This is a genomic window from Flavobacterium sp. FG139 (assembly GCF_057809695.1).
The window spans coordinates 115,343-165,850 of sequence record NZ_JBMDKL010000009.1 but is presented as its reverse complement, the minus strand read 5'-3'; the positions used below and the strand labels follow the sequence as shown (position 1 = coordinate 165,850).

Here is a 50,508-nt window from a genome sequence, read left to right as displayed (position 1 = left end):
CGTCACGAGATTTGAGATTAAGAGGAGGAAGCCCAGTGGGCTTCAGGTACTGTCTGTTCTAGTATAAACAAAAAAACGCCTCTCTTTCGAAAGGCGTTTCATTATTTAATTTCTTTTCCTTGATTATCAAAAAAATGATATTCTAGGTACGTGTAAGCGTCACGAGGTATGATTTTCACCCATTTTTTATGTTCAAAGAACCACTTTGAACGTATTGATGGAAAACCTTTTTTAAGGTATGCTGCCACAAAAGGATGTACATTAAGTTTCACTTTTTTGTGGTCTTTGATAATTTTTTCAAGGGAAAAAGCAATCTTATCGATGATTTGAATTGGCGCATCTACATCGCCACTCAAATTATTCGGATTCTCTTCTCTTGTTTCAATATTTACTTCTGGTCTTACGCGTTGTCTGGTAATTTGAACTAATCCAAATTTACTTGGCGGTAAGATTTTGTGTTTGGCTTTATCATCGCTCATTTCCTCTTTCAAGAAATTATATAAAACCTGACGATTTTCAGGGTTTTGCATGTCGATAAAATCGACTACAATAATGCCGCCCATGTCGCGAAGTCGTAACTGACGTGCAATTTCTGCAGCGGCAATTAGGTTCACTTCCAGTGCGGTATCCTCCTGATTGGTGGCCTTGTTAGAACGGTTTCCGCTGTTGACGTCAATAACGTGCAACGCTTCGGTATGTTCTATAATCAAATAAGCTCCTTTACTCATCGAAACGGTGCGCCCGAAAGAGGTTTTTATTTGACGTTCTATATGGTATTTCTCAAATAGTGGCGTGTCGTTCGACTGATAAAACTTCACTATTTTTTGTTTTTCAGGAGCTATTTCGGCTAAATAGTCCTTGGTTTCTTGAAACAACTCTTCATCATCAATTTGAATACTGGTAAAAGTATCGTTAAACACGTCTCGAAGAATAGAAGAAGCTTTGTTAAGCTCTCCCAACACCTTTGACGGATGATGAGCGGTTGGTAATTTTTTACACATTGCAGTCCATCTTGAAATTAAGTTCTGCAAATCTTTTTCTAATTCGGCTGTTTTTTTGCCTTCTGCTACTGTTCGCACAATAACACCAAAACCTTTAGGTTTGACGGCGAGTACCAATTTTTTTAATCGGTCTTTTTCGGCTTTGTCTTCTATTTTTTGTGAAATAGAGACGCGATCTGAAAAAGGGACAAGAACTAAAAATCTACCGGCAAAAGAAAGCTCAGAGCTTATCCTTGGTCCTTTGGTAGAAATCGGTTCTTTAACCACTTGCACTAAAACTGATTGGTTGGCACTGAGCACATCGGCTATAGCACCATCTTTATCAATTTCTTTCTCAAACTGAAAGTTTTTTAGGGAGAAATCTTTTATTTTACCTGCGCTTACAAGTTTTATGAATTTCAAATAAGAAAGTAAGGCTGGACCTAAATCGTGGTAATGTAAAAAGGCATCTTTTTCGAAGCCTACATTTACAAAAGCCGCATTGAGTCCGGGAACAGGTTTTCTGATCTTAGCAATAAAAATATCGCCTACAGAAAAATCGTTTCCTTTTCCTTCTTCTTTGTGTAATTCAATTAGTTTTCCATCTTTTAATAAGGCAAAATCTACAGCATTGTCATCCTTGCGGATGATAAGTTCTTTATTCATGTTGTAAATTTTTATCCATGTTAGGCTGTGGGTTGTGGGTTGTGGGTTGTAGGTTTTCACTTCCAACTTCTAACTTCCAACTTCTAACTTCCAACACAGATGGATTAAACATTTTTTACAGGTTTTTTACCCGAAGAAATTTATTTGTCAGTTTCAGTTTGTAGCTAGCAGACTGCTAACTGATACTGAATACTGTTGACTAAATCTCATTTTCAATGAACGTTTAAAAAGAAAAAAGTAGTTTAAAACTACTTTTTCTTTTTGTGACGGTTAGCTCTCGCTCTTTTTTTACGTTTGTGCGTGGCTACCTTATGTCTCTTTCTTTTTTTACCGCTTGGCATAGGTTACTATTTTGTGATTAATAAATAAGTTTTTAAAACTAAACTGCAACTTCAGTTTTAGTTTTTACTCCTTCTACGAATACTTTTGCAGGTTTAAATGCAGGAATATTGTGTGCAGGAATTTTAATTGTAGTATTTTTTGAAATGTTTCTACCTGTTTTTTCTGCTCTTGTTTTGATAATGAAGCTACCAAAACCTCTTAAGTAAACATTGTCTCCATTCTCTAATGAAGTTTTTACTTCTTCCATCAATGCTTCAACTGTAGATTGAACATCTCCTTTTTCAAGACCTAATTTTTCTGAAATTTTAGCTACGATATCTGCTTTCGTCATTTTCTTTCGTATTTAATATTTATGTGTAATTTTTTGAGTGTGCAAATATATGAATTAAAAAAACAATATTTCAAGTATAATTGATTAAAATTTAATCACATAAAGATTTACTTTTGTTCACCTAAAATTATTTATGGATTTTTCTAACTCATTACTGCTTTGGTATTTACAAAACAAACGTGATTTGCCTTGGCGAAATACAACAAACCCTTATCCTATATGGCTTTCTGAAATAATGCTTCAGCAAACCCGAGTAGCACAAGGATTGCCTTATTTCTTGGCTTTTACAGAGGCTTTCCCAACCGTTTTAGATTTGGCGAAAGCCGATGAAGAGCATGTTTTAAAACTTTGGCAAGGTTTGGGCTATTATTCTAGAGCTCGTAACATGCACAAAACAGCTCAAATTATTGCTTTTGAACTCGACGGAAACTTTCCAAACAACTATAATGACCTGTTGAAATTAAAAGGAATTGGCGAATATACCGCCGCTGCAATAGCCTCTTTTGCTTTTAACGAAGTGGTTCCAGTGGTTGACGGCAATGTTTTTAGAGTACTTTCGCGCTACTTTGATGTTACCACTGATATTGCATCAAGTGGTGCTAAAAAAGAATTTACGGCTTTGGCTGCTGAGTTAATTCCAAATGATAATCCAGCGCTGTTCAATCAAGCGATCATGGAATTTGGAGCTTTGCAATGCGTACCCAAAAACCCGAAATGTGAACATTGTATTTTCAACTCAAGTTGCGCCGCTTTGCAAAAGAAAAAAGTGGCCGAACTGCCTGTAAAGACTAAAAAAACTAAAGTTACGAATCGCTATTTTAATTATATCGTTTTTTTGGATGATGACCATAATACTATAGTACGAAAACGAACTGAAAAAGGCATTTGGCATAATTTATATGAATTTCCAGTCATTGAAGCGGATGAGGAGCTGAATTTTGACAAGGTAACAAGCATCATTTACAATTGTTATTCTGAACTTGAAATTTCTGCTATTAGTTTGTTTAATAACGAACAAATAATCCACAAACTTTCCCATCAAAAATTACACATTAACTTTTATAAAGTGAGAGTGTCAAAAAAAATATCTGATGGAATATCCTTGAATTTATTGAGAAATTTTCCTTTTCCGATAGTAATTTTCAATTTTATTGAAAAGTATTCTATTTAATTTGTATTTTTGGTTATCTCAAATTGATTTATTATGAACGGGACATTAAATAAAGTTATGTTAATTGGTCACTTAGGTGACGATCTAAAAATGCACTATTTTGAAGGTGGCAATTGCATTGGACGTTTTCCATTGGCTACCAATGAAATATATATTAACAAAACAACTAACGAGAAAATCACTTCTACCGAGTGGCACAATCTTGTAGTGCGCAACAAAGCGGCTGAAATCTGTGAAAAATACTTAACCAAAGGCGATAAAATATACGTAGAAGGTCGAATCAAATCACGTCAATGGCAAGCAGAAGACGGAACTACCAAATATACGACTGAAATTCAAGTAACCGAATTCACCTTTTTGAATGTTAAAAAAGACATGGATTCTAATAGACACATTCCATCTTCAGAAGCAAAAAATAGTAATTTTGATGCTTCTTCGCCAATCGAAAACGACATGCCGTTTTAATTTGTTTAACTAATTGAATTAGATTTGGACCCAGAGCCCAGTTTTAATACCGTTTCAACCTTAGACACCCATTTACTTTTCGGAATAATTGGTATTCTCGTTTTGCTTTTTTGCACAGCAATGGTAGCGGCATCAGAAGTTGCTTTGTTTTCTTTGACACCTCAAAACCGAAACGATTTAGCTCAAAAAAATGCTTCGAAAGCAAATTCAATCAATGAATTATTGTCTAAACCCAAAAAAACATTGGCTACCATATTGGTTGCTAATAACTTTTTACACATTTCCATTGTAATCCTCTTCTCCTTTTCACTCGACACTGTTTTTTCTACTATAGCTTCACCAATTTTAAAATTTATAGTTGAAGTCGTTTTGGTAACCTTCTTAATTTTGTTGTTCGGCGAAGTATTACCTAAAATTTATGCCAGCAGGAACAACATGAAGTTTGCTTTATTCATCATTTATCCGTTGTTGTTTTTAGACAAATTGCTTTCGCCAATTAGCATCCCAATGCGTGCTTTTACCCTTTTTATTCAAGAAAAGTTAGGCAAACAAAAAACCAATTTTTCAGTCGATCAATTGTCGCAAGCTTTAGAACTAACTTCCACAGAAGACACCACTCAAGAAGAACAAAAACTTTTAGAAGGAATTGTTTCTTTTGGAAATACCGACACCAAACAAGTCATGAGTCCAAGGATTGATATCTTTGCGCTCGAGATTGACGAGACTTTCGCGGATATTTTTCCGAAGATTATTGACAAAGGCTATTCACGAATTCCGGTGTACCGGGACAATATAGACCATATAGAAGGCGTTCTCTTTGTGAAAGATTTGATTCCACACATCAATAAAAAAGAATTTGATTGGAAAGCCTTGCTTCGCGAACCATTTTTTGTTCCAGAAAACAAAAAACTAGATGATTTGCTAAAAGATTTTCAAAGCATGAAAAGTCACTTGGCCATTGTGGTGGATGAATACGGCGGCACTTCGGGATTGGTTTCCTTAGAAGATGTTATCGAAGAAATTGTAGGTGATATCAGCGATGAATTTGACGATGAAAACATCAATTATTCTCAAATTGACGATAAAAATTATTTATTTGAAGGAAAAATAAACCTAAAAGATTTCTACAGAATTATTGATGTTGACCAAGATTCTTTTGAAATTAGAAAAGGCGAAGCCGAAACCTTAGCGGGTTTCATCTTAGAAATACTGGGTAATTTCCCAAAGAAAGGTCAAAAAATACACTATGAAAACTGTTTATTTACCATAGAAGTAGTCGATAAAAAAAGAATAAAACAAATAAAAATAACCATTGATGGGTAAAAATTTTAACTATTTAATTGGAATAACATTAGCGTTTAGCGGATTGCTTTTTACAAGTTGTAAAGACGATGTATTGCCTAAACCACCAAGTCAGTTGCGACTTGACTATCCAATAGCCAAATACGATGCTTTTGAAAATCATTGTCCTTTTACCTTCAACATGAATTCGGAGGCTATCATTAAAGAAGAAAAAGATTGTGGATTTACAATTTCGTATCCGAAAATGAAAGCAACCATTTATTTAACGTATAAACCCGTCAATGGAAACATCGACAAATTGCTAAGAGACGCTCAAAAATTGACATACGAACATGTAATTAAGGCCGATGATATTTTGGAACAACCTTATATCAATCCGAATTCGAAAGTATACGGTATGTTTTATAAAGTTTCTGGAAACGCAGCTACCAATGCCCAATTTTATGCCACTGACAGTCTAAAACATTTTATAACAGGTTCGGTGTATTTTTATGCCAAACCCAATTTCGACTCGATAATGCCGGCAGCCGATTACATCAGAAACGACATGCAAACGCTGATGGAAACCTTAAAATGGACCCGAGACCGTTAGGGCGAACGGAGCGAAGCTAAATAAAAAAAGGAACTCGAAATTGAGTTCCTTTTTTTTATTGTTGAATTATATAATTACGCTTTTGTTCCTGTTTTTACATTAGAAACTTTATAAGTTTGCCCGTCACCAGTGGTTTCAACTGCTTTGACCAAATCTTCTGATTTTAGTTTATCCAAATCAAAGTTAACCGTAGCTTGTTTTTTATCGAAATCTACTTTCGCATTTTGAACGCCGTCTATTTCAGATAATTTTTTTTCAATAGTTTTAGCACAACCTTCAGGACAAGTCATACCGTCTATAGTAAACGATGCCGTTTCTGGTTTTGTAGCCGCAGCAACTTCTTTTTTAGCTGAGGCTTCTGGTGCTTCAGCATCCATAGTTTCATTCTTTTTACAACTAACAAAAAGTGTAGTTGCTATAGCAAGTCCAATAATAGATTTTGAAAATTTCATGTTCTATTTTTTTAGTCGTTTGTATTTCAATAAATTCTGAGGGACAAAATTACACTATTTTTTATATGACAATTCATAAAATTATGTCAAATTTGTTCATTCAAAACTTAAATTATGCCAACCAAACAACTCAAATGGTCTTTATTACTAGCATTAGCCTTAATTTGGGGTAGCTCTTTTATATTGATTAAGAAAGGATTAGTAGGCTTATCGCCATATCAATTAGGTGCGCTTCGCATTATATTCACATCCCTATTCTTGTTGTTGATTGGGTTTAAAAGTTTGACAGAAATCAAGCAACACCAATGGAAATACATTGCCATTACGGCTTTGTTCGGAACTTTTTTACCTGCCTTTCTTTTTGCGATAGCCGAAACCCAAGTGAGTAGTTCGATTTGCTCGATATTAAATTCACTTACACCTTTAAATACTTTATTGATTGGAATAATAGCCTTTGGAATGGCCTTTAAAAGAAGTCAGTTTATTGGTGTTGTAATCGGTTTGATTGGGACTGCTCTTTTAATTTTTAGTGGTAAAAATCAAGGTTCGAGTGAAAATTACACTTATGCTATTTTGGTGATTATTGCTTCAGTATGTTATGCTTTGAACGTAAATTTGATTAAAAAATACTTATCTGACGTAAAACCTTTGAGCATCACTACTGGAAATTTTACAGTAATGCTGATACCTGCTTTAATCGTGTTGTTTTCGACTAATTTTTTAGATATTGTTGCTTTCCCTGCTACCCAGCATTCGATGCTTTTTATTTTAATTTTGGGAATTGTAGGCACTGGTATTGCTAACATTTTGTTCTTCAAATTAATTCAAATGTCCTCACCAGTTTTTGCTTCATCGGTTACCTATTTAATTCCGATTGTAGCATTCTTTTGGGGGCTGTTGGATCATGAAATGTTAACCCCGTTTCAATTTCTTGGTGCGTTTATTATTTTGGTTGGTGTGTATTTGGCCAATAAGAAATAAACTGAAACTTCAACATTGAATATTCAATATTTTTTGAACTTGGAATTCTCAACAACGAATTTTGAATTTTGAAATAAAAAAGACCGCCAGTACTGACGGTCTTTTTATTTATGTTACTTCTGATTATTGAAAATCGGCATCGGTAACACCTTCGTTAATTTTAACTTCGGTTACTTTAATCTCAATATCTCTACCTTGCGACATTACAATCATGAACGGCACTTTAATTCCTTTAACATCTTTGTAATCACTATAGGTAACGGTTGAAGTCATTTTTTGACCATTTCGTTCAGAAGTTGTAGAAGTCATCAATTTCAAACCGGTTTTTACATCATAATATAAATTTGATTTTCCGTTTTTAACCACATAGGCATCGGCACCGTTTATAGGCTCAATTCCGTCTAATACCACATCTGCTTTATTGGCCAACACCAATTCTTCAAAAGTCGTAGCCGTCGCTTTTTTCTCAGCAAATTCTTCTGGAGTCAAATCTTTTTTCTGACCTTGAGAAGCGATATAACCCGATTTGTCTCCAATAACTTGTTTAGACAATTCCATCATACCAACCAATTCTAGTTTAAAGAATGTTCTTCCTTTGACATCTTTTTTAGAAACATACGAAAGTGGTGCTGGAGCCCCTTCAATTTCTGAAGTTCCAGTAACAAAAACGGTTTTTACACCAGCAACAGCTTTGGCACCACCAATAGCATTGATGTAGTTGTCCATTACCGTTTTAACCGTTACACCAGCAGGCGTTGGTTTTTTCATTTTTGGTTTATCGGTTGGATTTCCAAATTTATCAAAATAGAAAATCGGAATATTCAATTTCTCTAAACCAGGAATCACATCGGCACCTTTTCCAGTAACTAGAATTCTCATGTTATCGGCAAGAACGTATTTGTTCATCACTCGCATCACGTCATCAGCAGTTACAGCCTGGATTTTTTTGATGTAATTTTCGTAGAAATCAGCTGATAATCCTTCGGTTTCAATGTTTAAGGCATAACGAGCCACCGTTTGAGGTTTTTCAACATTCATAACGAAACGGCCTACATAACCTGCTTTCACATTATTTAAGGCTTCATCGGTAACTTTTTCGGAACGAATTCTCTTAATTTCTTTGATGAATTCAACCACTGCGCTATCGGTAACCATGTTTCTCACTTGCGAATTGGCTTTAAATTTACTTACTGTATATTTATTTACTCCAATACTAGAACGCGCACCGTAAGTCCAACCATGAGCTTCACGAAGATTCATGTTTAAATAACTGTTGAAGTCACCACCTAAAACTTGATTCGCAACAATTACAGGAAAATAATCAGGGTCCGATAATTTTAAATCAACGGAGTTTACCAAAGAAATTTCAGACTGAACGGCATTTGGCATGTCCACAAAATTAATTTGTGTGTATTGTACATTACTTGGTGCCGTATACGAAACTTGAGGCGCTTTTCCTTTTACCCAAGCACCAAACAATTTCTCCACCATTTTCTTAGTATCCTTGAATTTTACATCTCCAATAACTACTAAATAAGCGTGTTCAGGTACGAAATACGTATTGTAATGTGTTTTTACATCGGCTAAAGAAACATTTTTAATAGTAGCTTCAGATAAATATTCTCCAGCTGGATGATTTTTACCATATACCAAAACATTTTCAACACGACCTGCAACAACGGTTACATTCTTTTCTTGTGTTTTTAATCCTTCAATTAATTTGTCTTTTTCTTTATCAAATTCTTCTTGAGTGAAGTTCGGATTCAAGGCTCCGTCTGCCATTAACTCTAATAATCTTTTAGAATATTTAGACAAACCGCTCGCAAAAGCACCGTCGGTACTAAAGTTGATATCGGCACCTAAAAAGTCGATTTCTTCATTAAAAGCATCTTTAGAAATTTTTACAGAACCGTTTCCAATTAAACTTCCTGTCAATTCATCTACTCCTTTTTTATCGCCTTCGGTATAAGGAGCATTATCCAATTGTAAACTAAATGATACTCTTGGCAATTTATGATCTTCTACAACTAATACTTTTAGTCCGTTTGGCAAGGTAAACGAAACTGGTTTTTTGATATTAATCGATGGAGCTGGTCCTGGTTTTGGTTGTGATCTGTCTTGTGCTTGCATAGTGATAGTTAAAAACAAGCTTGATAATATGATTAGTGATTTTTTCATCGTAAGTAATTTTATTTATTGTCAGCTTTGTCTTTGGCAGGAACGTAATCTAAGAGTAATCTTTGATTTGGGTTTAGGTATTTTTTAGCCACTTCTCTAATCTCTTCACGAGTGATGGAGTTGTACATATCAATTTCGGTGTTGATTAAATTCACATCACCATACAATAGATAATAAGTAGCCAAATTATCTGCAATACCTTCAACACTTGCGTTGCCACTTACATATTGATTTTCGTATTTGTTTTTCAATTTTTGAAGGTCGTTTTCAGAAATCAACTCCGATTGAAGTTTTACAATTTCTTCGTCTACTTCTTTGATTAAATCTTTAGAAGTAAATTCGCCTTGAGGCATTCCGTAAAGAATGTAAGTTCCGTAATCTTCTTGATTGTAACTAAAAGCGCCAATTTGCAACGCCATTTTTTTATCGTCCACAATCTTTTTGTACAATTTAGAACTTTTACCATCGCTTAAGTATGTAGAAATAAAGTCTAACACACGTGCATCACGTGTTTTCATCGAAGGCGTTCTGTAAGCCGCAACCACCATTGGTTTTTGAATGTTTGCATCTTCAAAAGTGGCATTGATAGGTTGCGTAATTGGATCTTCTACAAATGTTTGACGCACAATAGCAGGTCCTTTTGGAATAGAACCAAAGTATTTTTCAATCCATTCTTTGGTTTGAGTTGGATTACTAATATCTCCAGCAACAATTAAAACTGAGTTGTTTGGAATATAGAATTTTTTATTAAATGCTTGAAATTCTTCTAGTTTAGCAGCATCCAAATGATCCATCGAACCAATTGTAGTCCAACGGTATGGATGTTTAGTAAACATATATTTTTTTACTTGCGGAATCAATTGCCCATACGGACTGTTGTCGTAACGCAATCTTTTTTCTTCTTTAACCACTTCGTTTTGAGTATCCACACCAATTTGGTTGATAACTGGGTGTAACATACGTTCTGATTCCATCCACAATCCTAATTCTAAATTGTTAGAAGGGAATACTTCATAATAATACGTTCTGTCTTCAGTAGTATTGGCATTGTTTACGCCACCATTAGAAGTAACAATTTTAAACCATTCACCACGTTTGATGTTTTCTGTTCCTTCAAACAAAAGGTGTTCAAAAAAGTGAGCAAAACCGGTTCTATCGGGTTGTTCATCTTTAGCACCCACATGGTACATAACCGAAGTGATTACTACTGGTGCTGATGGATCGTTATGCAAAATAACGTGCATTCCATTGGATAAATCATATTCCTCAAAAGCTACCTTTTGGGCATGAGCTGTTCCTCCTAGCATAAGCATTGAACTTAAAGCGATTAAAGATTTTTTCATAAAAAACTATATAAAATTTAGTTGTATAGCACCATTAGTGGTCTAATGGTTTTTTTTGTTACACAAAAGTACTTTTTTTATTGGTTTTAGGTAACGGATTTATACGAATCTTACAAAATTTACAAGTAACTGATTATTAAGTCAAAACTTTTTTAAAATTAGCGTTGCATGAGAAATATTAATTTGTATATTTGCAACCTTAAAATTTTTAACTAAACAAATTTGTTATGTACGCAATCGTAGAGATAGCAGGGCAACAATTTAAAGTAAGCAAAGACTTAAAGGTTTATGTTCACCGTTTGGCTAACGAAGAAGGTTCAAAAGTTTCTTTTGACAAAGTTCTTTTATTAGACGATAACGGAAATGTAACTTTAGGCGCCCCAGCTATAGAAGGTGCTTCAGTAGAAGCAAAAGTGTTACAACACTTAAAAGGTGATAAAGTAATTATCTTCAAAAAGAAAAGAAGAAAAGGTTACAAGAAAAGAAACGGTCACCGTCAAAGTTTCACACAAATCCTTATTGAAGGAATTGTTGCAACAGGTGCTAAAAAAGCAGCTCCTAAAAAAGAAGCAGCTCCAGTAGTTGAAACAGTAGAAGAAGTAGCTGCTCCTAAAAAAGCTAAAGCTCCTAAAGCTGAAAAAGCAACAGACGAAGCAGCAGCTCCTAAAAAAACTAAAAAAACAGATAGTCAAGAGTAATTAACTTATAAAACCAAAACATCATGGCTCACAAGAAAGGTGTCGGTAGTTCGAAGAATGGTAGAGAATCACACTCTAAACGTTTAGGCGTTAAGATATTTGGTGGTCAAGCTGCAATTGCTGGAAACATTATCGTAAGACAAAGAGGTTCTAAACACAATCCAGGTGAAAATGTTTACATGGGTAACGATCATACTTTACATGCTAAAGTGGATGGAATTGTGAAATTTCAGAAAAAAGCGGATGATAAGTCGTTTGTTTCTATTATTCCTTTTGAAGCATAATCTAAAATCCTTTAGATACTTAAAAACCCGTTCAGCAATGAGCGGGTTTTTTATTATTCTTTTTTTTAATAGAAGCGAACGGTTTGGACTCTTTTGCCATCCTTATTCCTGCTGTTCGTTGCAATAAACTCTGCTAGTTTATTTTCACTGCCATCAGGGCTAGACAGCAATGGTCTTATGCAAATCAGTAGTTCTAACAAGATCGAACAAATAAAAAAACCATCCGAATTAACGAATGGTTTTATCATCTAAACTTGTTTTCAGATTTTTATATTATTCTACATCTTTCATTTTGAAAGTTTCCATAAACTTAGTAGTGTAATTTCCAGCAACATAATCCGGTTCATCCATCAACTGTCTGTGGAATGGTATTGTAGTTTTAATTCCTTCAATATAAAACTCATCCAAAGCACGTTTCATTTTACTGATGGCTTCTTCTCTGGTTTGCGCCGTTGTAATCAACTTAGCAATCATCGAATCATAATTTGGCGGAATCGTATATCCTGCATACACATGCGTATCTAAACGCACTCCGTGTCCTCCTGGCGCATGTAAAACGGTAATCTTACCTGGCGATGGACGGAAGTCATTATACGGATCTTCTGCATTGATTCGGCATTCTATCGCGTGCAAATTTGGATAGTAATTTTTCCCTGAAATTGGCACACCAGCCGCAACCAATATTTGTTCACGAATCAAATCGTAATCTACCACTTGCTCCGTAATTGGGTGTTCTACTTGGATACGCGTATTCATCTCCATAAAATAGAAATTTCTATGCTTATCTACTAGAAATTCAACTGTTCCTGCGCCTTCGTATTTAATATACTCGGCCGCTTTCACAGCAGCTTCTCCCATTTTATTTCGCAATTCATCGGTCATGAATGGCGATGGCGTTTCTTCAGTTAATTTTTGGTGGCGTCTTTGAACCGAACAATCTCTTTCCGAAAGATGACATGCTTTTCCGTAAGAATCACCAACCACTTGAATTTCGATATGGCGTGGCTCTTCGATTAATTTCTCTAAATACATACCATCATTACCAAAAGCAGCCGCTGACTCTTGACGAGCACCTTCCCAAGCTTTTAATAAATCTTCTTGTTTCCAAACAGCACGCATTCCTTTTCCACCACCACCAGCAGTTGCTTTTAGCATTACTGGATAGCCAAATTCACTTGCCAATTGTTCCGCTTGCTCATACGATTCTAAGATTCCAACTGAACCTGGCACACAAGGCACACCCGCTTCAATCATGGTTGATTTTGCCGAAGCCTTATCTCCCATTCTATCAATCATTTCTGGCGAAGCACCAATAAACTTAATGCCGTGTTCTTGACAAATTTTTGAAAATTTAGCATTTTCAGATAAAAAACCATATCCTGGGTGAATTGCATCTGCATTGGTAATTTCTGCAGCCGCAATAATATTTGACATCTTCAAATAGGATAAATTACTTGGAGGCGGACCAATACAAACGGCTTCGTCTGCAAATTTAACGTGCAAACTTTCTGCGTCTGCAGTAGAATAAACCGCTACGGTCTTGATGCCCATTTCTCTACAGGTTCTAATTACACGAAGTGCAATTTCTCCTCTATTGGCAATTAATATTTTTTTAAACATCTTTTATGATTAGATTGTTAGACAATTGGAATGTTGGATTGTTAGATTGTGAAGTAATTTTACTGACGTTCACGAATTGGATTATTAGAATTTTGAAATCTAATAATCTAAAAAATCTAATAATCTAATAATCTAAATTATGATGGATCAACTAAGAATAAAGGTTGATCAAATTCTACTGGAGACATATCGTCTACAAGAATTTTCACAATTTTCCCAGAAACTTCAGCTTCAATTTCGTTGAATAATTTCATAGCTTCCACTACACAAAGAACATCTCCTTTACCAATTGAAGAACCTACTTCAACAAAAGTTGGTTTGTCTGGAGCTGGTTTTCTATAAAATGTTCCAATCATTGGTGATTTGATAGTGATGTATTTTGAATTATCATCTGCTGCTGGTGCTACTGGTGCTGCAGGAGTTTGTGCTACTGGAGCAGGCGCTGCTTGAGGAAGTGCTTGTTGCATCGGCGCTTGTTGCACATAGGTGATGTCTGGTGTATTTCCTTCCAAAGTAGTTCTGATGGTAATTTTAACATCTCCAGTTTCTAACTTTACTTCGGCTACACCCGAATTAGATACAAATTTGATTAGGTTTTGAATTTCTTTTAAATCCATAATATTATTTGTTTTAGTTTATAGTTTTATTGTTTGTTGTATGCCCATTTAAGGTAAATAGAACCCCATGTAAATCCGCCACCAAAAGCAGCAAAAATAAGGTTATCTCCTTTTTTAAACTTATCTTCAAAATCACTCAACAACAACGGTAACGTTGCCGAAGTAGTGTTTCCGTATTTTTGAATGTTTACCAATACTTTTTCTTCTTCAACTCCCATTCTGGAAGCTGTTGCATCAATAATTCTTTTATTTGCTTGATGCGCAACCAACCAATTTACGTCTTCTTTGGTTAAATTATTGCGTTGCATAATCTTCTCACTAACATCGGCCATGCCAGAGACAGCATACTTGAAAACTGTTTTTCCATCTTGAAAAACAAAATGCTGACTATTTTCTACGGTTTCTTTAGAAGCAGGTAAAATAGATCCGCCAGCATCAATTTTTAAATATTCTCTACCAATTCCATCCGAACGCAAATATTCATCTTGCAATCCAAGTCCTTCATAATTAGGTTCAAATAAAACGGCACCTGCACCATCCCCAAAGATAATACAAGTAGCTCTATCGGTGTAATCTATAATTGACGACATTTTATCGGCACCAATTAACAACACTTTTTTATATCTACCCGATTGAATGTAGGCAGCAGCGGTTGACATTCCATAGAGAAAACTTGAACAAGCAGCTGACAAATCGTATGCAAAAGCGTTTACCGCTCCAATTTGCGTGGCAACATAAACACCTGTAGTGGCAACAGGCATATCTGGTGTTGCGGTTGCCATTATAACCAAATCAATTTCTGCTGGGTCTAAATTGGCTTTTCGAATTAAATCTTGTGCGGCTTTAATTGCTAAATAAGACGTCCCTTTTCCTTGTTCCTTCAACAATCGTCTTTCTTTGATTCCAGTTCTTGTAGTGATCCATTCGTCATTGGTATCAACCAAGGTTTCTAAAACCTGATTTGAAAGGACAAAATCTGGAACATAACCACCAACAGCGGTGATTGCAGCTGTAATTGTATTCATATTACTATTTTATAATCTCTTAAAAAATGAAATTTTAAAAGAGGTGGAATTTACAAAAAAATATTTAGTTATAATTAAATTTTACAAAAAACAAAAAACTCTCACAGTGTGAGAGTTTAAATGTAAACTTAAATATAAATTAGGCAACAGCTACTGATTTATCAATAACTACTTGACCTCTGTAATACATTTTACCTTCATGCCAGTAAGCTCTGTGGTATAAATGTGCTTCTCCAGTAACTGGACAAGTAGCAATTGTAGCTGCAGTTGCTTTGTAATGTGTTCTTCTCTTATCTCTTCTTGTTTTCGAGATTTTTCTCTTAGGATGTGCCATTTTACTATATTATTTATCCGTTAATAGTTGCTTTAATTTGTCCCAACGTGGGTCGGTATTTTCTTCTTTTTTACTCTCTTTTTTTTGTTCTTTTATTGTAAGTTTTGTAAGTTTTTCTAATGTTTCTGTTTGCAAAGTTCCATCTTTAATTCCTGGGTGAACTCTTTTTAACGGAACCGAAAGCACAATCATTTCATAAATATATTGTGATACATCTATTTGATGTTCGCCGTGTGGCAATATCAACAATTCTTCATTATCATTATTAAACTCTTCTCCAAAACTAACTACTAACTTGATTTTTCCTTTTATAGGTAAATCAAACATTTCGTTTGTTAAATCACAAGGCACATGAACTGTTCCTTTGTGTTTGAAGGCAAGCTCCAACATGGTGCTTTTTTTTTCTAAAACTACATTTACTTTGATATCACAATCTTCATATTCGTGATAATCAAACTTATCAAAGAACGATTTTTTAATCTCAAATTCAAATTGATGTTTGCCTAACTTTAATCCAATAAACGGAATTAAAAATTCATTTGTAACTTTCATCATTTCATCAATTTGTCCAATCCGAAGATTCGGGTTTGGGAGTGCAAAGATATAAATTTATTGTAAATCTAAAAGCGTTATAAACATTTTTTTGTTTATAACTGTTTTTCTTTTGTTTTTAGTGGGTTTTTTGTGAGTTCGGCATACTCATTTCTGGAGTTATAGATGTCAATTGCCAAATAAACTGCTTCTTTAAATGAGGTGAAATCGGCCACCCCTTTTCCAGCTATTTCGTAGGCTGTTCCATGATCTGGCGAGGTTCTTATCTTATTTAAACCTGCTGTATAATTTACTCCATTTCCAAAAGACAAGGTTTTAAATGGAATTAAACCTTGATCATGATAGGTCGCAATGACGGCGTCAAATTTTTCATATTGTCCGCTACCAAAAAAACCATCCGCAGAATAGGGTCCAAAGGCAAAAATCCCTTTATCAAATAATTTTTTTACCGTTGGCTTGATGATTTCGTCGTCTTCTTTGCCAATTACTCCGTTATCTCCAGCATGAGGATTTAAAGCTAAAACCGCTATTTTTGGTTTGTTAATTCCAAAATCTTGCTTTAAAGTTTTATTAATAGTTTCTAACTTTTGAATGATTAATTTTTCGGTTAAGTGTTTTGCTACTTCATTTACCGGAATATGATCGGTTAGCAATCCAACTCTTAAATTATCTTGAACCATCAACATTAAAGCATTTCCTTCTAATTCTTTATCCAAATAATCGGTGTGTCCAGGAAACTTAAAATCATCCGATTGGATGTTATATTTATTGATTGGCGCTGTGACCAAGACATCTACCAAGCCGTCTTTTAATGCCTTTGTTGCCGCAACAAATGACTTTATAGCATATTTTCCAACATTTTCGTCGTTCTGACCAAAATTAATATCAACGCCTTCTTTCCAAACATTCAACACGTTGATTTTTCCTTTCACCAATTGATCAATTTTATCAATACCGTGCAAAGCGACTTCAGAATTCAGGTTTCTTTTTATAAAAGATAAAATCTTGACATTAGCAAATATAATAGGTGTACACAACTCCAACATTCGAGAATCTTCAAATGTTTTAAGAATTACTTCGCTTCCAATACCGTTTAAATCTCCAATTGAAATTCCAACGATTATATTTTCTGCTTTTTTCATGACTACTTCTTCTTATTTATTGCTAATTTTGAAGTGCAAATTTAGTAAAATAAAACGACAAATGTTTACAGGAATTATAGAAACCCTTGGAATCATCAAAGACATCCAAAAAGAAGACGAAAACCTACATATTACAGTAAGTTCTTCCATCACAAATGAGTTAAAAATTGACCAAAGTGTAGCGCATAATGGTGTTTGCCTAACTGTTGTTGCTATTGAAAACGACACTTACACGGTTACAGCGATTAAGGAAACTATCGATAAAACAAATGTTGGAGACTGGAAAGTTGCAGATATTGTAAATTTAGAACGAGCTATGAAACTTGGTGATCGATTGGACGGACATATTGTTCAGGGCCATGTTGATCAAACTGGGATTTGTAAAGCTATACAGGAAACGGAGGGAAGTTGGAAATTTACTTTTGAATACGATGCGTCTTTAAACAACATTACTATAGAAAAAGGCTCTATAACAGTAAATGGAGTAAGTTTGACTGTGGTTGATTCTAAAAGAAATGAGTTTAGTGTTGCCATAATCCCTTACACTTATGACCATACTAACTTTAAAAATTTTAAACAAGGAACTAAAATCAATTTGGAATTTGATGTTATAGGAAAATATGTAACAAAATTACATTCCTTGAGATAACTAAAAGCAATAAAAACAAAAAGCTTCAAGTTATCTTGAAGCTTTTATTGTTGAATGTATTTTGTAAAATCCTAAAATTATAGAAGCAATAACCAATAAAACCAAACCTTGATTCACTGGTAAACCTGGTGGAGGCGGCGGAATTGGCGCTGGTGGGTTTGGCGCAGCAAACATAAAATTGCTACACAATAAACCAACAAAAAGTAATACTATTTTACTTGGGACAATTTTCATAGGGCGTAAAAGTAAAAAAAAAATCTCTTTATCAAAATTTTTTGACTTATAATTTGGAGCATGTAGTAAATAATTGACAATTTATTTACATGGTGCCTTTGTTTTAGTATTAACGTAAAAAAAAACGTTTTGGTTTACCTATAATTAAAAAGACCTCAAAAAAGAGGTCTTTTTAATTGTGGTCCCACTTGGGCTCGAACCAAGGACCACCTGATTATGAGTCAGGTGCTCTAACCAACTGAGCTATAGGACCTGTTAATACATAGTTTTAAATTAAAAACTATACCTCAAAACAAGGCACCGCCGTATTTTGAGGTTGCAATATTACTACTATTTTTTTTTTGATGCAACTATTTTTAAGCTATTTCTTGACAAAGCTCTATTAATACTCCGTTAGTCCCTTTGGGATGCAAAAAAGCGACTAATTTGTTATCGGCTCCTTTTTTGGGAACATCATTTAACAAAATAAATCCTTCTTCTTGCAATCGCTTCATCTCTGATAAAATATCGGCTACATCAAAAGCAATATGATGAATGCCTTCTCCTTTTTTTTCTATAAATTTTGCAATCGGACTATCCGGATTGGTTGCTTCTAAAAGTTCAATTTTATTTGGCCCATTCATAAAAAAAGAAGTCTTCACACCTTCACTAGCTACTTCTTCTTGTTTGTATGCTGGTGCACCGAATAATTTTTCAAAAAGCAAATTAGAGGTTTCCAAACTTTTTACTGCGATTCCGATATGTTCTATTTTTCTCATATTATTTAATTACTAAGGTTCTTAAATTAAAAGCCTCTAAGGTCGTGTAAAATTACAAAATCTGAGTTCTTGGCTAAAGTAAATGCCTAAAAATTCTAGTGAAATACTTCAAAACAAGAAACTTTGCGGCTTTGCCTCTTTATGGCTCTAAAAAAATTGTATTTTTGCCGAATGGAAACAAATAGACAGAAAAAAATAGGAAGCGTTCTACAAAATGATTTAGTAGATATTCTTCAAGGTGAAGTGAGAAAAAACGGACTTACCAATTTGATAATTTCGGTTTCTAAGGTTGTTGTTACTACCGATTTAGGTGTGGCTAGAGTGTACTTGAGTGTTTTTCCCCAAAATAGAGCGCAAGAAATATTGGAGGCCGTAAAATCAAATGCCCCTTTAATCAAGCACGATTTGTCACAACGTGTAAAATTGCAATTGCGTAAAGTACCCAATCTTTCGTTTTACATTGACGATTCTCTTGATTATATTGAGAAAATTGATAACGCTCTAGCTGGAAAAGAAAATCCAATTGAAAACAGAGATTTGTTAGAAAAACGCAAAAAATCGTAAGTGAATTTTCCGCTTTACATAGCCAAACGCTACATATTTAGTAAAAGCAAGAATAATGCAATCAACATCATTACTCGAATTGCTTCTGGCGGAATTATTGTTGGTGCGTTGGCATTATTTGTAGTGCTTTCCGTTTTTAGTGGATTGCGTGAATTCAGTCTTTCTTTTTCAAATGATTTTGATCCCGATTTAAAAATAAATCCTATTTCCGGGAAATCATTTACTATTTCTCCCGAACAAGAAGCAGAAATTAAAAAAATCACCGGAGTTGTTAATTTTAGTAAAACCATCGAAGAACGAGTGCTTTTTTCGTTTGACGGAAAACAACAAGTGACTTATTTAAAAGGTATTGATCAAAATTTCACCACAACAAATAAAGCTTCCCAAAAATTATTCAATGGCCAATGGCTAAAGCCCAACACCTATCAATGTGTTGTTGGATATGGTATTTCCCAAAAATTATCGTTGGGCTTATTCGACTTTAACAATCCGTTTGTGGTGTATGTCCCAAAACCAGGAAAAGGCAATATCGAAAATCCTGAAGAAGCTTTCAATAAATCCGATTTAGTTCCTGTTGGAATATATGCGATAAGTGAGGAATTAGATTCTAAATATGTTTTTGCCGATTTAGGTTTGGTGCAAGAACTATTAGAATACCAGCCCAATCAGATTTCTGGTGTCGAATTGAAAACCAAACCCAATTCGAACGAAGCCGACATTATAGCACAACTTCAAAAAATCTTTCACAATAAAGTAGCCATTAAAACACGTGCCGAGTTGAATGCTACTTTATATAAAATGTTGAACACCGAAAATATTGCGGTATATTTAATCTTTACTTTGGTCATCATCATTGCGCTTTTCAACTTAATTGGCGCTTTAATTATGATGGTATTGGATAAAAAAGCAAATTTAAAAACGCTTTTCAACCTTGGAACTGAAGTTAAAAATTTACGCAAAATATTCCTGCTTCAAGGAACGCTTTTAACCGTTCTGGGTGGAATCATTGGATTGGTTTTGGGAATTATTATTGTGGTATTGCAACAGCAATTTCAATTGGTCATGATTACACCATCATTGGCATACCCAGTGGTTTTTAGCATTCAAAATGTACTGATTGTTTTTGGAACAATAGTTTCTCTAGGATTTATAGCCAGTTGGATTGCTAGCAGCCGTGTGAGTAAAAAATTACTAGATTAAACAAACTGATAGCCAGCGTAAGCTTCCGTAATTTCGTTAAAAATAGCCATTAACCCGTTGTGATCATCGGTGGTTACTAGGCGTTGTTTGTAATCTTTAAATCCGTGTACACCTTTAAAATAATTGGTGTAATGACGGCGCATTTCTACAATTCCAAGGCGTTCTCCTTTCCATTCCATCGACCAAATTAAATGATTTCGAGCCGCTTCCACACGGTCGTCCATACTTGGTGGTGGCAAGTGTTCACCTGTCGCGAAGTAATGTTTGATTTCATTAAAAATCCAAGGATATCCTATCGCAGCACGACCAATCATCATACCGTCAAGGCCGTATTTATTTTTATATTCTAAAGCTTTTTCGGGTGAATCGATGTCGCCATTACCGAAAATAGGCATCGTAATTCTTGGATTGTTTTTCACGCGTTCAATATGACTCCAATCGGAATGTCCTTTGTACATCTGAGCACGTGTTCGCGCATGAACCGTCAATGCTGCAACCCCAATATCTTGCAAACGTTCGGCAACTTCATCAATATTGATGGAATTTTCATCCCAACCCAAACGGGTTTTTACTGTCACCGGAAGATTGGTCCCTTTAATCACCGCTTTGGTCAAACGCACCATTAGATCAACATCTTTCAAAACGCCCGCACCAGCGCCTTTACAAACTACTTTTTTGACCGGGCATCCAAAATTAATATCTACCAAATCGGGTTGTACGGCATCAACTATGCGAGACGACATTTCCATAGCCTCTTCATCACCACCAAAAATTTGAATTCCAACAGGTCGTTCGTAATCGAAAATATCTAATTTTTGTTTGCTTTTCACGGCATCACGAATCAATCCTTCGGAAGAGATAAACTCCGAATACATCAAATCGGCACCATGCAGTTTGCACAATCTACGAAATGGTGGATCGCTTACGTCTTCCATAGGCGCAAGTAACAGTGGGAAATCGGGTAATATGATATTGCCAATTTTGGGCATTGGTGTAATTTTTTTGCAAAAATACAAAAATTTGCGGGTTTCAAGTTTAAGGATTCGAGTTTCACTCATATAAATCAAAACTTTGCTTTATATTTGCGGATTAATTCCTTACAGATGGGAATGTTGCGTTAGGGATTGCAGCGGCATCCTTTTGTGGAGCTTGCGGAACAAAAGATAGAGCGAAAAGCCCGACCCTTGGGGAACGCCATTAAAATTGACAGAAAAAGATCATGAAAAATATTAGAAACTTTTGCATTATTGCACACATTGATCACGGAAAAAGTACGCTTGCCGATCGCCTTTTAGGTGCTACACAAACCGTAACTGCTCGTGAAGAAAAGGCTCAATTGCTAGACAATATGGACTTGGAGCGCGAACGTGGTATTACCATTAAGAGTCACGCCATTCAGATGGAATATAAGTACAAAGGCGAAGATTATATTTTGAACCTGATTGATACTCCAGGGCACGTAGATTTTAGTTATGAAGTTTCACGTTCGATTGCAGCTTGTGAAGGTGCGCTTTTGATAGTAGATGCGGCACAAAGTATTCAAGCACAAACTATTTCTAATTTGTATTTGGCTTTAGAAAACGACTTGGAGATTATTCCGGTTTTGAACAAAGTTGATTTGCCTAGTGCTAATCCAGAGGAAGTTAGCGATGATATTATTGATTTATTAGGTTGTAAATTAGAAGATATCATTCACGCTTCGGGTAAAACTGGTTTTGGTGTAGAAAATATTTTAGCGGCCATAATTGAAAAGATTCCGCCACCAAAAGGAACCGTTGACGAACCATTACAAGCCTTGATTTTTGACTCACATTACAATCCGTTTCGAGGAATTGAAGTTATTTTTCGTGTGAAAAATGGCGAAATCAGAAAAGGACAAAAAATCAAATTCATGGCTACCGGCAATGAATATTTTGCCGACGAAGTGGGTACTTTGAAATTGAATCAGGTTCCGAAAAACGTGATTTCTACCGGTGATGTTGGGTATTTAATATCAGGAATTAAAGAAGCTAAGGAAGTCAAAGTGGGTGACACGATTACCGATGCCAAAACGCCAACTACCAATATGATTACGGGTTTTGAAAATGTAAAACCGATGGTTTTTGCTGGGATTTACCCTGTTGATACCGAAGATTTTGAAGATTTAAGAGCTTCAATGGAAAAACTGCAATTGAACGATGCTTCGTTAGTTTTTGCGGCAGAAAGTTCGGCGGCTTTGGGATTTGGTTTCCGTTGTGGATTTTTGGGAATGTTGCACCTTGAAATTATTCAAGAGCGTTTGGAACGTGAGTTTGATATGACTGTAATTACTACTGTTCCCAACGTTTCGTATTTGGCATATACCAAAAAAGAGCCTGAAACAGCTTTAATTGTTAACAATCCTTCCGATTTACCAGAGCCCTCTAAACTGGATCGTGTGGAAGAACCTTATATCAAAGCGACCATCATTACCAAATCGGATTTTGTGGGTAATGTGATGAGTTTGTGTATTGAAAAACGTGGAGTAATTACCAATCAAACCTATTTGACTACCGAACGTGTGGAATTGAATTTTGACATGCCGTTGGCCGAAATTGTATTTGATTTTTACGATCGATTGAAAACAGTTTCTAAAGGATATGCGTCGTTTGATTATTCTCCAATTGGCATGCGCACTTCAAAATTGGTAAAATTGGATGTGTTATTGAATGCGCAATCGGTGGATGCCCTTTCGGCATTGATTCACGAAGACAATGCGTATAATATTGGTAAAAAAATGTGTGAGAAATTGCGCGAATTGATTCCGAGACAACAATTTGACATTCCTATTCAAGCGGCCATTGGGGCCAAAATCATCGCTCGCGAAACCATCAAAGCGTTGCGTAAAGACGTTACCGCTAAATGTTATGGAGGTGATATTTCACGTAAGAGAAAACTTTTGGAAAAACAGAAAAAAGGAAAAAAGAGAATGCGTCAAGTAGGTAATGTTGAAATTCCACAAGAAGCGTTTATGGCGGTGTTGAAGTTGAATGATTAATAAGTACGAGGTACAATATACGAAGTACAAAATTTAAAAATATAGAGAAACCCAATGGCGAAAGTTGTTGGGTTTTTTGTTTATATGAAACCCTTTAATCTAACACAAAAAACTTTGTACCTTTGCGCCCAAGTAACTTATAAAAAAGTGAATGAAGAGATTGCTTCGTTCCTCGCAATAACTATGATAGAAGATAAAAATCCGCAACGTACTTCCCTTTCCCAACTGGGAGAATTTGGCTTGATTGAACATTTGACTAAAAACTTCGATGTAAAAAATGTTTCGACTTTAAAAAGTATTGGTGATGACGCTGCTGTTTTGGATTTTGCAGCCAAAAAAGCGGTGGTTTCTACCGACTTATTGATTGAAGGTGTGCATTTTGATTTGTCATACATGCCGTTGCGTCATTTGGGCTATAAAGCAGTGGTGGTGAATGTTTCTGACATTTGTGCAATGAATGCTAAACCGACACAAATTACCGTCTCGGTAGCGGTTTCCAATCGTTTTCCGTTGGAAGCGTTGGAAGAGTTATTTGACGGAATTGCTTTGGCGGCAAAATTTTATAATGTTGATGTTATTGGTGGCGATACTACATCGTCTCAAAAAGGCTTGATTATTTCGATAACCGCCATTGGTGAAGCAATGGAAGAAGAAATTGTTTATAGAAATGGTGCGAAATCTAGTGATCTATTAGTCGTGACAGGTGATTTGGGTTCGGCATACATGGGATTACAAGTGTTGGAACGCGAAAAACAAGTGTTTCAAGTGAACCCGAACAATCAACCCGATTTGGATGCCTATACCTATTTAATTGAAAGACAATTACGACCAGAAGCGCGTCACGACATTAGAGAATTATTTGAAAAATTGGACTTAAAACCCACTGCAATGATTGACATATCTGACGGATTGTCGTCGGAGATTATTCATATTTGTAAGCAAAGTAAGGTAGGTTGTAATTTATATGAAGAGAAAATTCCGGTAGACCCGCAGTTTATCAATGTGTGTGAAGAATTTAATATTGATTCGACTACAGTGGCGATTAATGGTGGTGAAGATTATGAATTGTTGTTTACTATTGCTGTAGAAGATTATGATAAAATCAAAGCCAATCCCAATTTTACTGTCATTGGACACATGGTTCAAGAAAGTGAAGGCATTCATTTGATTACGAGAGCCAATACTAAAATACCGCTGAAAGCTAGAGGCTGGAATGCATTAGAAGAATAAATATAAAAAAAGCGATACAGTATTGTATCGCTTTTTTATTATAATAACATGCCGCGGTCTTTGGCAACATCTACTAATTCGGAGTCTTTGCATCCTGAAATCCCTAAAAGATCTTTCATATTTTCTTTTCTAGTTTTTACAGAGCTTGAAGAAATGGTGATGTAAAGTGGAATGTCGTCGTATTTTACGCCTTTATATAAATAATGGAGTATTTGTTTGTCGATAACATCTACGTATACTTTTTCTTTTTGTTGGTTGTTTAAAAACTTAATCACCGAATCACTATAGTATACTTCGCCTTTAATTAAGGTATCTAAAGCTAGTATCATACTATCAAATCCCAAATCATTTTTAATGACCAAGCCTTGTGGGTTGATTTCTTCTATTATGGATTGTACTTTTAAACTTTCAGAATGCATGGTTAAAAGTGCAATCTTACAATTGGGCATTTCTTGCATTAAAAGTTTGGCAATATCTTCACCAGTGTTAATGCCTTTTTCCTCATAAGTAGGCATACTTACATCTAAAAAAGCAATATCATAAGCAACTGGTGCGTTCATTACGGCTTCATAACCTGTTTTGCAATCTATAGCTTCGAAAAACGTAAATTCGATATTTTTGTTAGGAAATAATTTGATCACATTTTTATACCCTTGAATGATAAACGGGTGGTCATCTACGATCAATACATTAATGTTTTGGGGATTCATTGTTATACTTTAATTGATTTGTGTTCCAGTGGAACGGTAATTTTAACTTGAGTTCCTTTATTTAAAGCCGATTTAATTTCAATGGTACCTTCACTTTCATGAGTTCGAGTAACAATGTTTTTCAAACCGATACCTTTACTTTTTTTATCGACTTCAAATCCGATGCCGTCGTCTGCAATATTAAGAATTAAATTTCCTTTTTTATCTTTTTTAAACTCAACTTTTATCGAAGTTGCTTTTGCATATTTATTAATGTTTTGCAAACTCTCTTGAAGAATACGGTATAGATTGATTTTGGTGGTGTTTGACAACAAATCCCAATCGATATTGACATCGATTTTGGTAGACAGCGAAGCTTTATTAACTTTGGCTTGCTCCTCCAAAAGGTTGTTTACGATGGCTACAAAGTTATTAATTAAAACGTATTTCTCTCTACTCAACTCATGAGAAATTTCGCGAAGATCTTGCTCAATGGTTTTTAATTCATCCAGACAGCGCACGCGTTCTTTTACAGCCTCTTCATCTGTTCGTTGATTAAGACCATCCAGATTGAGACGCAAGCCAAACATTCGTCCTAAAACACCATCGTGAAGTTCTTTGGCGATTCTCGATTTTTCTAGAACACGACCTTCTTCTAGTTTATTTTGTTGGGTAATGATGAGTTTGTAAATCTCTTCGTTGGCACGTTGTTGCGATTGCCGCAGAATGAGTTCTCTACTTCTAGCTCGTTGTGCTCTCATAAAAAATAAGAACCCACCAATAACCATGGTTCCCATGAAGTAGTTGAGGATGTTTCTGTTTTTTTCTTCGAGATCGTTATTTTCTTTTTTGATTTCTTCAGTCTCTAATTCAATACGTGCAAATCGATCTTTGGAGTTTCGTTCAACAACCTGAAGACTGTCACTTATTCTTATATACTCTTTAGTATATTCATATGAATTTTCAGAATCAACATAAGAAGCTTGTTTTAATGCAAAAATAATATTTGAAGGTAGTTTACTTTTTCTGGCTAATTTTAGAGAAATGTCAGCAAATTTATTTGATTGAACTTTATCACCTATGGCATAATAGTATTCCGAAATATGATTGTAACTTATTATTGAAAAAGACAAATCTCCAATACTATCTCTAATCTTTAAAGATTCAAAAAACAATTTAGGCAACTGATTATAATCTTTTATTTGAAGTTTACAATATGATAAATTATCAATTATGTTTGAATATAAAATCGGAGAATCTTTCTTTAAATTTTTAGATTTTAGAGATAAATCATAGTAGTATATAGCTTCTTTATATTTTTTAATACTTTGCTTTATATAACCTATATTACTTAAACAAATAGACTCTTTATGCTGATTATCTTCTAGTTTATTATCTCTTACAATTTTTATCGCTTGATTAAGATAGTTAATACCTTTATCGTACTCTGCTAATTTATTTGACACCAACCCTAATTGGTTTAATATACCATAAAGTTTAAGTTTGTCATTTGTACGTTTAGCTAAAATATAAGCATTTGACAATGACAAATCAGCACCAGAAAAATCATTACAAACATATTGGATTATTCCTTTTTTTAATAGTATTGTAGAATAACCATCATAGTCATTTAACTCTTTATATATTTTTTCTGATTTAGAAAAAAAATAAAAAGCACTATCGAAAGTTTGCTTTTGATTATAATAATTCCCTAGAGATCTATAAGATTTTGCAATATTAATAGTATCGTTAGATTCTAGTGCCTTTTTCAATAGAATATTGGAAGCTGATTTATAATCAGGCCAATTTCCAAGATTATAAAATCTTACAATTAACTCATATGTTAAATCCCTTTCTGACCGTGTGTTACTTCCTCCTTTTAAAAGCAAAAAAGCTTTTTTAGCATATTTTAATTTTAATTTAACCGGAATAGATTCTACGTCACATTTATATATATAGGCAGAAATAGTATCTGAACTGGCAGGGATATATTGTTTACCATTATCCTTACTTTCACGTTTGTTACATGAAAAGAAGAACAATATAATTAACACTAAATATAAGTATATCTTGTTCAATATAGATTTTTTCAGAAAAACAAATTTACATAACAATTTTAAATAAAAAAAGCTATTCAAAATTGAATAGCTTTTTTTATATTATGTTATTAAGTTTACTGACCTACAGGTGTATTTGTCCCTCCACCAATCTCAAACTGACCTACCGGAGTGTTTGTTCCTCCTCCAATGTTTAGTTGTCCTACTGGAGTGTTTGTTCCTCCACCAATCTCAAACTGACCTACTGGAGTGTTTGTACCTCCTCCAATATTTAGTTGTCCTACTGGAGTATTTGTTCCTCCACCAATCGGAGATGTAAAAGATGTTAACACCATCATTAAAGAAAATAATCCGAATATTACTAATGATTTTTTCATGATTCTAAATTTTTATAGTTTTTGTTAGACTTTTATTGTTGTGTAAAAAGCCAGTTATAAAACTTGTTTGGGGCTTTTAGACGTCGTAAAACTACTACAGTAATGAGAATCAATTGATAACGTAACGCGTGTAAGATGTGGAATGGTACTGTTTGTTAGTAAACAACAGTCAAATTTGGGTGAATGGCTATTTTTTGAAATACCTACTTTTTTAATGTAATTAATATTGTTTTGTTTTATGTTATTTATTTGATTTTCAATTATTTATAAATAAAATTTTAACATAAATAATATTTAAAATAAAAAAGAGTCATAAAACAGTGTTGTTTTTACGACTCTTTTTATGTACACCTAAAAAAAGGTATTAAATAGGAATGGTAATGAAAATCGATGTGCCTACCCCAAGCTCTGATTTAATGTTTATGTTACCCTCAATTTCTTTCAAACGATTGTGTATGTTTTTTAAACCAATTCCGTCGGTTTGTGACTCCACAAATCCAATTCCGTTGTCTTGAACCGCGATGCCAATACAGTGGTAATCTAATACAATATTAATATTAGCATAGGTTGCTTGAGCGTGTTTATTGGTGTTGTGAATGATTTCCTGTAAAATGCGATACAAATTTATTTTTATCTTACCCGATACTGCTTCCCAAGCGATTTTTGGGTCCATCTCGAGTTGGAATTGGGCAGGATAGGTTTTATTTTGTTCTTCTACTAATTTTTCTAACAACACCTCAAAAGTATTTGTTTCTTCAAAAACATCTGTACTTAAATTGTGTGTTATAGAACGAATTTCATTTTCAATATCTTTAATTTTATCTATATGATGTAGGGCTTTTTCAATAGTGTCTTTATCGGTATTTTGAGAAATCGCATATAGGTTAAATCGCGTACTGGCCAATTGGTTCATTACATTATCATGCAATTCGAGGGCAATCCGTCTTTTTTCATTTTGGCGTACCTCTTCCTCTTTGGCATGTTGGCCGAGTAGCAATTTGTATATTTCTTCGTTGGCATTTTTTTGATCTTGTAATAATTGCATTTCGTTTTGTTTTGCTTTTTGCCTGTATATTACAAAGAGCAATATAACTATTATCAAAATCACAGCTATTGTAGATGAAATTGCCCATTTGAGTTTTACGGCTTTTTCTTTTTCTTTACTTATTTCATTAGTTTCTAATTGAATCTTATAGAATTGACTTCTTTTTTTTCTTTCCGAATAAATCAAACTATCACTTAGTTTGTGATATTGCTCTAAATAAATTGGTGCATTTTCTAAATCTGTATATCCTGCATTACTTAGTATTGTCAAGTAATAATAATACTCCCCAGATTTTTTTCCTAAATTTAATGCTTTATTCGAAAATTCTTTAGCTTTAACATATTTCTTCTTTTTAAAATAATATTGTGATAAGTACATATTTACAATAGCAGCTTCTTTATAAATTTTATCTTTTTTAAAAATTGAATCAGATTTTTTTAACATCTCTAGAATTATATCGTATTTATTAAGTTTTATATAACAGCAACTCAAGTTCTCATAAATATATGCTACTAGCAAATCATCTTTATGAAATTTCATTTCATTATTAAGTGCCATCTTAAAGTAAAAAATTGCTTTATAATAATCTCCTTTTTCTCTGTATGCATTTCCAATATTGTTAAGAGAAGTTCCTATCAAATTATTTTGTATTGAAGATTTAAGATTATATTTTACAACTAAATTTAAAGCTTCTTCATGACATTTTATAGCAGTTTTATATTCTTTTAATGAATTGTAAATATTTCCTAATTCATTTAAAACACTATACATTCTATAATACATTTTCTTTTTTTTAAAAAGAATTAATGCCTGCTTCAATGAAAGCTCAGCTCCTAAATAGTCACTTATATTATTTTGCACCCAACTTTTACGATAATATACTTCACCTAAACCAACAATATCAGTTGTTTTCTTATAACTTTTAATTGCTTTTTCATAATAATAGTAAGCGCTATCAAATTCTCTCTTATTTTTAAAAAACGCTCCGTTTATTCTATATAACATAGCTAGTGTAAGATTATCACTTGTTTTTGAAAAGATTTTTATATAATTTTTTCTAGTTTTTGCAAGTCCCTCATTATTTTTTGTTCTACTATAATTTATACATCCAACAAATAAATACCACCTAACCAACGTATCATTCTTACTCAAATCAATAAAAGAAAACGCTTTTTGGTTGTATGCATCACGCATTTTAAAAGGGATGGTGTCGTTACTGGCGAGGTCAAGGTATTTTTTAATGGAGTCGTTTTGGGGCTGAGAGACCGTTTCATGATTATTAGTATTGCAACCAAACAGCAGCAATACCATTATTGTAATTATAAAACTTAAGGTAGTCTTCATATTCATCTTTTTAAATAAATAAAAGTGAGCTCCAAGTTTGCACTTGAAACCCACTCTTGAGAAAATTGATTGTCTTTTATAAAGGTGTAATTTAATAATCAAATGCAGACGTGTAAATACAAATTCTGGTTGGCGTTTATGATTATACTATAAAAAACTTCTCGATCCTCTTTTATTAATATTCCCCTAAATGTATAGAGGTAATCACATTACTGGTATTGTAATTAATGACTACAAAATCATCCAAAGCAGTACCGCTGTTTGAGGTAAGATTTATTATTATAAACCCTAGTCCACTTTTTACTTCCTTATTAGCAAATGAAGTCGGGTATAAACTCGACACGACACTGATATTAGCCCCAACTTTGAGACTGTTATTCATAAAACTAAAAGTATTGTCTTTGAGAGCAAAATCAACCAAATCATTGCCTTGGAAATAAAAACTATTTCCGCCAGATTGGTATTCATCATAAGTTAAACCGGTCATTTCATTGTAATAATCATCTGGTAATCCGGAGATGTTCAACGAACTTAATAACTGTGTTTTACTTAAATTTAAGGAAACGCCATTAACCTTTAATTGATTATATGGTAACGAATTGTTTTGTGCGTAGGCAAATCCTACACTGAACAGAAGCATTAAAATTGTTTTTTTCATAATTATAGTTATTGACAATTAGATTTTGAACCTGTGGCTTGAAATGTGGTGGTACTAAAAATAGTATCCATATAATTCATAGGATCCACTTCTACCCATGAATTACCCATTTTCTTTTTGGCCTGTAAATGCAAATGAGGAGTTACTCCTGCAGCTGCTGCATTCCCAGATGTTCCAGACTGTGCTATTGGCAAGCCTTCCGTAACACTACTGCCATTATTTACAGCCACTGAACTTAGATGACAATATTTAATTCGTATTGTCTCACCATTTATTACGGATTCTATCTCAATATAATTTCCTAAAGAATTTTTAACATATTGAGACGCTCCAAACATATTTCTTGAAGAAACCACTGTTCCTCCGTGCATAGCAAAAACTTGACTGCCTAATGGGAGCTGAAGGTCTAAACCTCCATGTTTCTTTTTACCAGGTAACCCACCACAAGAACTGTTCCCGTTTCTAGTACATCCATAGGTTCCACCTGCTGGATTTGATGGGCTTGAAGGACATACTTTAGGATTTTTTACGGGATCACCAGGACATGGTGGTTGATCGTTTTGCTCACTTTCACCATTGGACCCAAAAATCCCACCAGCATGTGGTGAAGTTCCAATTGGGTCTCCACCACCCGACCCAGCATTAGACGAAGCTACACAGTTTAATGTTCCTACCAATACATGAGAAACGCTAGTTCCTGTCCATTCAGGACCCCAACAACCATCTATCGGGCATGGAGTAACGGTAACTACTTCTTGCCAAGTATATATCATCGTACAATCTTCATTATAGCTAAACCTGCTTAGAATTTCTTCTAAAGTTTCACTCTCTGCTATTTCTGAAGCCTTGCATTTATTAGTAAAATCAATTTCTTCAGGAGTATCAATTTTTAATTTCTCTTGTTCCGTTAGGGTATACCTTAATGCATATGCTTTATAGTTTCCGTCGGGTTTAGAAATTAAAACTAAATTATCCAAAAAAGTCTTATCTGGTTTAATGATCTCAAATGTAAATGAGTCATAATTCTCACCTTGAATATACTTTACTTTATCCGTGTCGATTGAGTAGCCATTAACGGTATCGGTGATAATTCTACCAACACTATTTTTTTTAAAGGCTTTACTATTTCTAATTTTCTTCATCAACATCGGTTTTGATTCTAAAAATGAGGACTTTACATAGCTAACTTTTGCTTTAGATTTATAAAGAACCTCTTCATAAACACTATTCTCGCAACTCATTAACATAAAAAAAAGTACTACACTAAAAGTTTTGAAAAAAAAATAATTAATTTTTTTCATAGATTTGCATATAATTTTAAATTATTGCAGTCTTGCTTTGTGTCGTCGAAAACATATAAAGGCAGGGCTGCTTTTTTTTGTGGTTGGTTTATCGTACCTTTTACATAATAACAAACCTCTAAAATAAATAAAAGGTTCTGTTTTTTATAAGATTCAAAAAACCAGAATATTTTTTGAAACTTGTCACGATTGGGTGGTAAGCCCACACACATTTACCTGCCTTTAAATGATTTAGCCCATTTTGTTATTTTTTGATATGGTAAAGTTAGCAGTTAATTTAACATAACAGGTAAGCAAAAAGTGTACATTTTCGAAAAATTTTACCTACTAAATTAGACCCTGTTTTCGAGCTTCTCGAAGGATATCTTCGTCGTTCCCTTTTTCTATTCCAAAAAAATGTTTAATAGCTACTTTTCTCTTATCCACGGCGCTTTTAGACAGACAAAGTTGTTCTTGGATGGTTTTAGTTTTTACTCCTTTGGAAAGTAAAATAATGATCTGTTGGTTGTAACTATCTAATTTTTTTACTTCAGCAGGAGCCTTTTCTAAATACTTTAAAACGGTTACACTATAATATTTTTCGCCTTTTAAAATTAATTCAAAAGCATTTAAAAAATCTTCGGAATTGACATCACTCTTTAACATAATGCCTTCAGGATTAGCTTTCTCTATTATTTGATCAATGACAATTTTCTCGGTATGTGAAGTAAGAACGATTATTTTAGTCTGTGGCATATAGGCTCTAATCAACGCCACGAGATCAACTCCAGAATGCAATTTCTTTTCTGCATAAGGTGGCATAGTAATATCAACAAAGACAACATCAAATGCAATTTCATGATGCTTTGTAATCACTTTATATGCCGATTCACAATCGAAAGCTGTGGTGATTTTTAAATCATATTTCTTTTTACTTAAGGATAAAATAGCTTTATAACCTTCAATAATTGCGGCGTGATCATCGATCATTAAGAGGTTCAGTTCCATCGTTTCTTTTTGTGAAACTAACCTTTTTTTTCAAAAAAATCAAAAAAAATTAAATCTCAATGTAATTTCCAGAAGCTATTGTAGCAATTATGGCATCAATATTTTCTTTGTACGATTTTGAAAATGGCAATTTAGTAGTAGAATTTTTGATATGACAAACCGTGTTTCCAGTATGAATTCTAGAGATGTAATCAATGTTAACGATATAACTATTATGAATTCTAACAAACGGATATTTCAAGACCCCTTCAAAATGTTTTAGGGTTTTGAAAGCCGTGATCATTTCGCCACCATTCAAATGAATATCGGTAGAATTATTATCCGCTTGAAGGTAAGCAATGTCTTTAGCATCGATATATCGGTAATCACCATACGATTTTACACAAATAATGAGTGGTTTTTCATGAGAATTTTCGGGACGAAGTAATTTAACCGATTTGCTTTTTTCTGAAGATTCTTCCGTTTCGTCTATAACTTCAACTTCTGAAGTGGTTTCAGTAGCATCAGAAACATTAATGGTATTTTGAAGTGGTTTCGGAAATTCAGCTAATGGTGCAATAGTTGTAATTTTATGCTCTAAATCTTTATCCAAACGAAATAAAGTTTTACGCAATTCTTTTACATCAATCGGATTGATAAAATAGTCGTAAACACCATATTTAAAAGCCTTGTAACTCAATACCTCTGTAGCAGTAGTAACAATTACTTTCGGAACTACTTTTAAATAACGGTGCAATTCGTTGATGAATTCTAAGGAAAGATTAGACGCTGAATTGGCTGGATTAATTTCAAGGAAAACAATATCTGGTATAGCTTCTAAAACTACGTCTAAACCATCATCATAATTGTGAGCCATAGCCAAAAAATGCAAGTTCTGAAAACGTTCCGCCGCAGCTTTAGTTTTCATTGCATTAGAATGATTATCGTCTATAATTACGAATGATAAATTTCTCAATTGCCTTACTTTTTGGGGTAAAGCATCAGTTTATGAGTTCACACAACTCACGGATAAATAATAAGATAGCTTGGGGCTAATGTTTTTTTTCATTGTAAAATCACACATTTTTACAACGTCACTAAATTAAATGATTTAGTAAAATACTGTAAGAAGGCAAGTTGGGTTTTTTTAACAATTGATAGTTTTTAGTTGAACGGATAAAATCATCGATGAACAACCTTATTTGTAGAAGAAATTCCGATTTTATTTACTTATTAAATCCAGATTATAACATCAAACTTAAAAACAAAATACAAACAAAAAAATTTGTAATAAATTGTATTTCAATATTTTGAATCATTTAAAACACTATAAAAAGGAAAGTAAAATATATTTTTTGTAAGAAATATCATTAAAAACCATTGACTCATTAATTTCGTTTAAATTAACTTAAAAAATGTATCGGTTATTAACAATCCATTTAGAAGAAATAACATAAAAAAAGGCCCGAAATTCGGACCTCTTAATTTTTTATACTGTTTTCATCAACCAGTTTCTCATGGAAACCTCATTGTTAATGATATGTCGCAATTCTGAAATCTTCACACGATCTTGTTGCATCGTATCTCGGTGTCGAATCGTTACTGTTTGATCTTCTAAAGTTTGATGATCGACTGTGATGCAAAACGGTGTTCCCAAGGCATCTTGTCTTCGGTAACGTCTTCCAACAGCGTCTTTTTCATCGTAGGCCACATTGAAATCCCATTTCAAATCGTCTATAATACTTTGAGCCACTTCTGGTAAACCGTCTTTTTTAACCAATGGTAAAACCGCCGCTTTTGTTGGCGCTAAAACCGATGGCAAACGCAAAACTGTTCTGGTGGAACCATCTTCTAAGATTTCTTCTTGTAGAGAAGTTGCAAAAACGGCTAAGAACATTCTGTCTAAACCAACCGAAGTTTCTACTACATAAGGTACGTAACTCGAATTGGTTTCGTTATCAAAAAATTGTAATTTTTTACCCGAAAACTGTTCGTGTGCCTTCAAATCGAAGTCGGTTCTCGAGTGAATTCCTTCCAATTCTTTAAATCCAAATGGGAAATTGAATTCGATATCTGCCGCTGCATTAGCATAATGCGCTAATTTTTCGTGATCGTGAAAACGGTAATTTTGTTTTCCTAAACCTAACGATAAATGCCAGTTCAAACGCGTGGTTTTCCAGTATTCATACCATTTCATTTCTTCGCCTGGTTTTACAAAAAACTGCATTTCCATTTGTTCAAATTCACGCATTCTGAAAATAAACTGTCTGGCTACAATCTCATTTCTAAAGGCCTTTCCAGTTTGAGCAATACCGAATGGAATCTTCATTCTACCGGTTTTTTGAACGTTTAAAAAATTGACAAAAATTCCTTGTGCCGTTTCCGGACGCAAGTATAAATCCATTGCATTTTCGGCAGAAGCTCCTAATTTAGTCCCGAACATCAAGTTGAACTGCTTCACATCCGTCCAATTTCTAGAACCTGTTTCTGGATCGGCAATTTCTAGTTCTTCAATCAACGCTTTAACATCTTCCAAATCGCCATTTCCTAACGAACGACCCATTCGCTCTAAAATTTCTCGCTCTTTGGCAAGATATTCCATCACTCGTGGATTGGTGGTTTTGTATTGTTCTTCATCAAAAGAATCGCCAAAACGATCGCGCGCTTTTTCAATTTCTTTCTTGGCTTTCAGGTTTAATTTTTCGGCATAATCCTCAATTAAAACGTCGGCTCTGTATCTTTTTTTAGAATCTTTGTTATCAATTAACGGGTCGTTAAAAGCATCTACGTGTCCAGAAGCCTTCCAAGTAGTAGGGTGCATCAAAATAGCTGCGTCTAATCCCACAATGTTTTCGTGCATTTGCACCATTGCTTTCCACCAGTATTCGCGAATGTTTTTCTTTAATTCAACACCGTTTTGAGCGTAGTCGTATACTGCACTCAAACCATCATATATTTCGCTTGACGGAAAAATGAATCCGTACTCTTTTGCATGCGAAACTACATTTTTAAATAAATCGTCTTGTTTTGCCATAGTGGTGCAAAAATATAAAAAGTGACTCTAAAATGACAACTTATATTGAATTGTATCAAAGATTTTTTTAATTTTATTCCTTTCAAAGCCAACACCTATGTTTACAAGCCTAATTAATCTCTTTTTCCCTAGAGCTTGCTGTGGATGCAACTCGTTTTTACTTTCGGATGAAATCGTAATTTGCACGGTGTGCCGACACGAAATTCCGCTTACCCATCACCACAAAATTCCAAATAACGAAGCTTTTGTTAAGTTTTATGGTCGAATACCAGTCGAATTTGCGGCAGCATTATTTTATTTTCACAAAAAAGGCATTGTTCAAGAATTAATTCACAAGCTAAAATACAAAGGCCATCAAGAAATTGGAGAAATGATTGGCAGTTGGTATGCCGAAGAATTAAAATCGGTTGCTAGTATCAAAACCATCGATTGCATCATTCCAGTGCCGTTGCATCACAAAAAACTTAAAGAACGAGGTTACAATCAAGTAACTACTTTTGGCGAAGCTTTGTCTAAAACCCTGAATATTCCTTACGCTCCTGACATTTTAATTCGACAAATCTATTCTAAAACGCAAACCAAAAAAACTATTTTAGGTAGAAGTGAAGTCGTAGCAAGTATTTTCGGGGTTGCCTTTGACGAAAGTCAGCATTACAAACATTTCCTACTGATTGACGATGTGATTACAACCGGATCAACATTGGAAGCTTGCAGCCGTGAATTACTGAAAATTCCAGGTGCAAAAGTCAGTATTGTTTGCATGGCAATAACGCAGTAATGATTTTTAGTTAATTATACATAAAAACATTTCGTTTCCTCTAAATATAATTGTTATTTTGCCTAGAGAAAATATACACTGATGCAAAAAAGTTATTCTAAATATATACTGTTCTTTTTGGCTTTAGCAATTAGTAGTTGTGCCAAAAGAGGCACCATTACTGGTGGCGCAAAAGACACACTTGCACCCAAAATGATTAGCAGTCTTCCTAAAAACTTTGCTACCAATTTTAACGGAAAAGAAATCAAGATAACCTTTGATGAATATGTTAAACTAAAAGACATTAGCAAACAGTTAATTGTTTCGCCACCCATGAAACTGCAACCCGAAATTTTACCGTACACCGCTAGTAAATACATCACCATTAGAATTAAAGATACGTTACAACCCAACACCACTTACAGTTTTAATTTTGGAAAAAGCATCCAAGACAATAACGAAGGAAATCCGTATCAGCAATTCAAATATGTTTTTTCTACCGGAAATCACATCGATTCGTTGAAATTGGGTGTTAAAATAAAAGATGCTTTAGAGAAAAAAACAGACAATTACGTTTCAATTATGTTGTATGAAGTAAACGACAAATACAACGATTCGTTAATTTACAAACAAGTTCCGAGGTATGTTACCAATACGTTAGACAGTTTGAAATTAGCGGCTTTAGAAAATTTGAAACAAGGAAAATACCGACTAATAGCCATTAAAGATGTCAATTCGAATAATAAATTTGATCCCAAAACGGACAAAATTGGTTTTCAAAAAGATTTCGTTTCCATCCCGAATGACACCTTATACGAATTGGAATTGTTTAAAGAAGTAACGCCTTTTAAAGCTTTGAATGTAGCCCAAGCATCGGCAAGTAGATTTACTATGGGTTACGAAGGAAATCCTAAAGATGTTAAAATAAACATCAAACGAAAAGGAGAAGAATTGCCTTTTATCATCAGTCAACTTCCAAAAAAAGATTCGTTACAAGTTTGGTTCAACGGAGTTAAAGGCGATTCATTAAGTATTGATGTAGCTAAGGATAAATTCAAAAAAACCTTTTCATTGAAAGTGAAAGATCAGAAAAAAGATTCCTTAAAATTGTCTACAGATATAACATCTACCTTGCATTTTAGAGAAACTTTTACTGTAAACTCGACAGTTCCATTGACCAAATGGGATGAAACTAAAATGAAATTGGTTAATAAAGATTCGGCAGATGTTAAGTTCACTACCGAGTACGATACGTTCAATCAAAAATTGAAATTCAATTTCAAAAAAGAACCCTTAGACCGCTACAGCTTAAAAATTTTTCCAGGTGCGTTAATCGATTACAATGAAAAAACCAACGATACGTTAATTTATAATTTTTCTACCAATAACGTTTCTGATTACGGTAATTTGAAAGTGGTTTTGGAAAATGTAAAACGTTATCCTGTTATCGTTGAACTCACCAACAGTAAAGGCGATGTTTTGGCCAGTGAATATTCTGAAAAAAGCAACATCATAACCTTTGACTTGTTAGAACCAAACAAATTTACGTTACGTGTCATTTATGATGATGACAAAAACAAGTCATGGACGCCCGGAAGTTTTCTTGAACAACGTCAAAGCGAAGAAGTAATGTATTTTCCCAAAGAAATCGACATACGAGCCAATTGGGATTGGGAACAAGTATTTGATTTAAAAAATACTAATTAATGTAACGTAAAAGTATCTTTATCGTTTAAAAAAGCCAATTTAGTTCTCGTTTCATCCAAAGACTTTTTATCTAATTCTACGATAAAAACACCTTCGTTTTCTTGTGGTTCTTGCATGTAATTTCCTAGAAAATCGACTGCTTGCGAATGCCCAACATAGTCGTGATTATTAGCATCTAATCCCACTCGATTGACGCCAATTACATAACTCATGTTTTCTACCGCTCGTGCTTTTAACAAAATATCCCAAGCATTTACACGTGGTTTTGGCCAATTAGCAACATAAATTAGCACGTCATAATTTTCTACATTTCTGGCGAAAACTGGAAAACGCAAATCGTAACAAATCAGCGGACAAATTTTGAATCCTTTATAGTTTACAATTAGCTTTTCTTTTCCAGAAGTATAGACTTTTTCTTCTCCAGCCAAGGTAAACAGATGGCGCTTGTCGTATGTTTGAATTGCACCTGAAGGAAACACAAACACCAATCGGTTGTAATAATTACCGTTTTCTTCAATAATCAAACTTCCAGTTACGGCACAATTTCGTAATTTAGCAACTTCTTTAAGCCATAAAACCGATTCCCCTTGCATGGTTTCGGCAACGTTTTTAGGATTCATAGTAAACCCAGACGTAAACATTTCGGGCAACACCATCAAATCGACATCAAGGGCAATTGTATTGATTTTTTCCTGAAGTAAATGCCGATTTTCAGTAGGATTTTCCCAAGATAATTCGGTTTGTATTAGAGCTATTTTCATGACTTATTTAATGGTTATTTCGTCTACAAAAATAAACGCATCGCCACCAGCGCCTTGATGCCATTCGGGTAATTTGCCGAAGTTATAGGCTTTAATTTTGATGTATTTGGCTTTGATTGCCGTATCCGTTTTATAACTGAAATTCTTGATGGTGTTTTCATCAACTTTTGGATCTACAGTATTTTCAATGGTTTTGACCAAGGTAAAATTGACATTATCTAACGAACTGTAATATTCTACTTTGGTTGGCATTAAAATCCAAGAACGCGAATCTTGTAAAAATCGGGCATTAAAATCGGAAACCATTTTCTCTGATTGCAAATCGATTGTTGCTTCAAAATCTTGACTTTGATAACCTTGCCAATCGCCTTTGCGCCAATTTTCCGTTCCTAGAATTCCGTCGAGCAAACCGTCGGGACCACCTGCATGATATTGCTGATTGTAAGTCGATTTAATATTGATGGTGTAATTGTTTGGTTTTTTGAAATAGGTGGCAGAAACAGTACTACTCTGTTTATTGTTATTCTTTACATAGGCAGTAACTGTTGACGTTTCTAGAATTTCAAGAGGTTCTGTATAGACCGTTGAAGGTAATTTTTTTTCTAAATAATCGTCCTTATCACTTATACTGTAATGAATAATGTCATTTGAATTTTTAGATTTAATTTCAATTTTCATTGCATTTTTAAACGATTTACTTTCGGCTTGAATCACTGGAACTGGAATAATGTTATCACACACCACATCATTGTCGGCTATTTCTGGAATATCAAATCCGAAATACTCTTTCTGATTTGAATAATTTTTCGTTGTGATTTCTTGAGAAGTTTTATTTTCTAAAGTAACTTTTATCTTTTTAAAATAAGGTTTTATGGTGGTCCATTCGCCTGTTCCAGGTGTCACTGCATAAATTCCCATTGAACTCAAGACATACCAAGCGCTCATTTGTCCGCAGTCTTCATTTCCTATTAAACCGTCTGGTGCATTTTTGTAAAAATTATTTAGAATAAAATTTACTTTTTCAGCCGATTTTTCTGGTTTTCCAATAAAATTGTACAAATACGCCATGTGATGACTGGGTTCGTTTCCGTGTGCGTATTGCCCAATCAATCCGGTAACATCGGCTTGTTCTCTTCCAGTAGTTTTACTTTCGCTGTTGAACATTTCGTCGAGTTTGGCTTCAAATTTTTCTTTACCACCGTAGGCTTCAATCATTCCGGCAATATCTTGCGGCACAAAAAACGAATATTGCCAAGAGTTTCCTTCGGTAAAATTATTATTGATTTCTTTTGGATCGAATGGTTTTTCCCAGCCGCCATTTTTCTTTGGTCGCATAAAACCAACATTCCAATCGAAAACATTCTTCCAACTTTGAGAACGTTTCATGAAATAATCGTAATCTTCTTTCTTATTTAAAATTTGCGCCATTTGTGCGATACACCAATCGTCGTAAGCATATTCTACCGTTTTAGAAACACTTTCGTGCTCGTCGTCCATCGAAATAAATCCTTGTTTTTTATAGGCATCTAAACCCAAATGATCCAACATCGCTGAATGTCTGGCAGCTTCAAAAGCTTTATTGTAATCAAAACCTGTAATTCCTTTTGCCATCGCATCGGCCATAACCGAAACCGAATGATACCCAATCATACAATCGGTTTCATTGGAAGCCAATTCCCAAACCGGCAATCGACCGCCTTGTTCGTATTGCTTGATGAAGGTATTGATGAAATCTGCAGTTCGTTTCTTCTCGATTAACGTATACAATGGATGTGCCGCACGAAACGTATCCCAAAGTGAGAATACTGAATAGTAATCAAAACCTTCGCCATTATGAACTTTATTGTCACGACCACGGTATTTGCCGTCGATATCTTGGGCAATATTCGGTTGCACCATAGTGTGGTATAAGGCCGTGTAAAAAATGGACAATTTATCTTTATCGGTTTCTGAAATCTCAATTTTAGAAAGCTCTTTGTCCCAAGCTTGTTCAGCTTCTTGTTTCACTTTATTAAAATCCCAGCCTTTAATTTCGGAACTGTTTATTTTAGCACCATCATAACCGGTTGGAGAAAGTGCCACTTTTATGGAAATTTGTTCGCCTTTTTTGACTTGTTTGGAAAAACTCAATTTCAAAATCGTACCCGAATACAAACCGTTTTTATTTTCCTGATTGGCTTCGGCTTTATTAATTGTCATGGGAACGCTGAATTCGATTCGAGCATAAACATATTGATCTTTAGCCCAAGCTTCACTTCTACGAAGGATTTCGATGGTTTTAGCGTCGATGGTTTTAACTTCACCATACAACAATTTGTCACGGTGATTTAAATCGAGAATGATATTGGCTTGTCCTGCATTGTTGAAGGTGTATTGGTGAAATCCTACTCGCGTTGATGAAGTCAATCGAACATCAATATTGTTTTTATCAAGCTTTACTGAATAAAACCCTGCTGTTGCTTTTTCATTAGCATGTGAAAACTTAGAACCGTATTCTTTGGAATTAAAAGAAGGTTGTCCCATGGTTGGCATGAGCATGATATCGCCATAATCGGTGCATCCTGTTCCGTTTAAATGGGTATGTGAAAATCCGTAAATGACAACATCATCATAATGATATCCAGAACAACCATCCCAACTACCATCGATGCGCGTATCGGGTGAAAGTTGGACCATTCCAAAAGGCATGGTTGCGCCAGGATACGTATGTCCGTGACCGCCAGTTCCTATCATTGGATTGACATACTGATGGTAATTTTGAGCAAAAGAACTTATTGAAATTAAAAGCCCAAATGATATGATGAGTTTTTTCATAGTGTTGTTTGTTTGTAAAATCAAAGATAAAAAAAACGCATTCAAGTTAATGAATGCGTTTGCTTTAATTTTATTATTCTAATTTATTGTAAAACATAACTAAACGAACCGAGTAAAGTGTGTGATGTTGCGGTTAAGTTTACCCCATTATTTGTCGTAAAATTGAAATTTCCTTTTACTAATTTAGTAGAAGCTGTATAACTTGTAATGGTTATAGAACCACTAATGGTATTTACAGTTTCTGCTGGTGAGGTTCCTGAAATATCAAAATCGGCATAATAGCCACCAGCTACAAGTGAATTCGTAAAACTATGAGTTCCCACAGAAACGTCATTTTTAGGAATAACCACTTTGATGTCATAGATTTTATTTCCAATCTTGGCTTGTTTTCCAGCACCAACATTTTTATACCCTTTCAGTAAAAAATAATTGTTTCCATATTCGCCACCAGAAACATCTGCAGCGTTACCACCATTTTGTGGAGGTGTATCATAAATTACGCCATCCACTCGGGTAGTCATCGCAACCGAAGTGTCGCCACCACCAGTTCCGCCGCCGCCAGTATTATCAGTGCTAGAAGTATCCGAACTACAAGAAAACAAAGTAGTCAACACAACTGCTGAAATAATAACCTTTTTTAGCATATCCTAATTATTTAATACTTGCTTTCAGATATTCTCTGTTCATGCGAGCAATATTTTCTAACGAAATACCTTTTGGACATTCAATCTCACAAGCACCTGTATTGGTACAGTTTCCGAAACCTTCTTCATCCATTTGACGCACCATGTTTAATACACGATTGGTAGCTTCCACTTTTCCTTGTGGCAATAAAGCATATTGAGATACTTTTGCGCCAACAAATAACATTGCAGACCCATTTTTACAAGTTGCTACACAAGCTCCACAACCGATACAAGCAGCAGCTTCAAAAGCTTTATCTGCATCCGCTTTAGGGATAGGAATAGTATTGGCATCGATGGTATTACCCGAAGTATTTACAGATACAAATCCACCAGCTTGTTGAATTCTATCAAATGCACTTCGGTCAACCACTAAATCTTTGATTACTGGAAAGGCTCTACTTCTCCATGGTTCAACATAAATAGTATCACCATCTTTGAACATTCTCATGTGCAACTGACAGGTTGTAATTCCAGTATCTGGTCCGTGAGCACGACCGTTGATATACAATGAACACATTCCACAAATTCCTTCACGGCAATCGTGGTCAAATGCAATTGGCTCTATTTTATCGTTTATTAATTGTTCATTTAATTGATCTAACATTTCCAAAAATGAACTTGCTGTAGAAACTTCATTTAAGGTGTAAGTCTCTAAATTCCCTTTGGCTTTGGAGTTTTTCTGACGCCAAATTTTAAGGGTTATATTGATGTTTTTTGCTGAAGACATAATCTATTATTTATAATTTCTAGCTGCAATTTTGATAAACTCGTATTTCAATTCTTCTTTGTGAAGTTCTTCTTTACTGATGTCGTCGCCTTTGTATTCCCAAGCGCCAACAAATGAGAAGTTTTCGTCATCACGAAGTGTCTCACCTTCAGAATCTTGGTATTCTTCACGGAAGTGACCACCACAAGATTCTTTTCGTTGTAACGCATCCATTGCCATCAATTGTCCTAAGTCAATAAAATCGGCAACACGCAGTGCTTTTTCCAATTGTGGATTGAATTCGTCTGCGCTTCCTGGAACGTTTACATCTCTATAAAACTCTTCTTTTAAAGCTGCAATTTCAGCAATCGCTTCTTTCAAACCAGCTTCGTTTCGACCCATACCCACTTTATTCCACATGATTAAACCTAAGCGTTTGTGGAAGTGATCTACCGATTTAGAACCTTTATTGTTTAAGAATTTATCGATAGCATCTTTAACTCTATTTTCTGCGTCAGCAAATTCTTGACTTTCTGTAGATATTTTACCCGTTCTAATTTCGTCAGCCAAATAGTTTGAAACCGTGTATGGCAATACAAAATAGCCATCGGCTAAGCCTTGCATTAAAGCAGAAGCTCCTAATCTATTGGCTCCGTGATCAGAAAAATTGGCTTCTCCTGCTACGAAACAACCCGGAATAGTAGATTGTAAATTATAATCTACCCAAACGCCACCCATAGTGTAGTGCACCGCTGGATATATTTTCATTGGAGTTTCATACGGATTTTCATCGGTAATTTTTTGGTACATTGTAAACAAGTTACCGTATTTTTCTTCCAACCATTGTTTTCCTAATGCCGTTATCTCTTCTGGAGTTGGATGATGATTCCCTTGAGCAAAAGCAGTTTGTTTTCCTTTGTTTTGAATTTCGGTAGAGAAATCTAAGTAAACACCTTCATTAGTATCATTAGCTTCAATTCCACGTCCTTCATCACATACTTCTTTTGCCGCTCTTGATGCCACATCACGAGGTACTAAATTACCAAAAGCTGGATATTTTCTTTCTAAATAATAATCTCTATCTTCTTCTGCTAATTGTGTTGGTTTTAATTTACCAGCACGAATTGCTTCTGCATCTTCTTTTTTCTTTGGAACCCAAATACGTCCTGAATTACGTAATGATTCCGACATCAATGTCAATTTAGCTTGGTTAGTTCCGTGAACCGGAATACATGTTGGGTGAATTTGTACAAAACATGGATTTGCAAATAACGCTCCTTGTTTGTGAACTTTCCAACCTGCAGTTACGTTGCTTCCCATAGCATTAGTTGAAAGGAAATATACATTTCCGTAACCTCCAGATGCGATTACAACGGCATGAGCCGAATGTCTTTCTAATTCACCAGTAACTAAATTACGTGCTATTATTCCACGTGCCTTTCCATCCACTTTTACCAAGTCTAGCATTTCGTGACGGTTAAACATTTGAACACGTCCCAATCCGATTTGTCTTGATAAAGCCGAGTATGCTCCTAGCAACAATTGTTGTCCGGTTTGACCAGCCGCATAAAACGTACGTTGTACTTGTGTACCACCAAACGAACGGTTATCTAACAATCCACCATAATCACGGGCAAAAGGCACACCTTGAGCCACACATTGGTCAATAATATTTCCAGAAACTTCAGCTAAACGGTGAACGTTGGCTTCACGTGCTCGATAATCACCACCTTTGATCGTGTCATAAAACAATCTGAAGGTACTATCACCATCATTTTGATAATTTTTAGCCGCATTGATTCCTCCTTGTGCCGCAATAGAGTGCGCACGACGCGGTGAATCTTGAAAACAAAATGCTTTTACGTTGTAGCCCATTTCCCCAAGAGAAGCCGCAGCAGAAGCTCCAGCCAATCCAGTTCCTACCACAATAATATCAATTTTTGGTCGGTTATTGGGAGCCACTAATTTTAAATGATCTTTATAATCGGTCCATTTCTGAGAAATGTGTCCTTCTGGTATTTTTGAATCTAACTTCATAATGTATATCTGATGTTGATTATTTTAAGAAAAAGTGAATGTAAACTGGAATGATTGCAAATAAAAGCGGTACTAATACTGCAAAGCCGATTCCGAATTTCTTGATAGTTGGAGTAAACTTATTGTTAATTCCAAGTGATTGAAAAGCACTACTGAAACCGTGTAATAAGTGGAATGAAAGTGTAAACATTGCCAAAACATAAAGAATGGTTGCAATCAATCCCATTTTTGGATCTTTAAAGAAATCTACTGTGATTTTATACAAATCTTTTTGACCGATGAAGATTACTTCGTGAGTCGCTTTTTGAACCACAGTAGTAACATCTTCCACAACTAAATCATACTGACCATTACTTTGCTGTTTGATGTTGGCAAGGATTTCATCTGAAATTCTACCTTGAGCATCCACATTAAACATTGGATATGGAGAATCTTTAGAACCCACAGCTTGGTATTGTTTAGTTCCCATTGCATTAACTTCTTTAGTCACCAATGGCATTTTTTTATCAAAATGCATTACTGCCCAAAAGTTCACCATGTGCGTGATAATGAACACTAAAATAATAGTTCCCAACACCGCCATATTTCTTGATGAAAATGAACTGTTTGCCCCAGGATTGCTCTTTGCATAACCTACTGGTCGTGCTTTCACGTTTTGATAGGTTAACATAAACCCATCAATAGCATGGAATAAAATTGAAATGTACGTTAAATAAGAAAGAATTTTTACTGCCGGATTGGTAGTCATGAATAACGCATACTGATTGAAGTGTGTTGCGTCGCTAAAAATCAATTGAAGATTTCCAGCCAAATGCCCTGCCAAAAACAAGCATAAAAATAAACCCGTAAGAGCCATCCAATATTTCTTTGCGATAGATGACTTTAAAAGTGCAGATTTTGCCATAAGATTGTATAATTTATTTTAAAAAATCAAACAAAAATACAGCTATTTGATATTAACTACAACCTTTTCGGCGTAATTTATAATCAATTTAAAGTGAGTTTAACACTTGTTGATTTTCAAGGTGTTAAAGAAGTAAAAACAAGGTGTTTTGTTAAACAAAACTATTTTGTGTAGCTCGGAATTAAGCCACGAAGTCCCATATCGACTACAGTTTCTCCCGATGCCGGGTCGTATTTTCCGTCATTATTTAAGTCAATCCATTCAAAACTTTTATTGGTAGACAACGATAGCGTAACTTCAACATTATTTTTTTCTAGCCCAGAAATGGTTAATGGTGTAGCAAATTTTCCGGTAACCACACAAGAACCTGCCGGAATTGGCGATGTTGCGGCAATGGGATTGGGAACCGTTGTAGCGCCAGCAGGTGCCTGACCAGAGGATGAGTAAGGCAAATCGTTTAAGGCAAATGCCCAATATCCTTGTGGTTTATTTCCGTCTACTTGAAAGAACGCATTTCCGATTGAAAACGAACTGATATACGAATTAAACCCTACAAAACTGGCCAATGTTCCCATGTAATCTTGTCCAGAATTGCGTATAGAAATTTGATAGTTTTGATACGATAACGAAACACGCATCCATTCATAGTTGCCTATAGTAACTGATTTTAGTGGGATTTCTAAAAAAGCTTCGCCTTCGGCAACAATTTTGGCCTGACTAAAATCGATGGCATTGGCACCTCCTAATGTAGTTTCGGGTGCGTGGTATAAAACAGTTCCAGCACCTAATTGTGTGTTGGCATCGGGCGCCAATTCTACATAATGCGAAGAAATGGTATTAAAAATTGGTGATTGTCCTGCATGACCAGCAGGAACAGCAGAAGGTTGTCCTAAATTATTCAGGCGAATTTGATTGGGATCAAACTTAAATCGAATGATAAGCATCGGTTCTTTGGCATTGTCGTCTTGATCTTCGCAAGAAAACAAAACTATACTTGAGATTACTATGGTAACTATTAAAAGTAGTTTTTTCATACTATGGTTTTGGTTTTAGCCCTGATGGTAATGGAAATCCTCGAAGAGATTGCAATGAACAGCAGGAATAGGGATTACAAAAAGGCACTACCGATTCGCTTCTAAAAATTAAGACGAAATTAATAGGTTTTTGTTACATCTTCATCTATAACGAGAATATAGTCGGCTTTATTGTAATTTTCTGACTCTAATTTTGTTAAATCTTTTTGCTCAACAGTGGCAATGGTAACGATTTTGACGGAAGTATTGTAAGTTTTTAAATACCAACTGATACCTTCAAAATTATCAGAATGGTAACTGCCGTTGTAATGAATAAAAACGCTGCCTTCTTTTAAATTGGCATTGATAAAATACGCCATCGTAGCATCTTTACTCGCTTGTGCTTTGGGCATATTCGGACTGGTGTGATCGCCCATCATTTTCATCATGGCGACATAACCCGGAAGATTAGCATCATACGGAATGGGTTGTGGTGCTATCCACGATTTTTCTTCTTCGGTTAAGGTTTGCAAAGCTTCAAAACCTTTTTTAGAAACCATAGCGGCATAGCGTCGAGGAATATTAGTGGCCACAAAAGGTGTTTTATTTTCTTTGGCAAAATCGACTAATGGTTTGTAATCGGTTGGATAGTTTTTCCATAATCGTGCCGTAGAGTCTAACTTTTTTTGGTCGATTTCTCCGTTCAAATATTGATTCAATTGCTTTTGATTGTCAGCTTCGAGCATTTCGGCACCTTGTACAATAGGCATGTCTGCAGCTATATCTTTAGTCAATTCCAATTCCAACCAATGCGAAATGGCGTTGTTGTGAAACTCACCAAATAATACCACTTGGGTAGTTTCGGCCGATTTCAACAGTTTTTTATAGGTAACTTTCTTTCCGTTTTTATCAAACAATTGGTAGGCTTTTTTGTCTTGAGCTTGAAAAACAATAGATGATAGAAGCAAACAGATTAAAAAATATTTTTTCATGATTCAAATTTTTCATAAAAATATAGAATTTAATGGCAGTTGAAAACTATTTGGATATTTTTGTTGAAACTTTATTCAAATGTCGATTTCAAAAACTAACGATACTTTTCTTGATTATTTGTGTCAATTTATTGATATGAATGAGAAATCAACGGCTGAATTGATCCTAAAAGCAAGAGAAAAATTCCAAGTTTCACATCTGAAGAAAAACGATTATTTTGCAAAAGAAGGAGAAGTTTGCACTCATTTTTGTTTTGTAGAAAGCGGCATTTTACAACATTCGATAGAAGTTTTGGGCGAAGAAAAAACGACGTATTTAGCATTGCGAAACTCGGTTACTTCTTCCTTAAACAGTTTTTTATTTGGTAAACCATCCCGAAAAAGCATCAAAGCCATTGCGGATTGTAGGTTATGGATTGTAGATTTAAAAACCTTCCAAGATTTAATTGAAAACAACAAAGCCTTTCGTCAATTTTATTACAATGTCATCGAAAAACAAATTTGCTTGATAGACGATTACCGCATTGATTTATTAACGCTTACCCCAGAAGAACGCTACAAAAAACTGTTGGCTACCGAACCTAAATTACTACAAGAAGTTCCGTTGCATTATTTATCATCTTTCCTTGGAATTTCATCGCGACACATGAGCCGTATTCGTAAAAGTATTTAGCCACGAATTTCACAAATTAACACGAATTATGATTATTAAAAATTGCACAAATTAAAAATTCGTGCACCATTACCAGTTTAAGAATTCGTGACAATTCGTGAAATTCGTGGCTAACATAAAATAACGCCATTTGGCTACACATTAAAAAGATAGTTTGCGTAATTTTGGATATTAAAATTATCGAATTATCTAACAATCCAAAAATCTAACAATCTAAAATGACATGAGCCATCAGGCGATTGCATATGACCATTAAAAAACAATAAAAACTTACCTATGAAATACCATCAAATAGACCGTGATTTGTTTATTAAAAACAGAGCCAAATTCACGGCACAAATGAAACCAAACAGTGTTGCCGTTTTTAATTCGAATGATATTTACCCAGTTTCTGCCGATTCTACTTTGCCTTTTGCACAACACCGTGATATTTTTTATTTATCGGGCGTTGATCAAGAAGAAAGCATTTTGTTGCTTTTTCCTGATGCGCCTTATGACAACTTAAAGGAGATTTTATTCTTAAAAGAAACCAACGAGCACATTGCCATTTGGGAAGGTGAAAAATTGACTAAAGAAAGAGCGTTTGAAGTTGCTGGAATTAAAACCGTGATTTGGTTGCAAGATTTTCATAAAACGTTGAAAGAAGTGATGACCTACGCCGATACGATTTACATCAACACTAACGAGCATTATCGTGCGGTGATTGAAACCGAAACTCGTGAAGCGCGTTTTGTAAAATGGTGGAAAGAAAACTATCCTGCTCATAAAGTCGAAAAATCGAATCCAATATTGCAGCGTTTGCGTTCGGTAAAAGAAAGTGAAGAATTGGATTTGATTCAAGAAGCGTGTAATATTACAGAAAAAGGCTACCGCAGAATCTTGAATTTTGTGAAACCAAATGTGATGGAATATGAAATTGAAGCCGAATTTGCGCACGAATTTCTGAGAAATCGTTCTAAAGGTTTTGCTTATACACCTATTATTGCCTCAGGAAATAATGCGAATGTGTTGCATTATATCGAAAACAACCAACAATGTAAAGCCGGTGATTTAGTGTTATTGGATGTAGGTGCCGAATATGCCAATTATTCTAGTGATATGACTCGAATGGTTCCGGTTTCGGGACGTTTTTCGGATAGACAAAAAGAAGTCTACAATGCGGTGTTGCGTGTGAAAAATGAAGCGACCAAAATGTTGGTTCCAGGAACGTTGTGGAAACAATACCATGTAGAAGTGGGTAAAATCATGACATCCGAACTTT

Annotated in this window: 47 protein-coding genes and 1 tRNA gene (1 of these 48 running past the window's edge); 16 read left to right on the top strand and 32 right to left on the bottom strand. The window is 34.7% G+C overall.

Translation table 11 applies throughout. The annotated features are described in order from the left end of the window. Positions 1-101: 101 nt before the first annotated feature. Complete coding sequence (locus ACODSI_RS09700) at positions 102-1,646, bottom strand: Rne/Rng family ribonuclease (protein WP_488916646.1); 1,545 nt, start codon at positions 1,644-1,646, stop codon at positions 102-104. Positions 1,647-2,025: 379 nt separating this feature from the next. Next, a complete protein-coding gene (locus tag ACODSI_RS09695; protein WP_035127849.1) occupies positions 2,026-2,319 on the bottom strand; it encodes an HU family DNA-binding protein in 294 nt (97 codons plus the stop codon). A 133-nt stretch (positions 2,320-2,452) separates the two neighbouring features. On the opposite strand from ACODSI_RS09695, the gene mutY reads away from it, so the two are divergent. From mutY to gldD, 4 genes are read left to right on the top strand one after another with little or no spacing between them, the layout of a single operon-like run. Then, positions 2,453-3,490 carry an A/G-specific adenine glycosylase gene (mutY, locus tag ACODSI_RS09690; protein WP_488916645.1) on the top strand — a complete coding sequence of 346 codons (1,038 nt, stop codon included), beginning with the start codon at positions 2,453-2,455 and terminating at the stop codon, positions 3,488-3,490. Between the two features lie 33 nt (positions 3,491-3,523). Then, positions 3,524-3,955, top strand: coding sequence for a single-stranded DNA-binding protein (locus ACODSI_RS09685; RefSeq protein WP_488916644.1), 432 nt, complete (start codon positions 3,524-3,526; stop codon positions 3,953-3,955). Positions 3,956-3,979: 24 nt separating this feature from the next. Continuing rightward, positions 3,980-5,278, top strand: coding sequence for a gliding motility-associated protein GldE (locus ACODSI_RS09680; RefSeq protein ID WP_488916643.1), 1,299 nt, complete (start codon positions 3,980-3,982; stop codon positions 5,276-5,278). Then, on the top strand, positions 5,271-5,849 hold the full coding sequence (gldD, locus tag ACODSI_RS09675) for a gliding motility lipoprotein GldD (RefSeq protein ID WP_488916642.1): 579 nt from the start codon (positions 5,271-5,273) through the stop codon (positions 5,847-5,849). The genes ACODSI_RS09680 and gldD overlap by 8 nt, the downstream gene beginning before the upstream one ends. 74 nt (positions 5,850-5,923) lie before the next feature. Here gldD and ACODSI_RS09670 read toward each other — a convergent pair whose 3' ends face one another. Beyond that, complete coding sequence (locus tag ACODSI_RS09670; protein ID WP_488916641.1) at positions 5,924-6,301, bottom strand: heavy-metal-associated domain-containing protein; 378 nt, start codon at positions 6,299-6,301, stop codon at positions 5,924-5,926. Positions 6,302-6,415: 114 nt separating this feature from the next. On the opposite strand from ACODSI_RS09670, the gene ACODSI_RS09665 reads away from it, so the two are divergent. Beyond that, complete coding sequence (locus ACODSI_RS09665; RefSeq protein ID WP_488916640.1) at positions 6,416-7,282, top strand: DMT family transporter; 867 nt, start codon at positions 6,416-6,418, stop codon at positions 7,280-7,282. A gap of 123 nt (positions 7,283-7,405) precedes the next feature. Here the strand turns inward: ACODSI_RS09665 and ACODSI_RS09660 are convergent, their stop codons facing one another. Together ACODSI_RS09660 and ACODSI_RS09655 are read right to left on the bottom strand one after the other, a co-directional pair. Next, the gene (locus ACODSI_RS09660) at positions 7,406-9,460 is read right to left on the bottom strand and encodes an insulinase family protein (RefSeq protein ID WP_488916639.1); all 2,055 of its coding nucleotides are present in this window, start codon (positions 9,458-9,460) and stop codon (positions 7,406-7,408) included. A gap of 11 nt (positions 9,461-9,471) precedes the next feature. Then, the gene (locus ACODSI_RS09655) at positions 9,472-10,803 is read right to left on the bottom strand and encodes a M16 family metallopeptidase (RefSeq protein ID WP_488916638.1); all 1,332 of its coding nucleotides are present in this window, start codon (positions 10,801-10,803) and stop codon (positions 9,472-9,474) included. 227 nt (positions 10,804-11,030) lie between these two features. Between ACODSI_RS09655 and rplU the strand changes: the two genes are divergently transcribed. Next, entirely contained in the window at positions 11,031-11,501 is a 471-nt protein-coding gene (rplU, locus tag ACODSI_RS09650) for a 50S ribosomal protein L21 (protein WP_488916637.1), read from the top strand. A 23-nt stretch (positions 11,502-11,524) separates the two neighbouring features. Next, positions 11,525-11,785, top strand: a complete 261-nt coding sequence (gene rpmA, locus ACODSI_RS09645; RefSeq protein ID WP_488916636.1) for a 50S ribosomal protein L27 — start codon at positions 11,525-11,527, stop codon at positions 11,783-11,785. Positions 11,786-12,058: 273 nt separating this feature from the next. Here the strand turns inward: rpmA and accC are convergent, their stop codons facing one another. The 6 genes from accC to pdxA all read right to left on the bottom strand — a co-directional run bounded on the left by accC (position 12,059) and on the right by pdxA (position 17,075). After that, complete coding sequence (gene accC, locus ACODSI_RS09640; RefSeq protein ID WP_488916635.1) at positions 12,059-13,405, bottom strand: acetyl-CoA carboxylase biotin carboxylase subunit; 1,347 nt, start codon at positions 13,403-13,405, stop codon at positions 12,059-12,061. Between the two features lie 137 nt (positions 13,406-13,542). Next, positions 13,543-14,022 (bottom strand): acetyl-CoA carboxylase biotin carboxyl carrier protein, encoded by a 480-nt coding sequence (gene accB / locus ACODSI_RS09635; protein ID WP_488916634.1) that lies wholly within the window; start codon positions 14,020-14,022, stop codon positions 13,543-13,545. A gap of 26 nt (positions 14,023-14,048) precedes the next feature. Continuing rightward, complete coding sequence (locus ACODSI_RS09630; protein ID WP_488916633.1) at positions 14,049-15,047, bottom strand: beta-ketoacyl-ACP synthase III; 999 nt, start codon at positions 15,045-15,047, stop codon at positions 14,049-14,051. A gap of 139 nt (positions 15,048-15,186) precedes the next feature. After that, positions 15,187-15,381, bottom strand: coding sequence for a 50S ribosomal protein L32 (gene rpmF, locus ACODSI_RS09625; RefSeq protein WP_488916632.1), 195 nt, complete (start codon positions 15,379-15,381; stop codon positions 15,187-15,189). A 9-nt stretch (positions 15,382-15,390) separates the two neighbouring features. Beyond that, positions 15,391-15,933 carry a YceD family protein gene (locus ACODSI_RS09620; protein ID WP_488916649.1) on the bottom strand — a complete coding sequence of 181 codons (543 nt, stop codon included), beginning with the start codon at positions 15,931-15,933 and terminating at the stop codon, positions 15,391-15,393. Between the two features lie 95 nt (positions 15,934-16,028). Then, positions 16,029-17,075 (bottom strand): 4-hydroxythreonine-4-phosphate dehydrogenase PdxA, encoded by a 1,047-nt coding sequence (gene pdxA / locus ACODSI_RS09615; protein WP_488916631.1) that lies wholly within the window; start codon positions 17,073-17,075, stop codon positions 16,029-16,031. 61 nt (positions 17,076-17,136) lie between these two features. Here pdxA and ACODSI_RS09610 point away from each other — a divergent pair, with 61 nt between their 5' ends. Then, a complete protein-coding gene (locus tag ACODSI_RS09610) occupies positions 17,137-17,724 on the top strand; it encodes a riboflavin synthase (RefSeq protein WP_488916630.1) in 588 nt (195 codons plus the stop codon). Between the two features lie 30 nt (positions 17,725-17,754). Here ACODSI_RS09610 and ACODSI_RS09605 read toward each other — a convergent pair whose 3' ends face one another. The 3 genes from ACODSI_RS09605 to mce form a co-directional block, all read right to left on the bottom strand. Further along, positions 17,755-17,958, bottom strand: coding sequence for a PID-CTERM protein-sorting domain-containing protein (locus ACODSI_RS09605; RefSeq protein ID WP_488916629.1), 204 nt, complete (start codon positions 17,956-17,958; stop codon positions 17,755-17,757). Between the two features lie 179 nt (positions 17,959-18,137). Then, positions 18,138-18,211 (bottom strand) — tRNA-Ile (locus tag ACODSI_RS09600). A 103-nt stretch (positions 18,212-18,314) separates the two neighbouring features. After that, on the bottom strand, positions 18,315-18,716 hold the full coding sequence (gene mce / locus ACODSI_RS09595; RefSeq protein WP_488916628.1) for a methylmalonyl-CoA epimerase: 402 nt from the start codon (positions 18,714-18,716) through the stop codon (positions 18,315-18,317). Between the two features lie 171 nt (positions 18,717-18,887). Here mce and rbfA point away from each other — a divergent pair, with 171 nt between their 5' ends. After that, on the top strand, positions 18,888-19,280 hold the full coding sequence (rbfA, locus tag ACODSI_RS09590) for a 30S ribosome-binding factor RbfA (RefSeq protein WP_488916627.1): 393 nt from the start codon (positions 18,888-18,890) through the stop codon (positions 19,278-19,280). Beyond that, positions 19,281-20,480 carry an ABC transporter permease gene (locus ACODSI_RS09585; protein WP_488916626.1) on the top strand — a complete coding sequence of 400 codons (1,200 nt, stop codon included), beginning with the start codon at positions 19,281-19,283 and terminating at the stop codon, positions 20,478-20,480. Here ACODSI_RS09585 and dusB read toward each other — a convergent pair. Continuing rightward, positions 20,477-21,469 (bottom strand): tRNA dihydrouridine synthase DusB, encoded by a 993-nt coding sequence (dusB, locus tag ACODSI_RS09580; RefSeq protein ID WP_488916625.1) that lies wholly within the window; start codon positions 21,467-21,469, stop codon positions 20,477-20,479. The genes ACODSI_RS09585 and dusB overlap by 4 nt on opposite strands. Positions 21,470-21,699: 230 nt before the next feature. Here dusB and lepA point away from each other — a divergent pair, with 230 nt between their 5' ends. Together lepA and thiL are read left to right on the top strand one after the other, a co-directional pair. Then, a complete protein-coding gene (gene lepA / locus ACODSI_RS09575; protein WP_488916624.1) occupies positions 21,700-23,496 on the top strand; it encodes a translation elongation factor 4 in 1,797 nt (598 codons plus the stop codon). A gap of 183 nt (positions 23,497-23,679) precedes the next feature. Continuing rightward, positions 23,680-24,726: a thiamine-phosphate kinase gene (gene thiL, locus ACODSI_RS09570; RefSeq protein ID WP_488916623.1), complete on the top strand. Its 1,047-nt coding sequence runs from the start codon at positions 23,680-23,682 to the stop codon at positions 24,724-24,726. A gap of 38 nt (positions 24,727-24,764) precedes the next feature. On the opposite strand, the gene ACODSI_RS09565 is transcribed toward thiL, so the two are convergent. From ACODSI_RS09565 to ACODSI_RS09525, 9 genes are all read right to left on the bottom strand, one after another. Next, positions 24,765-25,436 carry a response regulator gene (locus tag ACODSI_RS09565; protein ID WP_488916622.1) on the bottom strand — a complete coding sequence of 224 codons (672 nt, stop codon included), beginning with the start codon at positions 25,434-25,436 and terminating at the stop codon, positions 24,765-24,767. A gap of 2 nt (positions 25,437-25,438) precedes the next feature. Continuing rightward, positions 25,439-27,469 carry an ATP-binding protein gene (locus ACODSI_RS09560; protein WP_488916621.1) on the bottom strand — a complete coding sequence of 677 codons (2,031 nt, stop codon included), beginning with the start codon at positions 27,467-27,469 and terminating at the stop codon, positions 25,439-25,441. Between the two features lie 119 nt (positions 27,470-27,588). Further along, positions 27,589-27,849 (bottom strand): hypothetical protein, encoded by a 261-nt coding sequence (locus ACODSI_RS09555; protein WP_488916620.1) that lies wholly within the window; start codon positions 27,847-27,849, stop codon positions 27,589-27,591. Positions 27,850-28,213: 364 nt separating this feature from the next. After that, entirely contained in the window at positions 28,214-30,238 is a 2,025-nt protein-coding gene (locus tag ACODSI_RS09550; RefSeq protein WP_488916619.1) for a tetratricopeptide repeat-containing sensor histidine kinase, read from the bottom strand. A 175-nt stretch (positions 30,239-30,413) separates the two neighbouring features. Then, positions 30,414-30,896, bottom strand: a complete 483-nt coding sequence (locus tag ACODSI_RS09545) for a hypothetical protein (RefSeq protein ID WP_488916618.1) — start codon at positions 30,894-30,896, stop codon at positions 30,414-30,416. A gap of 8 nt (positions 30,897-30,904) precedes the next feature. Next, entirely contained in the window at positions 30,905-32,038 is a 1,134-nt protein-coding gene (locus ACODSI_RS09540) for a M23 family metallopeptidase (RefSeq protein WP_488916617.1), read from the bottom strand. Between the two features lie 486 nt (positions 32,039-32,524). Next, positions 32,525-33,184 carry a response regulator gene (locus tag ACODSI_RS09535; protein WP_488916616.1) on the bottom strand — a complete coding sequence of 220 codons (660 nt, stop codon included), beginning with the start codon at positions 33,182-33,184 and terminating at the stop codon, positions 32,525-32,527. A gap of 49 nt (positions 33,185-33,233) precedes the next feature. Beyond that, positions 33,234-34,139: a LytR/AlgR family response regulator transcription factor gene (locus ACODSI_RS09530; protein ID WP_488916615.1), complete on the bottom strand. Its 906-nt coding sequence runs from the start codon at positions 34,137-34,139 to the stop codon at positions 33,234-33,236. A 513-nt stretch (positions 34,140-34,652) separates the two neighbouring features. After that, entirely contained in the window at positions 34,653-36,197 is a 1,545-nt protein-coding gene (locus tag ACODSI_RS09525; RefSeq protein ID WP_488916614.1) for a glycine--tRNA ligase, read from the bottom strand. 97 nt (positions 36,198-36,294) lie between these two features. Here ACODSI_RS09525 and ACODSI_RS09520 point away from each other — a divergent pair, with 97 nt between their 5' ends. Together ACODSI_RS09520 and ACODSI_RS09515 are read left to right on the top strand one after the other, a co-directional pair. Beyond that, positions 36,295-36,975 carry a ComF family protein gene (locus ACODSI_RS09520; protein WP_488916613.1) on the top strand — a complete coding sequence of 227 codons (681 nt, stop codon included), beginning with the start codon at positions 36,295-36,297 and terminating at the stop codon, positions 36,973-36,975. An 81-nt stretch (positions 36,976-37,056) separates the two neighbouring features. After that, the gene (locus ACODSI_RS09515) at positions 37,057-38,661 is read left to right on the top strand and encodes an Ig-like domain-containing domain (RefSeq protein WP_488916612.1); all 1,605 of its coding nucleotides are present in this window, start codon (positions 37,057-37,059) and stop codon (positions 38,659-38,661) included. Here ACODSI_RS09515 and ACODSI_RS09510 read toward each other — a convergent pair. The 8 genes from ACODSI_RS09510 to ACODSI_RS09475 all read right to left on the bottom strand — a co-directional run bounded on the left by ACODSI_RS09510 (position 38,658) and on the right by ACODSI_RS09475 (position 48,574). Next, the gene (locus ACODSI_RS09510; RefSeq protein WP_488916611.1) at positions 38,658-39,422 is read right to left on the bottom strand and encodes a nitrilase family protein; all 765 of its coding nucleotides are present in this window, start codon (positions 39,420-39,422) and stop codon (positions 38,658-38,660) included. The two genes, ACODSI_RS09515 and ACODSI_RS09510, sit on opposite strands and share 4 nt — an antisense overlap. Before the next feature lie 3 nt (positions 39,423-39,425). Then, entirely contained in the window at positions 39,426-42,236 is a 2,811-nt protein-coding gene (locus tag ACODSI_RS09505) for a GH92 family glycosyl hydrolase (RefSeq protein ID WP_488916610.1), read from the bottom strand. Between the two features lie 83 nt (positions 42,237-42,319). Beyond that, positions 42,320-42,880 (bottom strand): hypothetical protein, encoded by a 561-nt coding sequence (locus ACODSI_RS09500; protein WP_488916609.1) that lies wholly within the window; start codon positions 42,878-42,880, stop codon positions 42,320-42,322. Positions 42,881-42,887: 7 nt separating this feature from the next. Beyond that, positions 42,888-43,649, bottom strand: coding sequence for a succinate dehydrogenase/fumarate reductase iron-sulfur subunit (locus ACODSI_RS09495; RefSeq protein WP_488916608.1), 762 nt, complete (start codon positions 43,647-43,649; stop codon positions 42,888-42,890). A gap of 6 nt (positions 43,650-43,655) precedes the next feature. After that, positions 43,656-45,665 carry a fumarate reductase/succinate dehydrogenase flavoprotein subunit gene (locus ACODSI_RS09490; protein ID WP_488916607.1) on the bottom strand — a complete coding sequence of 670 codons (2,010 nt, stop codon included), beginning with the start codon at positions 45,663-45,665 and terminating at the stop codon, positions 43,656-43,658. 19 nt (positions 45,666-45,684) lie between these two features. Then, positions 45,685-46,569 carry a succinate dehydrogenase cytochrome b subunit gene (locus ACODSI_RS09485; protein ID WP_488916606.1) on the bottom strand — a complete coding sequence of 295 codons (885 nt, stop codon included), beginning with the start codon at positions 46,567-46,569 and terminating at the stop codon, positions 45,685-45,687. Between the two features lie 161 nt (positions 46,570-46,730). Next, the gene (locus tag ACODSI_RS09480) at positions 46,731-47,603 is read right to left on the bottom strand and encodes a hypothetical protein (RefSeq protein ID WP_488916605.1); all 873 of its coding nucleotides are present in this window, start codon (positions 47,601-47,603) and stop codon (positions 46,731-46,733) included. A gap of 119 nt (positions 47,604-47,722) precedes the next feature. Next, positions 47,723-48,574: a ChaN family lipoprotein gene (locus ACODSI_RS09475; RefSeq protein WP_488916604.1), complete on the bottom strand. Its 852-nt coding sequence runs from the start codon at positions 48,572-48,574 to the stop codon at positions 47,723-47,725. A 79-nt stretch (positions 48,575-48,653) separates the two neighbouring features. Here ACODSI_RS09475 and ACODSI_RS09470 point away from each other — a divergent pair, with 79 nt between their 5' ends. Then, positions 48,654-49,247 (top strand): Crp/Fnr family transcriptional regulator, encoded by a 594-nt coding sequence (locus ACODSI_RS09470; protein WP_488916603.1) that lies wholly within the window; start codon positions 48,654-48,656, stop codon positions 49,245-49,247. A gap of 276 nt (positions 49,248-49,523) precedes the next feature. Beyond that, positions 49,524-50,508 carry the 5' portion of an aminopeptidase P family protein gene (locus tag ACODSI_RS09465; RefSeq protein ID WP_488916602.1) on the top strand. 308 nt of this gene lie beyond the right edge of the window, so 985 of the gene's 1,293 nt are visible here — the first part of the coding sequence; the start codon lies at positions 49,524-49,526; the stop codon falls past the right edge of the window.

Coding starts and splice junctions, on each gene's coding strand:
- lepA (WP_488916624.1), top strand. CDS start 21,700: ATGAAAAATATTAGAAACTTTTGCATTATTGCACACATTGATCACGGA.
- ACODSI_RS09655 (WP_488916638.1), bottom strand. CDS start 10,803: ATGAAAAAATCTTTAATCGCTTTAAGTTCAATGCTTATGCTAGGAGGA.
- ACODSI_RS09480 (WP_488916605.1), bottom strand. CDS start 47,603: ATGAAAAAACTACTTTTAATAGTTACCATAGTAATCTCAAGTATAGTT.
- ACODSI_RS09700 (WP_488916646.1), bottom strand. CDS start 1,646: ATGAATAAAGAACTTATCATCCGCAAGGATGACAATGCTGTAGATTTT.
- accB (WP_488916634.1), bottom strand. CDS start 14,022: ATGGATTTAAAAGAAATTCAAAACCTAATCAAATTTGTATCTAATTCG.
- rbfA (WP_488916627.1), top strand. CDS start 18,888: ATGGAAACAAATAGACAGAAAAAAATAGGAAGCGTTCTACAAAATGAT.
- ACODSI_RS09535 (WP_488916616.1), bottom strand. CDS start 33,184: ATGGAACTGAACCTCTTAATGATCGATGATCACGCCGCAATTATTGAA.
- gldD (WP_488916642.1), top strand. CDS start 5,271: ATGGGTAAAAATTTTAACTATTTAATTGGAATAACATTAGCGTTTAGC.
- dusB (WP_488916625.1), bottom strand. CDS start 21,469: ATGCCCAAAATTGGCAATATCATATTACCCGATTTCCCACTGTTACTT.
- ACODSI_RS09500 (WP_488916609.1), bottom strand. CDS start 42,880: ATGCTAAAAAAGGTTATTATTTCAGCAGTTGTGTTGACTACTTTGTTT.
- ACODSI_RS09620 (WP_488916649.1), bottom strand. CDS start 15,933: ATGAAAGTTACAAATGAATTTTTAATTCCGTTTATTGGATTAAAGTTA.
- pdxA (WP_488916631.1), bottom strand. CDS start 17,075: ATGAAAAAAGCAGAAAATATAATCGTTGGAATTTCAATTGGAGATTTA.
- ACODSI_RS09605 (WP_488916629.1), bottom strand. CDS start 17,958: ATGAAAATTGTCCCAAGTAAAATAGTATTACTTTTTGTTGGTTTATTG.
- ACODSI_RS09685 (WP_488916644.1), top strand. CDS start 3,524: ATGAACGGGACATTAAATAAAGTTATGTTAATTGGTCACTTAGGTGAC.
- ACODSI_RS09505 (WP_488916610.1), bottom strand. CDS start 42,236: ATGAAAAAACTCATCATATCATTTGGGCTTTTAATTTCAATAAGTTCT.
- rpmF (WP_488916632.1), bottom strand. CDS start 15,381: ATGGCACATCCTAAGAGAAAAATCTCGAAAACAAGAAGAGATAAGAGA.
- ACODSI_RS09670 (WP_488916641.1), bottom strand. CDS start 6,301: ATGAAATTTTCAAAATCTATTATTGGACTTGCTATAGCAACTACACTT.
- ACODSI_RS09665 (WP_488916640.1), top strand. CDS start 6,416: ATGCCAACCAAACAACTCAAATGGTCTTTATTACTAGCATTAGCCTTA.
- ACODSI_RS09550 (WP_488916619.1), bottom strand. CDS start 30,238: ATGAAGACTACCTTAAGTTTTATAATTACAATAATGGTATTGCTGCTG.
- accC (WP_488916635.1), bottom strand. CDS start 13,405: ATGTTTAAAAAAATATTAATTGCCAATAGAGGAGAAATTGCACTTCGT.
- ACODSI_RS09610 (WP_488916630.1), top strand. CDS start 17,137: ATGTTTACAGGAATTATAGAAACCCTTGGAATCATCAAAGACATCCAA.
- ACODSI_RS09490 (WP_488916607.1), bottom strand. CDS start 45,665: ATGAAGTTAGATTCAAAAATACCAGAAGGACACATTTCTCAGAAATGG.
- ACODSI_RS09540 (WP_488916617.1), bottom strand. CDS start 32,038: ATGAAGAAAATTAGAAATAGTAAAGCCTTTAAAAAAAATAGTGTTGGT.
- rplU (WP_488916637.1), top strand. CDS start 11,031: ATGTACGCAATCGTAGAGATAGCAGGGCAACAATTTAAAGTAAGCAAA.
- ACODSI_RS09475 (WP_488916604.1), bottom strand. CDS start 48,574: ATGAAAAAATATTTTTTAATCTGTTTGCTTCTATCATCTATTGTTTTT.
- ACODSI_RS09495 (WP_488916608.1), bottom strand. CDS start 43,649: ATGTCTTCAGCAAAAAACATCAATATAACCCTTAAAATTTGGCGTCAG.
- rpmA (WP_488916636.1), top strand. CDS start 11,525: ATGGCTCACAAGAAAGGTGTCGGTAGTTCGAAGAATGGTAGAGAATCA.
- ACODSI_RS09510 (WP_488916611.1), bottom strand. CDS start 39,422: ATGAAAATAGCTCTAATACAAACCGAATTATCTTGGGAAAATCCTACT.
- mutY (WP_488916645.1), top strand. CDS start 2,453: ATGGATTTTTCTAACTCATTACTGCTTTGGTATTTACAAAACAAACGT.
- ACODSI_RS09525 (WP_488916614.1), bottom strand. CDS start 36,197: ATGGCAAAACAAGACGATTTATTTAAAAATGTAGTTTCGCATGCAAAA.
- ACODSI_RS09565 (WP_488916622.1), bottom strand. CDS start 25,436: ATGAATCCCCAAAACATTAATGTATTGATCGTAGATGACCACCCGTTT.
- ACODSI_RS09485 (WP_488916606.1), bottom strand. CDS start 46,569: ATGGCAAAATCTGCACTTTTAAAGTCATCTATCGCAAAGAAATATTGG.
- ACODSI_RS09555 (WP_488916620.1), bottom strand. CDS start 27,849: ATGAAAAAATCATTAGTAATATTCGGATTATTTTCTTTAATGATGGTG.
- ACODSI_RS09695 (WP_035127849.1), bottom strand. CDS start 2,319: ATGACGAAAGCAGATATCGTAGCTAAAATTTCAGAAAAATTAGGTCTT.
- ACODSI_RS09630 (WP_488916633.1), bottom strand. CDS start 15,047: ATGAATACAATTACAGCTGCAATCACCGCTGTTGGTGGTTATGTTCCA.
- ACODSI_RS09470 (WP_488916603.1), top strand. CDS start 48,654: ATGTCGATTTCAAAAACTAACGATACTTTTCTTGATTATTTGTGTCAA.
- ACODSI_RS09515 (WP_488916612.1), top strand. CDS start 37,057: ATGCAAAAAAGTTATTCTAAATATATACTGTTCTTTTTGGCTTTAGCA.
- mce (WP_488916628.1), bottom strand. CDS start 18,716: ATGAGAAAAATAGAACATATCGGAATCGCAGTAAAAAGTTTGGAAACC.
- ACODSI_RS09545 (WP_488916618.1), bottom strand. CDS start 30,896: ATGAAAAAAACAATTTTAATGCTTCTGTTCAGTGTAGGATTTGCCTAC.
- thiL (WP_488916623.1), top strand. CDS start 23,680: ATGATAGAAGATAAAAATCCGCAACGTACTTCCCTTTCCCAACTGGGA.
- ACODSI_RS09660 (WP_488916639.1), bottom strand. CDS start 9,460: ATGAAAAAATCACTAATCATATTATCAAGCTTGTTTTTAACTATCACT.
- ACODSI_RS09520 (WP_488916613.1), top strand. CDS start 36,295: ATGTTTACAAGCCTAATTAATCTCTTTTTCCCTAGAGCTTGCTGTGGA.